Annotated in this window: 56 protein-coding genes (1 of these 56 cut by a window edge); 29 read left to right on the top strand and 27 right to left on the bottom strand. The window is 69.0% G+C overall.

All coding sequences use genetic code 11. The features are described from left to right. A protein-coding gene (locus tag VI08_RS14245; protein WP_045830267.1) for a kinase crosses the window boundary here: on the top strand, positions 1-325 show its 3' end. The gene continues 491 nt to the left of window position 1, outside the view; only the last 325 of its 816 coding nucleotides appear in the window; its start codon lies beyond the left edge, outside the window; the stop codon is at positions 323-325. 88 nt (positions 326-413) lie between these two features. Here the strand turns inward: VI08_RS14245 and VI08_RS14240 are convergent, their stop codons facing one another. Next, complete coding sequence (locus VI08_RS14240) at positions 414-1,259, bottom strand: NAD-dependent epimerase/dehydratase family protein (RefSeq protein WP_045830266.1); 846 nt, start codon at positions 1,257-1,259, stop codon at positions 414-416. 7 nt (positions 1,260-1,266) lie between these two features. On the opposite strand from VI08_RS14240, the gene VI08_RS14235 reads away from it, so the two are divergent. From VI08_RS14235 to hemE, 4 genes are all read left to right on the top strand, one after another. Continuing rightward, entirely contained in the window at positions 1,267-1,797 is a 531-nt protein-coding gene (locus tag VI08_RS14235) for a shikimate kinase (protein WP_045830265.1), read from the top strand. After that, positions 1,797-2,867 carry a 3-dehydroquinate synthase gene (gene aroB / locus VI08_RS14230; RefSeq protein ID WP_045830264.1) on the top strand — a complete coding sequence of 357 codons (1,071 nt, stop codon included), beginning with the start codon at positions 1,797-1,799 and terminating at the stop codon, positions 2,865-2,867. The genes VI08_RS14235 and aroB overlap by 1 nt, the downstream gene beginning before the upstream one ends. Positions 2,868-2,952: 85 nt before the next feature. Next, on the top strand, positions 2,953-3,216 hold the full coding sequence (locus tag VI08_RS14225) for a WGR domain-containing protein (protein ID WP_045830263.1): 264 nt from the start codon (positions 2,953-2,955) through the stop codon (positions 3,214-3,216). Beyond that, positions 3,206-4,279, top strand: a complete 1,074-nt coding sequence (gene hemE, locus VI08_RS14220; protein WP_045830262.1) for a uroporphyrinogen decarboxylase — start codon at positions 3,206-3,208, stop codon at positions 4,277-4,279. The genes VI08_RS14225 and hemE overlap by 11 nt, the downstream gene beginning before the upstream one ends. Positions 4,280-4,407: 128 nt before the next feature. Here the strand turns inward: hemE and VI08_RS14215 are convergent, their stop codons facing one another. From VI08_RS14215 to purT, 5 genes are all read right to left on the bottom strand, one after another. Next, positions 4,408-4,920, bottom strand: a complete 513-nt coding sequence (locus VI08_RS14215; protein WP_045830261.1) for a tetratricopeptide repeat protein — start codon at positions 4,918-4,920, stop codon at positions 4,408-4,410. A 2-nt stretch (positions 4,921-4,922) separates the two neighbouring features. Next, positions 4,923-7,262, bottom strand: a complete 2,340-nt coding sequence (gene mrcB, locus VI08_RS14210) for a penicillin-binding protein 1B (protein WP_045830260.1) — start codon at positions 7,260-7,262, stop codon at positions 4,923-4,925. An 88-nt stretch (positions 7,263-7,350) separates the two neighbouring features. Continuing rightward, positions 7,351-8,184, bottom strand: a complete 834-nt coding sequence (locus VI08_RS14205) for an NAD-dependent epimerase/dehydratase family protein (protein WP_045830259.1) — start codon at positions 8,182-8,184, stop codon at positions 7,351-7,353. A 6-nt stretch (positions 8,185-8,190) separates the two neighbouring features. Continuing rightward, a complete protein-coding gene (locus VI08_RS14200) occupies positions 8,191-9,906 on the bottom strand; it encodes a hypothetical protein (protein ID WP_045830344.1) in 1,716 nt (571 codons plus the stop codon). A gap of 64 nt (positions 9,907-9,970) precedes the next feature. Beyond that, on the bottom strand, positions 9,971-11,152 hold the full coding sequence (gene purT / locus VI08_RS14195; protein ID WP_045830258.1) for a formate-dependent phosphoribosylglycinamide formyltransferase: 1,182 nt from the start codon (positions 11,150-11,152) through the stop codon (positions 9,971-9,973). Between the two features lie 125 nt (positions 11,153-11,277). Here purT and VI08_RS14190 point away from each other — a divergent pair, with 125 nt between their 5' ends. Continuing rightward, complete coding sequence (locus VI08_RS14190) at positions 11,278-12,783, top strand: transglutaminase-like domain-containing protein (protein ID WP_198148957.1); 1,506 nt, start codon at positions 11,278-11,280, stop codon at positions 12,781-12,783. Positions 12,784-12,789: 6 nt separating this feature from the next. Here the strand turns inward: VI08_RS14190 and VI08_RS14185 are convergent, their stop codons facing one another. Beyond that, positions 12,790-13,179, bottom strand: a complete 390-nt coding sequence (locus VI08_RS14185; protein ID WP_045830343.1) for a DUF423 domain-containing protein — start codon at positions 13,177-13,179, stop codon at positions 12,790-12,792. A gap of 80 nt (positions 13,180-13,259) precedes the next feature. On the opposite strand from VI08_RS14185, the gene VI08_RS14180 reads away from it, so the two are divergent. Together VI08_RS14180 and VI08_RS14175 are read left to right on the top strand one after the other, a co-directional pair. Further along, the gene (locus tag VI08_RS14180) at positions 13,260-13,871 is read left to right on the top strand and encodes an SCO family protein (protein WP_045830256.1); all 612 of its coding nucleotides are present in this window, start codon (positions 13,260-13,262) and stop codon (positions 13,869-13,871) included. After that, positions 13,871-14,308, top strand: a complete 438-nt coding sequence (locus VI08_RS14175; RefSeq protein ID WP_045830255.1) for a copper chaperone PCu(A)C — start codon at positions 13,871-13,873, stop codon at positions 14,306-14,308. Before VI08_RS14180 ends, VI08_RS14175 begins: the two co-directional genes overlap by 1 nt. Before the next feature lie 105 nt (positions 14,309-14,413). On the opposite strand, the gene VI08_RS14170 is transcribed toward VI08_RS14175, so the two are convergent. Genes VI08_RS14170 through VI08_RS14160 form a run of 3 tightly spaced genes read right to left on the bottom strand, consistent with a single transcriptional unit; the run spans position 14,414 to position 16,411 of the window. Beyond that, positions 14,414-14,683: an acylphosphatase gene (locus VI08_RS14170; RefSeq protein WP_045830254.1), complete on the bottom strand. Its 270-nt coding sequence runs from the start codon at positions 14,681-14,683 to the stop codon at positions 14,414-14,416. Between the two features lies 1 nt (position 14,684). Further along, entirely contained in the window at positions 14,685-15,149 is a 465-nt protein-coding gene (locus tag VI08_RS14165) for a TlpA family protein disulfide reductase (RefSeq protein ID WP_052697966.1), read from the bottom strand. Then, positions 15,146-16,411 carry a YihY family inner membrane protein gene (locus VI08_RS14160; protein ID WP_045830253.1) on the bottom strand — a complete coding sequence of 422 codons (1,266 nt, stop codon included), beginning with the start codon at positions 16,409-16,411 and terminating at the stop codon, positions 15,146-15,148. The genes VI08_RS14165 and VI08_RS14160 overlap by 4 nt, the downstream gene beginning before the upstream one ends. An 81-nt stretch (positions 16,412-16,492) precedes the next feature. On the opposite strand from VI08_RS14160, the gene wrbA reads away from it, so the two are divergent. The 4 genes from wrbA to VI08_RS14140 are packed head-to-tail and all read left to right on the top strand — an operon-like array spanning position 16,493 to position 19,628. Then, positions 16,493-17,095, top strand: coding sequence for an NAD(P)H:quinone oxidoreductase (wrbA, locus tag VI08_RS14155; protein ID WP_045830252.1), 603 nt, complete (start codon positions 16,493-16,495; stop codon positions 17,093-17,095). Then, positions 17,092-17,427 carry a DUF2069 domain-containing protein gene (locus tag VI08_RS14150; protein ID WP_052697964.1) on the top strand — a complete coding sequence of 112 codons (336 nt, stop codon included), beginning with the start codon at positions 17,092-17,094 and terminating at the stop codon, positions 17,425-17,427. Before wrbA ends, VI08_RS14150 begins: the two co-directional genes overlap by 4 nt. Positions 17,428-17,438: 11 nt before the next feature. After that, a complete protein-coding gene (locus VI08_RS14145; protein WP_045830251.1) occupies positions 17,439-19,088 on the top strand; it encodes an acyl-CoA dehydrogenase family protein in 1,650 nt (549 codons plus the stop codon). 54 nt (positions 19,089-19,142) lie between these two features. Continuing rightward, positions 19,143-19,628 carry an asparaginase domain-containing protein gene (locus VI08_RS14140; protein WP_045830250.1) on the top strand — a complete coding sequence of 162 codons (486 nt, stop codon included), beginning with the start codon at positions 19,143-19,145 and terminating at the stop codon, positions 19,626-19,628. Here VI08_RS14140 and VI08_RS14135 read toward each other — a convergent pair. Both VI08_RS14135 and VI08_RS14130 read right to left on the bottom strand, forming a co-directional pair. After that, positions 19,625-20,953: a S8 family peptidase gene (locus VI08_RS14135; protein WP_045830249.1), complete on the bottom strand. Its 1,329-nt coding sequence runs from the start codon at positions 20,951-20,953 to the stop codon at positions 19,625-19,627. The two genes, VI08_RS14140 and VI08_RS14135, sit on opposite strands and share 4 nt — an antisense overlap. A gap of 244 nt (positions 20,954-21,197) precedes the next feature. Beyond that, positions 21,198-23,045, bottom strand: coding sequence for a M4 family metallopeptidase (locus VI08_RS14130; protein WP_045830248.1), 1,848 nt, complete (start codon positions 23,043-23,045; stop codon positions 21,198-21,200). 230 nt (positions 23,046-23,275) lie between these two features. Between VI08_RS14130 and VI08_RS14125 the strand changes: the two genes are divergently transcribed. Beyond that, the gene (locus tag VI08_RS14125) at positions 23,276-23,716 is read left to right on the top strand and encodes a DUF4279 domain-containing protein (protein ID WP_045830247.1); all 441 of its coding nucleotides are present in this window, start codon (positions 23,276-23,278) and stop codon (positions 23,714-23,716) included. Between the two features lie 7 nt (positions 23,717-23,723). Here VI08_RS14125 and sufT read toward each other — a convergent pair whose 3' ends face one another. Beyond that, positions 23,724-24,281 carry a putative Fe-S cluster assembly protein SufT gene (gene sufT, locus VI08_RS14120; protein ID WP_045830246.1) on the bottom strand — a complete coding sequence of 186 codons (558 nt, stop codon included), beginning with the start codon at positions 24,279-24,281 and terminating at the stop codon, positions 23,724-23,726. Between the two features lie 138 nt (positions 24,282-24,419). On the opposite strand from sufT, the gene VI08_RS14115 reads away from it, so the two are divergent. The 8 genes from VI08_RS14115 (at position 24,420) to dnaE (ending at position 32,469) form a co-directional block, all read left to right on the top strand. Then, on the top strand, positions 24,420-24,857 hold the full coding sequence (locus VI08_RS14115) for a hypothetical protein (RefSeq protein ID WP_045830245.1): 438 nt from the start codon (positions 24,420-24,422) through the stop codon (positions 24,855-24,857). Positions 24,858-25,060: 203 nt separating this feature from the next. Continuing rightward, positions 25,061-25,579, top strand: coding sequence for an RNA polymerase sigma factor (locus tag VI08_RS14110; RefSeq protein ID WP_428992154.1), 519 nt, complete (start codon positions 25,061-25,063; stop codon positions 25,577-25,579). Then, positions 25,576-25,959, top strand: a complete 384-nt coding sequence (locus VI08_RS14105; protein WP_045830244.1) for a hypothetical protein — start codon at positions 25,576-25,578, stop codon at positions 25,957-25,959. The genes VI08_RS14110 and VI08_RS14105 overlap by 4 nt, the downstream gene beginning before the upstream one ends. Beyond that, positions 25,956-26,510, top strand: coding sequence for a DUF3106 domain-containing protein (locus VI08_RS14100; protein ID WP_045830243.1), 555 nt, complete (start codon positions 25,956-25,958; stop codon positions 26,508-26,510). Before VI08_RS14105 ends, VI08_RS14100 begins: the two co-directional genes overlap by 4 nt. A gap of 101 nt (positions 26,511-26,611) precedes the next feature. Further along, positions 26,612-27,184: a nitroreductase family protein gene (locus VI08_RS14095; RefSeq protein WP_045830242.1), complete on the top strand. Its 573-nt coding sequence runs from the start codon at positions 26,612-26,614 to the stop codon at positions 27,182-27,184. Beyond that, positions 27,172-28,071, top strand: a complete 900-nt coding sequence (locus VI08_RS14090) for a 5'-3' exonuclease (protein WP_045830241.1) — start codon at positions 27,172-27,174, stop codon at positions 28,069-28,071. Before VI08_RS14095 ends, VI08_RS14090 begins: the two co-directional genes overlap by 13 nt. 102 nt (positions 28,072-28,173) lie before the next feature. Further along, positions 28,174-28,758: an NUDIX hydrolase gene (locus VI08_RS14085; protein WP_045830240.1), complete on the top strand. Its 585-nt coding sequence runs from the start codon at positions 28,174-28,176 to the stop codon at positions 28,756-28,758. Between the two features lie 168 nt (positions 28,759-28,926). Next, positions 28,927-32,469 (top strand): DNA polymerase III subunit alpha, encoded by a 3,543-nt coding sequence (gene dnaE, locus VI08_RS14080; protein ID WP_045830239.1) that lies wholly within the window; start codon positions 28,927-28,929, stop codon positions 32,467-32,469. Between the two features lie 15 nt (positions 32,470-32,484). Here the strand turns inward: dnaE and VI08_RS14075 are convergent, their stop codons facing one another. Beyond that, positions 32,485-33,066, bottom strand: coding sequence for a hypothetical protein (locus VI08_RS14075; RefSeq protein WP_157006794.1), 582 nt, complete (start codon positions 33,064-33,066; stop codon positions 32,485-32,487). A gap of 304 nt (positions 33,067-33,370) precedes the next feature. Here VI08_RS14075 and VI08_RS14070 point away from each other — a divergent pair, with 304 nt between their 5' ends. Genes VI08_RS14070 through ispA form a run of 5 tightly spaced genes read left to right on the top strand, consistent with a single transcriptional unit; the run spans position 33,371 to position 37,561 of the window. Next, positions 33,371-34,327 (top strand): acetyl-CoA carboxylase carboxyltransferase subunit alpha, encoded by a 957-nt coding sequence (locus VI08_RS14070; protein ID WP_045830237.1) that lies wholly within the window; start codon positions 33,371-33,373, stop codon positions 34,325-34,327. 37 nt (positions 34,328-34,364) lie between these two features. Then, complete coding sequence (locus VI08_RS14065; RefSeq protein ID WP_045830236.1) at positions 34,365-35,099, top strand: NYN domain-containing protein; 735 nt, start codon at positions 34,365-34,367, stop codon at positions 35,097-35,099. Then, the gene (gene tilS, locus VI08_RS14060) at positions 35,099-36,385 is read left to right on the top strand and encodes a tRNA lysidine(34) synthetase TilS (protein WP_045830235.1); all 1,287 of its coding nucleotides are present in this window, start codon (positions 35,099-35,101) and stop codon (positions 36,383-36,385) included. The genes VI08_RS14065 and tilS overlap by 1 nt, the downstream gene beginning before the upstream one ends. 32 nt (positions 36,386-36,417) lie before the next feature. Then, entirely contained in the window at positions 36,418-36,678 is a 261-nt protein-coding gene (locus VI08_RS14055) for an exodeoxyribonuclease VII small subunit (RefSeq protein WP_045830234.1), read from the top strand. Further along, positions 36,659-37,561: a (2E,6E)-farnesyl diphosphate synthase gene (gene ispA / locus VI08_RS14050; protein ID WP_045830233.1), complete on the top strand. Its 903-nt coding sequence runs from the start codon at positions 36,659-36,661 to the stop codon at positions 37,559-37,561. Before VI08_RS14055 ends, ispA begins: the two co-directional genes overlap by 20 nt. A gap of 76 nt (positions 37,562-37,637) precedes the next feature. On the opposite strand, the gene VI08_RS14045 is transcribed toward ispA, so the two are convergent. Next, positions 37,638-38,051 carry a DUF4870 domain-containing protein gene (locus tag VI08_RS14045; RefSeq protein ID WP_084621521.1) on the bottom strand — a complete coding sequence of 138 codons (414 nt, stop codon included), beginning with the start codon at positions 38,049-38,051 and terminating at the stop codon, positions 37,638-37,640. 77 nt (positions 38,052-38,128) lie between these two features. Beyond that, on the bottom strand, positions 38,129-39,478 hold the full coding sequence (pmbA, locus tag VI08_RS14040; RefSeq protein ID WP_045830232.1) for a metalloprotease PmbA: 1,350 nt from the start codon (positions 39,476-39,478) through the stop codon (positions 38,129-38,131). A gap of 118 nt (positions 39,479-39,596) precedes the next feature. Here pmbA and VI08_RS14035 point away from each other — a divergent pair, with 118 nt between their 5' ends. Together VI08_RS14035 and yjgA are read left to right on the top strand one after the other, a co-directional pair. After that, on the top strand, positions 39,597-39,821 hold the full coding sequence (locus VI08_RS14035; RefSeq protein WP_045830231.1) for a DUF1653 domain-containing protein: 225 nt from the start codon (positions 39,597-39,599) through the stop codon (positions 39,819-39,821). Then, entirely contained in the window at positions 39,818-40,354 is a 537-nt protein-coding gene (gene yjgA, locus VI08_RS14030) for a ribosome biogenesis factor YjgA (RefSeq protein WP_045830230.1), read from the top strand. The genes VI08_RS14035 and yjgA overlap by 4 nt, the downstream gene beginning before the upstream one ends. A 117-nt stretch (positions 40,355-40,471) precedes the next feature. On the opposite strand, the gene tldD is transcribed toward yjgA, so the two are convergent. Beyond that, positions 40,472-41,911 (bottom strand): metalloprotease TldD, encoded by a 1,440-nt coding sequence (gene tldD, locus VI08_RS14025; RefSeq protein ID WP_045830229.1) that lies wholly within the window; start codon positions 41,909-41,911, stop codon positions 40,472-40,474. A 123-nt stretch (positions 41,912-42,034) separates the two neighbouring features. On the opposite strand from tldD, the gene VI08_RS14020 reads away from it, so the two are divergent. Next, positions 42,035-43,231 carry a sterol desaturase family protein gene (locus VI08_RS14020; protein ID WP_045830228.1) on the top strand — a complete coding sequence of 399 codons (1,197 nt, stop codon included), beginning with the start codon at positions 42,035-42,037 and terminating at the stop codon, positions 43,229-43,231. A 7-nt stretch (positions 43,232-43,238) separates the two neighbouring features. On the opposite strand, the gene VI08_RS14015 is transcribed toward VI08_RS14020, so the two are convergent. From VI08_RS14015 to leuS, 10 genes are all read right to left on the bottom strand, one after another. Next, a complete protein-coding gene (locus tag VI08_RS14015; protein ID WP_084621520.1) occupies positions 43,239-43,514 on the bottom strand; it encodes a HigA family addiction module antitoxin in 276 nt (91 codons plus the stop codon). 39 nt (positions 43,515-43,553) lie between these two features. Continuing rightward, positions 43,554-47,471 carry a YhdP family protein gene (locus tag VI08_RS14010; RefSeq protein ID WP_157006791.1) on the bottom strand — a complete coding sequence of 1,306 codons (3,918 nt, stop codon included), beginning with the start codon at positions 47,469-47,471 and terminating at the stop codon, positions 43,554-43,556. A gap of 30 nt (positions 47,472-47,501) precedes the next feature. Continuing rightward, complete coding sequence (gene rng, locus VI08_RS14005; RefSeq protein ID WP_045830227.1) at positions 47,502-48,989, bottom strand: ribonuclease G; 1,488 nt, start codon at positions 48,987-48,989, stop codon at positions 47,502-47,504. A 54-nt stretch (positions 48,990-49,043) separates the two neighbouring features. Continuing rightward, positions 49,044-49,601, bottom strand: coding sequence for a Maf family protein (locus tag VI08_RS14000; protein ID WP_045830226.1), 558 nt, complete (start codon positions 49,599-49,601; stop codon positions 49,044-49,046). Positions 49,602-49,613: 12 nt separating this feature from the next. Beyond that, a complete protein-coding gene (gene rlmH / locus VI08_RS13995) occupies positions 49,614-50,084 on the bottom strand; it encodes a 23S rRNA (pseudouridine(1915)-N(3))-methyltransferase RlmH (protein ID WP_045830225.1) in 471 nt (156 codons plus the stop codon). A gap of 7 nt (positions 50,085-50,091) precedes the next feature. After that, on the bottom strand, positions 50,092-50,481 hold the full coding sequence (rsfS, locus tag VI08_RS13990) for a ribosome silencing factor (RefSeq protein WP_045830224.1): 390 nt from the start codon (positions 50,479-50,481) through the stop codon (positions 50,092-50,094). Between the two features lie 119 nt (positions 50,482-50,600). Beyond that, positions 50,601-51,242, bottom strand: a complete 642-nt coding sequence (nadD, locus tag VI08_RS13985) for a nicotinate-nucleotide adenylyltransferase (RefSeq protein WP_045830223.1) — start codon at positions 51,240-51,242, stop codon at positions 50,601-50,603. A 4-nt stretch (positions 51,243-51,246) separates the two neighbouring features. Continuing rightward, complete coding sequence (gene holA, locus VI08_RS13980) at positions 51,247-52,257, bottom strand: DNA polymerase III subunit delta (RefSeq protein WP_045830222.1); 1,011 nt, start codon at positions 52,255-52,257, stop codon at positions 51,247-51,249. Positions 52,258-52,269: 12 nt separating this feature from the next. After that, positions 52,270-52,815: an LPS assembly lipoprotein LptE gene (gene lptE / locus VI08_RS13975; RefSeq protein ID WP_045830221.1), complete on the bottom strand. Its 546-nt coding sequence runs from the start codon at positions 52,813-52,815 to the stop codon at positions 52,270-52,272. 2 nt (positions 52,816-52,817) lie between these two features. Next, a complete protein-coding gene (gene leuS, locus VI08_RS13970; RefSeq protein WP_045830220.1) occupies positions 52,818-55,565 on the bottom strand; it encodes a leucine--tRNA ligase in 2,748 nt (915 codons plus the stop codon). Positions 55,566-55,729: the final 164 nt, after the last annotated feature.

The following is a 55,729-nucleotide window of genomic DNA, read 5'->3' as shown; positions in this document are numbered from 1 at the left end:
CACGCTCGAACGCGAGGAGGACGCCGACGGCACGTGGCGCCGCTATGTCAACGAACAGCTCGCGGGCTACCAGCCGCTGTGGCGCCAGCTTGATGCGCTGGTGGTGCTTGAAGCCCCTTCGTGGGAGGTGGTGGCGCGCTGGCGCGACCAGGCCGAACAACCCCTACGCGCTCGCGGCGAACCCCGGGCCATGGACGCCCCCGCGCTCGCGCGCTTCCTGCAGCACTACGAGCGGCTGAGCCGCCACGCGCTGGCCACGCTGCCGGCCAGGGCCGACCTGCTCATCCCCCTCGACGAACACCGAACCCCCCAGTTGCCGGTGTAGGAGCCCACGGCGTGGGCGACAGCTGTTCGCGACCCGCAGCAAGGCCTGTTGCCTTGCCGCGAAAAGCTGTCGCCCACGGCGTGGGCTCCTACGCGAGCAGCGCGGCGTAGCCTTTGCGCGCATCGGGCCACTCGCACGTGAACCCGCTGGCACGCAAGCGCGCGTTGCTCAGGCGCTTGTTGCCCACGCCCGCGGGGGCAGGCCCCTCGGGTGGCACGGGGCCGCCCACCCGCCGTGCCAGCTCGCCATACAGCGCGTCGATCGGCAGCGGCGTGTCATCCACGCCGAGGTACAACGGGGCTGGCCTTTCGAGCAGGGCCGCGTGCGTGAGTGCCGCGGCGGCATCGTCGACATGGATGCGGTTGGCGTAAACGCCCTGCCCGTGTGGCACCGCTGCCTTGCCCTCGCGGAGGCGATCGAGCAACTGCGTGCGGCCTGGCCCGTAGAGGCCGGCGAGGCGCACGGTCACGCCACCCGCGAGGCCGGCGACGATGGCTTCCGCCTCGAGCAGCACGCGGCCGTTGAAGCCGGGCGGATCGGTGGGCGTGGCCTCGTCGACCCATGCGCCCGCGTGCTCACCGTATACCGCGGACGACGAGGCGAAGACGAGCCGTGCCGGCACCGCGGGTAACGCCGCGAGCAAGTGGCGCAGGCCATCCACGAACACGCCGCGGTAGGCCGCCGCCTCGCGCGCCCCGGGCGTGGGGGCGAACACCACGATGCCCGCGGCGGGCAGCCCCGCAAGGGTGGCTGGCTCGGTCAGGTCGCCCCGCACCCACGCCACGCCAGGCGGCGGCGCGCCCGGTGGGTGCCGGCGCAGCGCGAACACCGGGTGGCCGCGCGCGACAAAACGTTGCGCGGCGCGCAGGCCGACATCGCCCGCGCCCGCGATGAGCACGGCGGCATGCACGGGCGATGGGCTTGTTGCTAGCATGGCAGCGATGAATCCTTCGCCCAACCTGTTCCTGGTCGGCCCCACGGGCGCCGGCAAGACCACGATCGGCCAGCGCCTCGCGGCGCATTACGGCCTGCCCTTCATCGACCTGGACGTGGAGATCGAAAAGCGCTACGGCTGCACGATCACCCACATGTTCCAGACGCAGGGCGAAGCCACGTTCCGCGCGCGCGAGAGCGCGCACCTCGACGAGTTTAGCCTGCACCAGGGCATCGTGCTCGCCACGGGCGCCGGGGCCGTCATGGCCGCCGCCAACCGCGAAACGCTGATGACGCGCGGCACGGTGCTCATGCTGTCGGTGGGCGTGGACGAACAACTCGACCGCCTGGCGCACGATACGGCGCGCCCGATGATCGCGGGCGACGACCGCCGCAGCCGCCTCGAGGCCCTCGCCGGCGCACGCAACCACGTGTACGAAGAAGTGGCCGACCTCATCTTCCGCGGCCGCCACGAAGACGTGGCGCACGCCGCGCCGCGTGCCATCGAACTCCTCGACCGCCACTGGAGGCGCGCCTGATGCAGACCGTCGACGTCGAACTCGCTGGCCGCGAGTACCCCGTATGGATCGGCCCCGGCCTCATCGGCGACAGCGCTCGCTGGCGTGCGCGCATCCGCGGGCGCCACGTGCTGGTGGTGAGCAACACCACGGTGGCACCGCTTTACCTCGGTGCGCTGGAGCAAGGCCTCGAAGGGCTCGCGTGGTCCACGCACCTCATCGACGACGGCGAAACGCACAAGACCTTCGCCAACGTGGGCAAGGTGCTCGAGGCACTCGCCGCCATGGGCGCCACCCGCGATGCCTGCGTCATCGCGCTCGGCGGTGGCGTCGTCGGCGACCTTGCCGGGTTCTCCGCCGCGTGCTGGATGCGCGGCATCGATTTCATCCAGGTGCCGACCACGTTGCTGTCCATGGTCGATTCCTCGGTGGGCGGCAAGACCGGTGTGAACCTGCCCGCGGGCAAGAACCTCGTCGGCGCGTTCCACCAGCCCCGCGCGGTGGTGGCCGACATCGACGTCCTGCGCACCCTGCCACAGCGCGAGTTCCTCGCCGGCGTGGCCGAGATCGTCAAGGGCGCGGCCATCGGCGACGAACCCTTTTTCGCGTGGCTGGAGGCGAACGCCGACGCCCTTGCCGCGCGCGAGCCCGGCGTGCTCGTCGAGGCCATCGCGCGCAAGTGCGCGTACAAGGCCGGCGTGGTGGCCCGCGACGAAACCGAACAGGGCGAGCGCGCTCTGCTCAACCTCGGCCACACGTTCGGCCACGCGCTGGAAACCGCGGGCGGGTACAGCGAACTGCTGCACGGCGAAGGCGTCGCCATCGGCATGGTGCTGGCCGCCCGCCTCTCCGCGCAGCTGGGCATGGCGCCCGCCGCCGATACCGAACGCCTGCTCGCGCTGCTGCGGCGCCTGGGCCTGCCGACGCAACCGTCGCGCGCCCACCCCGCCAGCCGCATCCTTGAGCTGATGCGCCTGGACAAGAAGAACACGGCCGGCACCATGCGCCTCATCCTGTGGCGTGGCGTGGGGCGCGCGGAGATCGTGCCGGGCGTGGCTGACGACGCCATCCTGGGTGTGTTGGGGGGCTGACCTGCTGGAAGCATCGCGCGCAAGCGCGCTCCCACGGGGTGGTTGGCTTACAATCGGCGGTTCCTGCGTCATCCAGGTCGATGCAATGCGGATTTACATGCAAACCATGCCGGCGGCGGGCGGTGAAGCCCCCCGCTATGTCCAGATCACGCTCGAGCAGGATCTGCTCGGCGGCTGGACCCTCTACCGCGAGAGCGGCACGCAGGGCGGCAAGGCCACGCTGAAGCGCGACATCTACCTGGAGCGCGATGCCGCGCTGGCCGCGTTCGAAAAGGCCCGCGACGCCCAGATCAAGAAAGGTTTCAAAGTCATGTTCAGCCAGGGACAGGAGTCGGCGCATGGCCGCTGACGTACCGCGCAACGACCGTTTCCTCCGCGCCCTCCGCCGCGAGCCGACCGACACCACGCCCCTGTGGGTGATGCGCCAGGCAGGCCGCTACCTGCCGGAGTACCGCGCCACGCGCGGAAAGGCCGGCAGCTTCATGGGCCTGGCCACGAACCCCGAGTTCGCATGCGAAGTCACCCTGCAGCCGCTGGCGCGTTTCGACCTCGATGCGGCCATCCTGTTCTCCGACATCCTCACCATCCCCGACGCGATGGGCCTGGGCCTGTCGTTCGAGGCCGGCGAGGGCCCGCGCTTCGCCCGGCCCGTGCGCGATGCCGCCGCCATCCACGCGCTGGCCGTGCCCGACATGGACGGCGAGCTGCGCTATGTCATGGACGCGGTGCGCCTCATCCGCAAGGAGCTGGGCGGCCGCGTGCCGCTCATCGGTTTCTCCGGCAGCCCGTGGACGCTCGCCTGCTACATGGTCGAGGGCCAGGGCTCGCGTGATTTCGCGCGGGTGAAGGCCATGGCGTGGAGCGAGCCCGCGCTTGCGCACGCGCTGCTCGATACGCTGGCGCGCGCGGTGGCCGCCTACCTCGTCGCGCAGGCGCACGCAGGCGCGCAGGCGCTGATGGTGTTCGATACCTGGGGCGGCCTGCTGGGCCCTGCCCCGTTCCGCGAGTTCTCGCTGCGCTACATGGCGCAGGTGGTCGCCACGGTGAAGGCCGACCCGGCCTGCCGAGGCATCCCGGTCATCCTGTTCTCCAAGGGCGCCAACGGTCAGCTCGAAGCGTTGGCCGACACGGGCTGCGATGGCCTGGGCGTGGACTGGACCATCGGCATCGGCGAGGCACGCCAGCGCGTGGGCCACCAGGTGGCGCTACAAGGCAACCTCGACCCGGCGGTGCTGCGCGCCACGCCTGCCATCGTCGAACGCGAGGCGCGCGCGGTGCTCGATGCGTTCGGCAACCACCCCGGCCACGTGTTCAACCTCGGCCACGGCATCACGCCGGAAGTGGACCCGGATAACGTCAAGGTGCTGGTCGATACCGTGCACGCGCACGGCCGCAAGATCCGCGCAGCCTGATACCAACGCCATGTAGGAGCGCACTTCGTGCGCGACATCTTTCGCCCAAACGCCACAGGCCCTGGGGCCTTGTCGCGAAAGCTGTCGCCCGCGAGCGGGCTCCTACAAAAGCTGTTGCAAGTCCTGGCTCAGAACCGGTTCGGGCCTGCGATGTGGCACTTGCCCAGTTCGGTGCGCGCGGCCATGGCACCGGCCTGGTCGCCGGCCTGCATGCGCATCTCGTAGATCGTCTGCTGGTTGCGGGCGCACAGGCTGCCCGACTTGGGGCCCATCTCGAACGATTGCTTCGCCAGCTTCTCGGCCGAGGCGAAATCCTGCTTGCGCACCGCGATCTCGGCGCGGTCCTGGATGAGCTCGGGCGCCTCGGGCGCGAGCTTCAGGGCCTGCTGGAGCTTGGCGTCGGCGTCGTCGTACTTGCCGGCGCGCTCGTCGTCCATGGCGGCCTTCTCGAGGCCTTGCACGCCCGGATCGCGCAGCGGGGCCACTTCGATGGCCGATTTCTCGCGCTCACCCGCGGCGCGGATCTGCGCCACGATGTCGTAGGCGGGCGGGCTGGGGCGGGTGGCCTGCGGCGGAGCGGGCTGGCTGCAGGCGGCGACGAGGGCGGCGGCGGTGATGGCGCAATAGCGAAGACGAAGCATGGTTAATCCGTGGGATTACTAGGGACGGGCGGCTGGGCCGGCTGTTGCTGACCGTTGTCGCCGCCGCCGAACATACCCTTGAATTGCTGCCAGAAACAGCCCTGCTCTTGTTCAGGCACGTAGCCGGAGATGAACGGGAACTGCCGCGCGCCCTCGCACGAGGGGTCGGTGCGCTTGCCGGTTCGGGTGTTCATCCACGCCATCTCCAGGCCATCGCCCGGCTGCGCCGACAGCGGCGTGGTGGGCAGTTTGCGGAACAGTTCCTGCCACACGCGCATGCTGCCCGTGGCGCCGTAGAGGCCCGAGGGCTTGTTGTCGTCGCGGCCCATCCACACCACCGCGAGGTGTTCGCCCGTGAAGCCGGCGAACCAGCTATCGCGGTTGCTGTCGCTGGTGCCGGTCTTGCCGGCCGCGTGCAGCGCACCGAGGCTGGAATTGCCGATGGCGGCGGCGGTGCCGCTCGTGACCACCTGCTGCATGGCCCACTTGGTGAGCCGGGCGGCTTCCTGGTATTCGCCCTCGCCCACCTTCACGTCGTAGCGCTTGATGGCCTGGCCCTTGTTATCCATGACCCCACGCACGGCCACCAGCGGCAGCGCGTGGCCATCGGCGGCGATGTACTCGTAGAGTTGCGCCACCTGCAGCGGCGACAGATCGATGGCGCCCAGCAACAGCGACGGGCTGGGGTTCACGTTCTCGAGCCCGAACGACTCAAGGAACCCCTTGATGCGCGGGATGCCCACCTGCATGCCCAGGTTCACCGTGGCCAGGTTCCACGAGTGCACCAGCGCATCGAGCATGGGCACCTGGCCGTGGATTTCGCGGTCGTCGTTCTGCGGGGTCCACGGCTTGCCATCGGGCTGGCGCATGTTGATCGGCGAATCGTCGACGATGGACGCGAGCGACCATTTCGACGGCTGCGCCAGCGCCACGAGGTATACCAGCGGCTTCACCAGCGAGCCAATGGAGCGCCGCGCATCTAGCGCGCGGTTGAACCCCTGCTCGCCCGGGTCGCGCGAGCCGACCACGGCCAGCACGCTGCCGTCGGCGACGTCGGTGACCACCGCCGCGGCCTGCGCCGCCGCACCGCGCTTGCCCAGGGCCTTCGTGGTGGTGAGGATCGCCTGCTCGGTGTAGAGCTGCGCGGCGGGGTCGAGCGTGGTGAAGATGCTGAGGCTGCCGTCGCGCAGCGCCTGCTCGTCGAAGTCGGCCAGGATCTGCGAGCGCACCAGCTGCATGAACGCCGGGAAGCGGTTGTGCGGCAGCTGCGCGTTGCCCGCGATGCCCAGCGGCGTGGCCTGCGCGGCCTTGACCTCGGCCGCGGTGAGCAGGCCCGTATCGCTGAACTGCTGCAGCACCAGGTTGCGTCGCTGCAGCGCGCGCTCGGGGTAGCGCCGCGGATCGTAGTAGCTCGGGCCCTTTACCAGGCCGATGAGGAGGGCGATCTCCTGCGGGCGCAGGTCTTCCATGCGGCGCCCGAAGAAGAACTCGGCGCCGGCCGCGAAGCCATGTACCGCCTGGTTGCCCTGCTGGCCGAGGAACACCTCGTTGACATAAGCCTCGAGGATGCGGTGCTTGGAGTAATGCGCCTCCATGAGCAACGACAGGATGGCCTCGTTCACCTTGCGCAGGTAGTTCTGGCTGCGGTCGAGGAAGAGGTTGCGCACCAGCTGCTGCGTGAGCGTGGAGCCGCCCTGCACGGTGTGGCCCGCGCGCAGGTTGGCGAACATGGCGCGTGCGATGGCCGAGAAATCAAGGCCGATATGGTGGTTGAAGTCGCGGTCCTCGACGGCCTGCAGGCCCTGCACCAGCAACGGCGGCACGTTCTCGAGGCGCACGATGCGGCGCTCCTCCTGCTCGGCGCCGTAGAACGTGGCGATGCGGGCGGGGTCGAGGTGGATGGCCTTGATCGGCTTGCCGTTCACGTCGTCGACCACGGACGCCACTTCGCCACCGGCCAGCGTGACACGCAGGCGGTGCGAGAGTTCGCCACCGTCGGGGCCCGAATACCCCCGCGAGTTGATGATGAACCGCGAGCCGTTCTTCGAGTAGCTACCCTGCACCTTGCCACCGGCATCGACGGTGTAGCCCGCGAACGTGAGCTCGAGCTCCAGCGTGGCCGGCGTCATGGCGCGGCCGGGCTCCAGCAGCAGGGGGCGCGCGTAGACGCGCGTCGGCACCGCGAACACGAGGTCGGTGAAGCGATCCTGCAGCCGCGAGTTGAGGATGAGCGTGTACGGCAGCAGGAACCCGAACAGCAGGCCCATCACTAGCCAGAAGGGAATGCGCAGCCAGGGCCAGCTGGCGCGCAGGAGGGAGCCTAGACGGTGGAGGAAAGCCAACGCGGGGAGGTCCTGGGGAGAATGACGTGGTGGGATGATAGGGGCATGCGCCCGGCGGGCATCTGAACGAACGCTGGCAAAGCCATGGCTAGGCGGGCGTGCGCCACGTGGCGGGCTCCGGGCGGAACGGGCGCGGATGCACGCCAAGCACCGCCTCGAGCTCGGCGTTATCGGCGACCAGGTCGCTATCCAGCCGCTGCAGGGCGCCGCGCAGCTCGGGCCGCAGCGCGGCCGCCAGGGCCAGCGCCACCCGTGGCACGGGGGCCGGCAGCGTGGCGACACCCATGCTGCGGCGGGCGCGGCGGAACATCTCGCCGGCGCTGAGACGGTCACCGCCGCCGATCGGGAAGGTCTTGCCCCGGGCACGCGCGTTGCCCAGCGCGGCGACGAAGGCGGCGGCGATGTCATCGGCATGCACCGGTTGCCGCTGGCCGCGGGCCGCGGGCAAAGGGAACACCCGGCGGCGGATGGCGGCCTGCACGATCGGCGTGATGCTGCGATCCATCCCCGCCCCGTACACCAGGGTTGGGCGAAAGATCGTCCACGGCATGCCCCACGAGGCGCAGGTGGTGGCGAGGCGGGTCTCGGCGTCACGCAGGCGCCGGCTGAGTTCCCGCTCGTGCGGCACGTCGGAGTCGCGCTTGCTTTCCGCGCTCATCGACGAGGTGGCGATGATATGTGGCCGCCCATCAAGCCGGGTCGTGGCCAGCCAGGTGGCCAGGTGGTCGAGCGGCCCCGCCGAGAGGATGGCGGTGACCGGCGGTAGCGCAGGCATGGCGTCGGGCACGTGCCCGCGCAACCAGCGCGCGTCGTCCGCGGGCGCGGCGCGGCTAAGCCCCACCCATTCGCACCCGATGGCATCCAGGCGCGGGAGCAGGAAACGCCCGATCTGGCTCGACGCACCGATGACCAACACCGTCATGGGGCGTCAGCGACCCGTCGCGATGCGTTCATACGTGGCCTGCAGGCGCGGGTCGTCCGGCGCGTAGCGGCGGGCACGTTCGAGCGCCTGGAACGCCCCCTGGCGATCGCCCTGCGATGCCCGCTGCAAGGCGTTGTCGATGTACGCGCTGCCGAGCTTGTGGCGCAGGTCGCCCTGCGACGCGTCGCCCGGCGCGAGATCGGAAAGCGTGGCGTAGAGGTTCTCGGCGCGGCTGACGTTGCCGTTGGCCACCGCCTGCTGCATCAGTTTCTCGACCTGCGTGGGCAGGGCTTGCAGGCCGGCGCGCGCCGTCGGGTCGTTGCCGTCGATGGCGAGGGCGTTGCGGTAAAGGTCGTACGCGCTGTCGCCCGGGGGATCCATGATGTCGCCACGGGACGCGGCCTGCTGCGCGCGGCGCACCAGCTGCTGCACGCGGGCCTTCTGCTCGGGGCTCACCTCCATGGAGGCCTGCGCCGCGCCGTCGTCACCCGCCACGGGCAACGTGCCGCCGCCCGCGGTGGCCGGCGCACCGCCGGGCTTGCCACCACCCGCGATGCGGGCGCGGGCCGCCGCCAGCTCGGCGGATTTCGGCGCCAGCTTCGCCGCCTGGTCGAGCAGGCGGTTGGCCTGGTCGTCGTCCTCGCTGTCGATGGCGGCGTTGGCTTGCACGATGAGGGCCTGCGCCACCTGGCCCAGGCCCGCTTTCGCGTCCGCGTTATCGGGGTCGGCGGCCAGCGCCGCGCGGAATCGTGCCAGGGCGTTGTCGTCGCCCTCCCCCGTGAAGCGGCCGGCGCGCATGGCTTCGTTGCCCTGCTGCACCAGCGTGGCCACGGCCTGGTCATCCTGCTTGCGGTTCTCGGCCAGCGCCGCGCGCAGCGACGGCAGGTCGCCGTAGCCGGGCACCAGGATGGCGATGCGGTCGACGATGGCATTGGCCTTGGCGCGATCGTTCGCGGCGATGGCCTGGCGGGCCTGGGCGGCCAGCGCGTCGCCCACCTTGTCGAGGCCGCGGGCGGCGACGGCGTTGGTCTTGTCGGCGTCGAGCACGCGACGGTACAGCGGGCCGGCGCCATCGTCGCCATCGAACTTGCCCGCGGCGAACGCCTGCTGGGCCTGGTCGACGAGGGACTCCGTCTGCTTTTGCGGGTTGCGCGCCTGCGACAGGCGCTGGGCGAGTTGCTCGATGTCGTTGCCACCGCCGAGGAGTTCGCGCGCCACGTTGAGGGCCGCCTCGGCCTCGTCGAGGTTGCCGGCATTGAGCGCGGCATCGGCGCGGCTGACCTCGGCCTGGCCAACCCGGCGCAGGCCATCACGGGCCTGGTCGCTATCGGGCTGCTGGTCGCGCGCCTTCTCGAACAGCTCGCGGGCGCTGTCGCCGTTGGTGCCGTCGAGCTTGCCGGCATCGAGCGCCGCGTTGGCCTGGGCCAGCGTGTCGTTGAGTTCGGTGCTGGGCACCATGTTGCGCAGGCGATCCTGCTGCAGGTACAGCGCGGTGGCCACGCCAATGAGCAAAAGTACCAGCAGCGGGATGAGCCAGCCCCGCTTGCGCGGCGGCTGCGGCCGGCGGGCCCGCGGCGGCGGCGTGGCGCCCCCGCGACGTGGCTCGTCGACGACGATGCGCGGCAGCCCGTCGTCCACCGGCGGGGCCGCCGGCTTGTCGAGGTCATCCAGGCGACCGAGCGTGGGCTCGGTGCGTTCGTGGGGGTCGCGGCGTCCGCTCATGGCCATGCGTCGTCCATAGGAGCGGGCCAGCTTAACATTCAGGCGTGAACGGACGTTGAGGCCGTCAGAGCACGACCCGGATGCGGCCGGCCGCCCGCTTGGCCTTGTCCAGGGCTTCGTCCACCGTGGCGGCCCGGGCGAGGGTCACCGCCATGCGCCGGCGCCCGCGCACCTCGGGCTTGCCAAAGATACGGAGCATGGTGCCCGTTTCCGCCAGCGCCTCCGCCACGCCATGGTAGGTGGGCGCGTGGCCCTCGCCCTCCACCAGCACGGCGCACGAGGCGGCCGGCGCGAACAGGTGTATCTCGGGCACGGGCAGGCCGAGGATGGCCCGGGCGTGCAGCGCGAATTCGGAAAGATCCTGCGAGATAAGCGTGACCAGGCCGGTATCGTGGGGGCGTGGGCTCACCTCCGAGAAGATGACCTCGTCGCCGCGGACGAAGAACTCCACGCCGAACACGCCCCAGCCGCCGAGCGCGCTCGTGATGGCATCGGCCTGGCGTTCGGCGGACGCACGCGCGGCATCGCTCATCGGCTGCGGCTGCCACGATTCGCGGTAATCGCCGTCTTCCTGGCGGTGGCCGATGGGCGCGCAGAACGACACGCCATCGCGGTGGCGCACGGTCAGCAAGGTGATCTCATAGTCGAAATCGATGAAGCCCTCGACGATGACGCGCCCCTTGCCGGCACGGCCACCGGATTGCGCGTAGTCCCACGCCTTGCCCGCATCGGCCGGCGTGCGGACCACGCTCTGGCCCTTGCCCGATGAACTCATCACCGGCTTCACCACGCATGGCGTGCCCAGGGCGGCGATCGCCTCGTCAAAGGCCTCGCGTGTGTCGCAGAAGCGGTAGGGCGACGTGGGCAGCCCGAGCTCCTCGGCGGCCAGCCGGCGGATGCCTTCGCGGTCCATCGTGAGCCACGCGGCCTTCGCCGTCGGAATCACCTTCAGGCCCTCCTGTTCCATCGCCACGAGGGTCGGCGTGTGGATCGCCTCGATTTCGGGCACGACGAGGTTGGGCTTTTCTTCCTCGATAAGCGCGCGCAGCGCGGCGCCGTCGAGCATGTCGATGACGTGGCTGCGGTGGGCGACCTGCATGGCCGGGGCGTTCGCGTAACGGTCCACCGCCACCACCTCCACGGCGAACCGCTGCAGTTCGATCGCCACCTCCTTGCCGAGCTCGCCGGAGCCAAGCAGGAGCACCTTCAGGGCGGTGGGGGTGCGGGGCGTGCCGAAGGTATGCATGGGAGGCGGGTCCAGGGTGGGAAAGCGCCCATTCTAGCGGGCCGGGCACCCAACGAATGGGGGGCTTGACTCGGGCCGCGAACGTGGTGTTATGCAGCTGTCCCCGACAATCCGGAAGTACGCCCATGAGACGCTCACGCGCTGTTCTCGCCGTACTGCTGTGCCTGGCCCCGGCGTGCGCGCTGGCCACGGAAACCTGGATGACCGTCATGCTCGACGGCCGCAAGGTGGGCAAGCTGAAAATCGACCGCGAGGTGGCCCAGGACAAGGTCACCACCTCGCAGGTGCTCGATTTCCGGCTCACCCGGATCAAGACCCCGCTGGCCATGCGCACCGAGATCCAGTCGGTCGAGTCCGCCGCGGGCGTGCCGCTGGGCTTTTTCGCGAAGTCGTCGATGTCGTCGCAGGAAAACCTGGTGGAAGGCGAGCGGCGCGACGACGGCGCGTTCCAGGTCGCCAACACGGTAGGCGGCCAGTCGCGGGTGAACCTGCTGATCTGGCCTACCGGCGCCGCCATGGTCGAAGGCCAGCGGCTCAACATGGTACGGCGGGGATTCAAGCCCGGCACCACGTACCAGACACGGAATTTCGATCCGCAGAAGCAGCAGGTGGCCACCGTCGACGTGGTCGTCATCGGCGACGAGACAGTGGACCTGCCGCAGGGCCGCGAAACCCTGCACCACCTGCGGCAGAGCCTTGCCGGCGCCAACGGCAGCCAGTACGTCGATACCTGGGTGGACGACAACGGCAATGTGCGCCGTGGCATCGCGCCCTTGCTTGGCTTCCACATGGAAATGGCCGCCTGCGACCAGGCGTGTGCCAACGCACCGGACCAAGATGTCGACCTTCTCCGCGCGGCGATGGTGGAATCGCCCCGCCCCATGGTGTCCAGCATGCGCGTGGCGCCCGTGCGCTACCTCATCACCGTGCGTGGCGACCGGCCTAACCCGTTCATCGAAACCGACGAGCAGCATGTGCACCCGCTGGGCGATGGGCTTTACCAGATCGATGTCGGCTTCGCGGTACCCGACAGCACCGAGGCCGGCCCGGGTGTCGACGACACCGCGGCCAATCCATGGGTGCAATCCGAATCACCCGAGGTCATCGCGATGGCGCGACGCATCGTCGGCGATGCCGCGAGCGACCTGCAACGCATGCGCCGGCTGCGCTCCTATCTTTCCGATTACATCTCGGAAAAGGGACTGGACGTGGGCTACGCCTCCGCGCTGGAAACCATGCACACGCGCCGCGGCGATTGCACCGAGCATGCCGTGTTGCTCACGGCGCTGGCACGTGCGCTGGGCATCCCGGCACGGGTCGTCACGGGCATCGTTTACGTGGACCGGTACGGTGGCGCGGCTCGCGTCTTCGTGCCCCATGCATGGACCCAGGCCTGGATCCAGAATCGTTGGGTGAGTTTTGATTCCGCCCAGCGCCGCTTCGATTCCACGCACATCGCGCTTGGCGTGGGCAGTGGCGACCCGTGGCGGTTCTTCCACTCCATGAGCGTGCTGGGCAGCCTGCGGATCGAAAGGGCCACGGCGGCGTCCTCGCTCATGGACATGCCTGCACCGAGTTCAGAGATGAGCCCCTTCGCCGGCCAGGCTGGCGGCAAGGGTGGCGGCGGTTGAGCGCTGCTACTCGCGCTGGGCTGAGATGTTTCGCAGTGACATCGCGGCAGCCACCCAGCCGGCCATGAACGCTACGCCGCCCAGCGGCGTGATCGCGCCCGTCCAGCGCGGCGCACCCAGGGCTAGCGCGTAAAGGCTGCCCGAGAACAGCACGATGCCGACGCCGAACAGCGTGAGCGCCACGCGGCGTGCGCGGCCAGCGGGCAACCCCATGATGCCTGCGAACAACGCCAGCGCGTGCCAGAAGTGGTACTCGACAGCGGTGTGCCACACGGCGAGCGCGGTATCGTCGACCTTGCCACGCAGCGCGTGCGCGCCGAAGGCGCCGAACGCGACGGCGGTGGCGCCGGCAAAGCCGGCGAGGAACGCGGTGGGGCGGCTGACAGGTTGTCGCATGAAGGGGTTTCCGGTGGTGGCCATGCCGTGCGCCCGGCATGGGTGGCGTATGCTTCGGCGGTTCGCCTCCGGAGTGTCGCATGAAGCTGTTTCGTAGCCGCCGGGTGTTCCTGGCCCTGCTCGCCCTCGCCGCCCTGCTGCCCCTGGCCGCCTGCCAGCGCGAGGCGCAGCCGGCGTGGCGGCTCAACGACGTGGCCGGCCACCTGCCCGACCTCGACTTTCGCCTCACCGACGATAACGGCAAGCCCGTCACCGGCGCCGATTACCGCGGCAAGGTGGCCATCATGTATTTCGGCTACACGCACTGCCCCGATGTGTGCCCGCTCACGCTCACCCAGCTGCACGTGGTGCTCGACCGCCTTGGCGCGCCGGCCGACAAGGTCCGCATCCTCTTCGTCAGCGTCGACCCGGCGCGCGATACGCCGGCCATCATGCACACCTATGTCAATGCGTTCGACAAGCGCGCCGTTGGCCTCGTCGGCTCCCAGGCCGACGTGGAGGCGCTGGCCAAGCGTTACCGCTCGGCGTTCACGCGCGAGCCCGATCGCGGCGACGGCAACTACGAGGTGAGCCACAGCTCGGCCATCTACATCTTCGACGGCAAGGGGAAGGCCCGCCTGCTCGCCACGCCATCCGCCTCGCAGGACGACATCGTCCACGACCTGCACCTGCTGACGTCCCTGGAGCCCTGATGACGCGCACCCTCTTCCTCGCCGCCCTGCTCGCCACGGGCGCCGCGCACGCCGCCGAGCCCACCGCCATCAAGGCCAGAGGCGCATGGATCCGCGTGCTACCCGGCGGCCTGCCAGCCGGTGGTTATGTCACGCTGCAGAACACCTCGGCCGAGGGCCTCGCCATCACGGGTGCCGAAAGCGCCGACTACGGCGACGCCATGATCCACAAGAGCAGCACCGAGACCGGCATGGGCCGCATGGAGATGGTCGACAAGGTCGCCGTGCCGGCCAACGGCACGGTCGCGTTCTCGCCCGGCGGCTTCCACGTCATGCTCATGCAGCCGAAGCACCCGGTGAACCCGGGCGACAAGGTGGTGGTGACGTTCGAGCTTTCCGACGGCAGCAAGCTGCCGGTCACCTTTGTCGCGAAGCCGGCGAACGCCACCGGGCCCTAGTGCTCCATTTGTAGGAGCCCACTGCGTGGGCGATGCCTTTCGCGACAAAGCAACAGGCCCTGCAACGCCACGCGAAAAGATGTCGCCCACAGGGTGGGCTCCTACCTACTTCGTCAGGAAATCGCCCGGCACGTCGTGCACCGTGATCTCCTCCCGGTACAGCTCCTCCACCTGCGCCGTCGGCGGCCCGTCATGCAGCCAGGCCTCGAGCTGGTCGAGCGCCGTGGCATCGCCGTAGGCGACTACCTCGACGCTGCCGTCGATCATGTTGCGCGCATGGCCGGTGAGCTTAAGCCCCACGGCCTGCTCGCGGGTGCTGGCCCGGAAGAACACGCCCTGCACCCGGCCCCTCACGACGAATCGCGCGGCGTTCATGTCATTTCCCCTGGCCGATGGCCTGGCCGAGCTTGGCGGCATCCACGGGGCCGACGAAGCGCTTGGCGACGTGGCCATCCGGTGCGATGAGGTAGGTGGTGGGCAGGCCCTTCGGGCTGTCGAAATCCTTGGGCGGCGCCATGACGTCGACCTGCGCGATGGGGTACACCACCGGGTGCTTGGCGACGAACGCCTGGATGTCCTTCGCCTCGCTGTCCTCGAAGGCAAGGCCGATGGCCGTGACGTCCTTGCGCGACTTCACGAAGTTCGAGATATCCGGCATTTCCTTGATGCAGGGCACGCACCACGTGGCCCAGTAGTTGACGATGACCCACTTGCCGCGCTGCGCGGCCAGGTCGAACGGCTTGCCGTCGAGGGTTTTCACTTTCAGTTCGGGCGTGGTGGTGGACGCCATGGCGGGCACGGCGACGGCGAGCGCCAGGGCGGTGATGAGACGCGACATCATGGGGAAGCATCCTCGATGGGGGCGATGGGGGGAGGGAACAGCGTATCGAGCCGCGCGCCCAGGGTGGCGTCGAGCGCCGCGGCCAGCTGGTCGAGCAGCACGAGCAGGCTGGCCGGCAGGCGGATGCCCAGCCGTTCCACCTGCTGGCGTGGGTGCAGCGGAAGCCGGTAATGGGTGCAACGGTACACACGCAGCAGCTCGGTGGCATCGAGGCTGCGGCTCAGCAGCCAGCCGCCGGCCTCGCCGCGCTGGATCATGTCGGCCTTTTGCAGGTCCTCGAAATAGCCCGCGATGGCGTTGGACGGCAGGTAGGGCTCGCCCACGCGGACGCTGGCCGGGTCGACGCTATCGCCCGTGCGCTGCGCCTCGACGAAATACTGCAACACCACCAGCAGGCCGATGAACTCAGCGCCCTCGGGCAGGGCATCGTGCGGGCGCGTGTACTCGAAGGCCGAAATGGACGCGGCGATGGACGCGCCGAGGATCACGATGATCCACGACAGGTAGATCCACAGCAGGAAGATGGGGATGGCCGCGAGCGCCCCGTAGATCTCCTCGTAGGTAGGCGCATGGCGGATGAACTCGGTGAAGCCCCAGCGCGCGATCTCGAAGAGGATGGCGCTGAGCAACGCGCCGATGGCCGCGTGCCGCCACGACACGCGGCGGTTCGGCACCATGGTGTACATGAGCACCAGGGTAACGAACGTGATGACGAACGGCAGCAGGTTCAGCAGGCCGCCCTGCGTGGCGAGCTGGTCGGCGGCCTCGTGCAGCATGGGCAACGCGGTGAGGTACGACGAGGCGACGAGGCCGCCCACCACCAGGATGGGGCCGAGCGTGAGCGCCGCCCAGTACAACAGCAGCCGCGATGTCCAGCCGCGCGGCTTGCGCACGCGCCAGATGCGGTTGAGGCGATCCTCGATGCTCACCATCATCGACACGGCGCTGAACAGCATCACCAGGATGGAAATGCCGGTGAGCTGGCTGGCCTTGTCGGCGAACGCGAGCATGTATTCCTGGATCTTGATGCCCGTGGCGGGGACGAAGTTCTGGAACGCGTAGTTGGCCAGGCTGCCGCGCCACTCGGCGAACACCGGGAACGCCGACAGGATGGCGAACACCGCCACGGTGAGCGGCACCAGCGACACCAGGGTGGTGTACGACAGGGCACCGGCCGTTTCGAAGCACTTGTCGTCGACGAAGCGCAGCCAGGTGAAGCGGGTGAAGCTCAGGGCGCGGTCGCGATCGAAGCGCAGCGGCATGGGCATCCTTCGTTGGTGCCAGGCAATTGGGCACGTGCTCGTGGTTCTGCGAGACTAGGGCCTTCCACAAGGCGCCCGTCCATGTCTCACGACATCCTCGTACTCTACTACAGCCGCCATGGCCACACGGCCCAGCTTGCCCGCCTCGTCGCCCGCGGCATCGAGGAAGTGCCCGGCATGCGTGCCCGCCTGCGCCAGGTGCCACCCGTGGCGCCAGCCACCGAAACCGCCATGCCGCCCGAGCCGGAAGAAGGCGCGCCCTATGTCACGCGCGCCGACCTTACCGAATGCGTGGGCCTGGCGATGGGCAGCCCCACCCGCTTCGGCAACATGGCCGCGCCGCTCAAGCATTTCCTCGACACCACCGGCGCGGAATGGGCCTCCGGCGCGCTCGCCGGCAAGCCCGCCGCCCTGTTCACCTCCACCAGCACCATGCACGGCGGGCAGGAATCCACCCTGCTCACCATGGCCCTGCCCCTGCTCCACCACGGCATGTTGATCGTGGGCATCCCTTACACCGAGCCGCTGCTTTCGACGACCACCTCGGGCGGCACGCCTTACGGCGCCAGCCATGTGGCCGGGCCCAAGGGCGAGAACGCCATCACGGCCGACGAACGCGAGCTGGCCCGCGCACTGGGCAAGCGCCTCGCGGACATCGCGCGCCGCCTGGGTACCCCCGCATGACGGCACGGCCCACGGGCCTGCAGAAAGCCGGGCTATACGCATGGGCGGCGCTGCTCGGCGTGCAGCTGCTGTGGTACACGATGTACCCGCCGGTTTCGATCCCGGCATGGGTGGCGCTGCTGATCACCGTGCCGCCCCTGCTCCTGCCGTTGCTGGCATTGCGCAACATCACCCGCGCGCTGCTGTGGGTGGGCATCCTGGCGCTGTTCTATTTCTGCCACGGGGTGGCCGAGGCCTGGAGTTCCACCGGCGACCGCTGGCTCGCGTTCGTGGAACTCGCGTTGTGCCTGCTGCTTATTGGTACGCTTGGCGCCGGGGTGCGCAAACGATAGAGGGTTCCACGATGGGCTTCCTGCAGGACGCGCCGCGCCTGGCGCATCCGTTCCGCGACGACCGCGTGCTCGATGCATGGCTTGGCCATGCGTTGCCGGTGGACCGGCTGGCCGACAGCGCGGCCGACCTCGATGCGCTGGGCGACTATGCGCTCGATGCGTACGACCGCCGCATGCGCACGCCGCGCACGGAACCCGTGCTCACGCAGTGGGATGCCTGGGGTGCCCGTGTCGATCGCATCGCCCTGACGTCTGCATGGGAAGAAGGTGCCGACATCACGACCCGCCACGCGGTGCTCGCCGCGGGCCATGGCGAGTCGCCCTGGTCGCGCGTGGAAACCTTTGCCCGGGTGTACCTCTACCACCCGGCCAGCGAGTTCTACTGCTGCCCCCTGGCGATGACCGATGGCGCCGCGACGGCCTTGAAAGCCTCCGGCAACCGGGAACTGATCGACCGCGCCCTGCCCCACTTCCTCAGCCGCGACGCCGCCACGTTCTGGCTTTCGGGCCAGTGGATGACGGAAACGCCGGGCGGCTCGGACGTGGGGCGCACCGAAACCGTGGCCCGCCGCGACGCGCGCGGGCAGTGGCGCCTGTATGGCCGCAAGTGGTTCAGCTCGGCCGTGGTGGGCGAAGCCGCGCTGGCGCTGGCCCGCCCCGAGGGCGCGGGCCCCGGCACGTCGGCGCTCGCGCTGTTCTACGTCGAAACGAAAGACGAGGAAGGCCGCTGGCAGGGCCTCACCATCGACCGCCTGAAGAAGAAGCTGGGCACGCATGAGCTGCCGACCGCCGAGGTCACGCTCGACGGCGTGCCGGCCACGCCGGTGGGCCCACTGGAGCATGGCGTGCGCCAGGTGGCGCCCATGCTCAATGTCACCCGCACGTGGAACGCCGTGTGCGCCGTGGCAACGATGGCGCGCGCCATCGCACTGGCACGCGATTACGCCACGCGGCGCACGGCGTTCGGCGCGCGGCTCATCGACCAGCCGTTGCACGCACGCACCCTGGCGAACATGCAGGCCGAGTACGAAGGTGCGTTCTCGCTGGCCTTCCATGTCGCGGAACTGCTGGGTCACGTGGAACGCGGCGCGGCGGATGCGCACGGCGCCGCGCTGCTGCGCCTGCTGACGCCGCTGGCCAAGCTATGGACGGCGAAGGCATCGATCCGCATCGCCTCCGAAGCCCTGGAATGTTTCGGCGGTGCCGGCTACATCGAAGACACGGGGTTGCCACAACTGCTGCGCGATGCGCAGGTGTACGCGATATGGGAGGGCACCACCAACGTGCTTTCGCTCGACATGCTGCGCGCGCTGGGGGCCAGTGGCCTTGCACCGCTGCGTGCCGCGGTGGCAAACCTCGTGCCGGCTGGCGCGCCCGAGCTCGCCACGATCAACGCCACCCTGGACACCACCGAATCCCTGCTCGGCGACGTGGTTGGCGACCGTGCCGCGCTGGAAGCCAGTGCGCGCGCCATCGCCTTCACCCTCGCCCGGTGCATGGCCGGTGCCCTGCTGGTGCGCTCGGCCTCGTGGGGCGAGGCCGCCGGCGACGGGCGCCCCGCCGCGGCATGCCGCCGCTTCTTCGCGCGCGGCCTTGACCGCCTGGCGCTGCCGGCCAACGACGAGGACACCCTGCTGGCCACGGGGCAGCCCGCGACCTGAGGGGCCGGGGGCGCTAGACTAGGCGCCCCCCGATCCATGCCATCAGGTCAGCCCATGCAGCATCTCACCATCGTCACCACCGGCGGCACCATCGACAAGATCTACTTCGACGACAAGTCGGATTACCAGATCGGTGCGCCGCAGATCGGTGAGATCCTGGCCCAGCTGGGCGTCGCGTTCCGCTTCGACGTGATCCCCATCCTGCGCAAGGACAGCCTGCACGTGACCGACGAGGACCGCGCCCTGGTCCGCAGCACCATCGAGGCGCAGCCGCACCGCCACGTGCTGGTCACCCACGGCACCGACACCATGGTGGAGACCGCCGCCATCCTCGACGGCATCCCCGGCAAGGTCATCGTGCTGACCGGCGCGCTGAACCCGGCGCGCTTCCAGGGTTCCGACGCGGTGTTCAACGTGGGCTGTGCGGTGGGCGCGGTGCAGACGCTGGCCGATGGCGTGTACATCGCCATGAACGGCCGCGTGTGGGACCCGAAGAAAGTGCGCAAGAACCGCGACGCCAACCGCTTCGAAGCCGTCTAGGGCCTGCCCTGCGCCACCGCGTCGAGCGTGGCGCCCGCATCGAGCAAGCCGGCGCCGCAGCCCTTCGGGCAACGTGCCGGCCGCGCATTGTCGACGAGGTGGCGCGCCACCTCGTCCACGCCAAGGTCGGGGTCGAGCGAGCGCATGAGCGCCACCGTGCCGCTGACCAGCGGCGCCGCCATGGACGTGCCCGCCATGTAGCGGAAGACGCTGCGCCAGGGCGTGCGGCTGCCCTGGTCCACCGCCGAGATGAGGTCGTCGATGCGCTGGCGCGCGAGCGCACCGCCCGGGGCCGCGAGCGTCACCCCTGCCCCGTGGTTCGAATACCACGCCTGCCCAGCGCGGCGATCGAGCGCACCGACCGCGACCACGCCCGGGCAGTTGCCCGGCGCGAACGTGGTGGCGGCGACCGATTCGTTACCCGCCGCGGCGACGACCACCGAACCGCGTGCCCTGGCCTGCGCGATGGCATCACCCAGCGCGGCACCACACGCACCCTCCAGGCCCAGGCTGAGGTTGATGGCGTCGGCGCGGCGCGACGCCGCCGGCACGCCCGGCACGTGGCCACCGGACGCCCAGGCGATGGCGTCGATGATGTCGGACAGGCGGCCACCGCACGCGGCGAGCACGCGCACGGGCATGAGCTTCGCCTCCGGCGCCACGCCCACGATGCCCAACTGGTTGCCACGCCGTGCGACGGCAAGGCCCGCCACGTGCGTGCCATGCCACGTCGACGGCGCGGCCGCGCGGCGCCGCCCACATTCGCCCGGATCCTCCCAGTCGCCCTCGTCGCGCGGATCGGCGTCGCGGCCATCGCCGTCACGCGCGCGGTCGGCGTCGCTGACGAAGTCGTAACCCGGCACCTGCTGGCCGTCGAGCTCGGGATGCGCCGTGATGCCGGAATCGAGCACGGCGACGAGGGCACCCGCGCCCCGCGTGCGTGCCCACGCCACGTTCGCGTCAATGCCCGCGCGGGCATCGTGCAACGACCACTGACGCGGGTAGAGCGGATCGGGCAGCGCGAAGGGCCGCGCCATGCGATCCTCCTCGACGCTGACGACGCCGGGCAGGCGCACGAAATGCGCGGGGTTGCCATCGTCGACGTCGAACAGCTGCGCGCCGGTCGCCAGCGTGGCGACGTGGCGCGGCTGGCCGGGATCGACGAGGCGAGCCGCGCGGCGTGCGCGCGCGGATGGCGCCGGCGGCGTGGAGGCGACACGCGCGGCCTCCGCCGAGGCCTGGTCGGCGAAGCGCACGATGAAGCGCGTGGCCGCGGGTGCGGGCATGGCGGCGAGAAGAAGAAAACAGGGAACGAGGTAACGCATGGCGAGGTGCCCTCCGTGGTGGGTGGACCACCCACGTTAGGCACATCGCAAGCATGGGCCTATGGCCGGCGGCTGAAAAACCTGTAGGCCTAAGCCGCGCCCTACGACATCGGTTCATTCGCGTTAGCGAATGAACCGGTCAAAGAGCATCGCTTGCAAGCAAGCTCCTACCACGGCGTGGAAAAAGGAAAGGGCCAGGACAAGCCTGGCCCCCTCCCCGGGAGTACTGCATTGGCGCGTTCGCTTACGGCGTCCAGGTCGCCTTGAGCGAGACACCCGAGAACGACGAGTAACCACGCATCTTCACGTAGTAGGTACCGGCCTGGGTCGTGGCGAAACTGCACGACTCGGCGTTGCCGGTCTTGTACGGGCGGCAGTTGTAGCTCGAGGTGGTCGGGGCCGAACCGAACTTCACGTAGAGGTCGGCATCACCGGAACCACCGCTCGTGGCGATGACCAGGTTCTTGGCGCCAGCCGCCACCGTGACGGTGTAGCTCAGCTCCTGATTCGCCGAGCCGGTGAGGCCCGTCTTCGCGGTTCCGTTCTTCAGCGCACTGGCGCTGCCGCCATCACCGCCACCGCCGGTGGAGCAGGTGACACCCACCTTGGTGAACGCCGCGGCGACATCCGTGGCCGAATAGCCGAGGTCGGTGGCCGCGCTGGCGACGCCGCACGAACCGGAGTTGAAGTCCGACGTGGCCGTCCAGTACACGCCGTTGGCGCGGGCGAAGGCCTTGAACGCCTTCACGGTATCCCAGCCACTGGTCTTGGCCAGCAGGCAGAACGCCTTGTTGTAGACGCCCGACGAGTAATGCACGTCGAGGCCACTGGTGTAGTCCGAGGCATTGCCGATCGAACCGCCATCCTTCGGCGGATCGCACATGTAACGCAGCGCGTCGCCGATGCCAGCGCTGCTCTTGACGATGTCGGCGCCGACGAGGAAGTCGTTCGAGCCACGGTCGAAGTACTCGGCCGCTTCACCGGCGATATCGGAATAGGCTTCGTTCATGCCGCCCGACTGGCCGTCGTATTCCAGGCCCGAATGCTGCTCGGTGTAGCCGTGGCTGATTTCATGCGACGTCACGTCCAGCGCCACCAGCGGGTAGAACGTGCTGGCGCCATCGCCGAAGGTCATCGAGCTGCCGTCCCAGAACGCGTTCTCGTAGCTGGAGCCGTAGTGCACCTTCATGATCAGCACCTGGTTCAGCGGCGGCGCGCCCGTGTACGAGTTGTACATGTCATGCACCACGCCACCGAAGTGGTGGGCGTCGTTGATGGGGCCGTAAGCGCCGTTCACCGCGTCGCCACTGGAGGTGGGACAGGTGAAGCTCCACAGCGTGCCGCTGCCGGAGGTCGCCTTCTTCATGTTGTACGTTTTCACGTTGCTGTTCTGCATCGTGCAGGTGGTGCCCGACTGCGTGACGCTCAGCGCCGGCTTGCCGCCCGCGCCCCACGTGTACTGGCCGGTCTTGCCGTTGCCGCCCGGGCCGGTGGCGTCGGCGTAGGTCAGGCCTTCCCACTGCTTGATCACTTCGCCGGTGTTGGCGTCGACGATGGCGGTGGGGCGCGTCGGGTGGTCACCGCCGCTGAAGAACGAGGTGAGGTAAACAAGGCGGGCGGGCGCGCCGTCCACCGGGTAGACGTAGAGATCGGCCTTCGGGTTCTCCGGCTTCACGGTGGCGACGCCACGCAGGGTCTTGCCCTGCTTCGTGAGCACGGCCACCGCGGCGGCCTGGTCGAGCTTCGGCGACACCGAGGCGATATCCACCTGCAGGTCGGAGGCGACGACGCCGTTGGCGACCAGCGCGTTGCCCTGCGCATCCTGCTCCACGGCGATGCTGCGGCCATAGACCGGCACGCCCTTGAAGGTCTGTTGCATGCGTACGGTCTGCGTGCCCTTCACCGTGGGCAGCGCGTTCTTCGCCACGAAGGCGTTATCGGCCGTGAGGCCCAGCTTGGTGGCCAGCTGGTTGGCCGGCGCGGCGCCGAGGTTCTGCGCGCGCAGCGCCTGCTCGGTGGCCGCCGAGGCAGCCGACGTGGCGACGATGCCGACGGCGGCCGCCAGCAGTTTCAAACGAACATGATGTGCCATTTACGTTCCTCCTCCGGGAATGGGCAACACGAGGCCGTTGCGGCCGTGAAGGACCACATTCCGAACGATGATGATTTCGCGCCGCAGCGCGAATGCCCGTGTGACTTCCGAATCCCCCCAGACCGAAAGTCCTTGCCAACCTATCGCAAGAACTGGCGAGCGCCTACCTAGGGGTTTCCCTAGGTCGCGAAAAAACGCGATGCTACGCACGAAACCGAAGGGGAACCCGCATGGCCACCGGCACGCTCGATATCGACACCGACCTTGCGCAACGCACGCCCGTGGTCACGGCGTCGTTCCGGCTCACGTCCGAGCACCACGTGCTCGACCACCTTGTAAGCGGTTTCGGCATCGAGGGGGGCGCCAGCTGGCAGAAGGGCGACGTGGACGACGAGGCGGCGCAAGCCCGGCGCACGCACGGCTGGGCGGTGACGCTGCCACCGCAGCGCACGTATTCGGTGGATACCGCGATCAGCGCGCTGCTGCATGCGCTGGCACCGCAACGCGATGCCATCCTGCAGGTGGTGGGGCTCATGGAAGTGGACGTGCACGTATGCATCGACGTGCAGGTGGCGCCTGGCCACCTGCCGGTGCTGCATGCATCGCCGGCGACGATCGCGGCGATGGCGGCCTACCACGCCGCATGCAGCGTAGCGCTGCGCGAGCTTTAGCCCGCGCTCAGAGCATGCCGGTTTCGAGCTTCGCCGCGTCCGACATCATGGAGTGGTTCCAGGGCGGATCGAACACGAGATCGACATCGGCCTCGATGATGGTGGGGATCAATTCCAGCTTCGTCCGCACGTCGTCGACGAGGATATCGCCCATGCCACAACCGGGTGCGGTCAGCGTCATCTTGACGTACGCCTTGCGCGCGCCTTCGTCGCTTTTCTCAAGGCTGACATCGTAGACGAGGCCCAGCTCCACCACGTTGATGGGGATCTCGGGGTCGAAGCACGTGCGCAGCTGCTGCCAGACCAGCTTCTCCACGTCGTCGTCGGAGGCATCGGCCGGCAGCTCGATGGGCCGCGGCGGTTCCTTGCCCAGCGCGTCGGCATCGTTGCCCGCGATGCGGAACAGGTTGCCCTCCACGTATACGGTGAAGCTGCCGCCCAGGGCCTGGGTGATGTAGCCGATCTGGCCGGCCGGGAGCGTCACCGTCTCGCCCTGCGGCACCATGACCGCCGGGCAGTCACGTTCGAGGGTGAAAGGCTCGCTGCTGAGGCTGAAACCGCTCATGGGTGTCCTGTGGAGGCGGCCCGCAGGCCGCAAAGTAGTCAATTATGGCATCCACCCCGCAAGGTTTGGGCGCCCGGCCCCGCCCTCAAGAGCGCGCGGCCCGGTATCATGCGGCCATGCGCCCTCCCATTCCGTGCCATGGCGGCTAACCCCCTCCGCCGTCTCGCCAACCTGTTGCCAGGCCTCCTCGGTGCCGTGCTGTTCGGCTTCGCCGCCGGGGCCGTGTGGATGGTGCCCTCCATGATGTTCGGCCGCGCCCTGCCCGCCCTGGCCCTGCCCGTCGGCTGGGGCATCGGCTTCGTGGTGCGCCGCTGGCTACGCTTCGACGGCGCCACGGGGGCCCTGCTGGCCGTCGCGGCCACCCTGCTGGCCTCGGTATACGTCTGCTGCCTCGTGGCGGCCGCCACCATCGCCGGGATGATGGGCGTTGGGTTCGCCCAGGCCATCGCCGACGCGGGTGCGGCCATGCTCCTTTCCCTGGCCCGCCTGGCCCAGGGCCCGGGCGATATCGCGCTCTACGTGGCCGGCGCCCTCCTGGCCGCGCTGGTCGCCTGGCCCCTTGGCCGGCGCCGCTGAGCGACTTCACACCCGGTAAAGCACGGGGCCGGAAGATACCCGTCCATGGCAAGTCAACCAGCGGTGGCCGACCGCGTTTACCGGGGTGAACCAGGCTGATGGAGCACGAGGATGGCAAGCACGACGACGCGGAGAAAGCCGTGAACGGCTCGCTCGCGCTCGACAGCGCCGCGCTTGACGACCTCCGCGATGTCCCCGCCAGCATGGACGCTTTCCTCGCGGCGATCGAACGCCGCGCGTGGCGCATGGCCGAGATCCACCTTGGCAACCGAGACGACGCGCTCGACGCGGTCCAGGACGCCATGATGCGGCTGGTACGGCATTACGGAGACAAGCCCGCCCAGGAGTGGACCCCGCTTTTCTGGGGCATCCTGCGCCGGCGCATCGTCGACCTGCAGCGCCGCCGCAAGGTGCGCTCGATCGTGGTGGGCTGGATCGGCGGCGGCCACGACGACGACGGCGCCGAGCTCCCAGCGTGGGAGCCCGCCGACGACGCGCCCGACCCGTCGGGCCGGCTGCAGGATTCGCAGGCCTACGGCGATATCGTCACGGCGGTGCGCAACCTGCCCCGCCGCCAGCGCGAGGCGTTTACCTTCCGGGTCATGGAGGGCCTCGACGTGGCGGAGACGGCGGCGGCCATGGGCTGCTCCGACGGCAGCGTCAAGACACATCTTTCGCGCGCGATGCATGCGCTGCGCGAGCAACTGGAGGCATGGCGATGAGCCAGCACGATCATGAACTCGAACGCCGGGCGCGCGATCTGTACCTGCGCGCCAGCCGCGACGTGGACCCGGCCACGGCCGGGCGCCTGCGCGCCGCGCGCCGCACGGCCCTGGCCCGCCCCACCGGGCACCATGCCGTGCGCCGCGTGCTGATCCCGGCCAGCGCCTTCGCCATGGTGGCGCTCGCCTCGCTCATCGCGTGGCAGCCGGGCCGCGGCCCGGCATCGGCGCCGCCCGCCGCCGTGCCGACTGCCGAGGTGGCCGCCGACCCGAGCGACCTGCCGCCGGATGCCGACAGCACCGACCCGACGCTCTACCAGGACCTCCAGTTCTACAGCTGGCTCGCCTACAACGACACACAGGGCCGGGACCGCAAGTGAGCACCGTGCGCCGCCTTACCCTCTGCCTCGCCGCCATCCTGTCGCTCGCCGCGCCGCTCGCCGTCGGGGCGCAGGCCGCGCCGCCCCCGCCGCCGGGCGGCCGCGTGCCGGACGATCACCCCCTGCCGGCGCCGCGCCCCTGGGCACAGCTCTCGGCCGACGAGAAGGACATCCTGGCGCCGCTGGCGCACGACTGGGACACGTTCCCCGCCCAGCGCCAGTCGCGCATGCTCGACAAGGCCCAGCGCTGGCGTGGCCTGCCGGCCGGCCGCCGTGCGGAAATCCGCGACCGCATCGCGCACTGGCAGCAGATGACGCCGGAGGAACGCGCCCAGGCGCGTGCCAACCGGCAGAAATTCAACGACCTGACCCCCGAGCAACGGCAGAAGCTGCACGATGCCTTCGAGCGCTTCCGCTCGCTGCCCCCCGACCAGCGCCGCGCGCTGATGGAGCAATGGCGTAGCCAGAGCCCCGACCAGCATCGCCAGGCGCTCGATCACCTGGGGCCCAACGACGCGCTGCCGCCGCCACCACCACCGCGCGAGCATTAGCTCCCCCCTCTCGCCTGTGGGAGCGCGCTTGCGCGCGATGTCCTTGCCACCCCACCCCATCGCGCGCAAGCGCGCTCCCACAAGGGTGGTAAAATGGCGGGATGAACCAGCCCACCCTGGATGTCCTCAACGCCCGCCGCTCCGTGCCCTCGCGCCAGCTCGGCGAACCCGCCCCCGACGATGCCACGCTACGCCGCCTCATCGAGGCCGCCATCCGCGTGCCCGACCACGGCAAGCTCGAACCCTTCCGCATCCGCATCCTGCGCGGCGATGCCAAGCACGCGTTCGGCAAGGCGCTGGCCAGCATGGCCCTTGAGGCCAACCCCGACCTCTCCGACGCCAAGCGTGACAAGGAGCAGCGTCGCTATGAGTACGCGCCGCTGGTGCTCGTCGTGTCGGCCAAGGTCGACCCCGATAGCAAGGTGCCCGAGCTCGAGCAGAACCTCACCGCCGGCTGCGTGGCCTACAACCTGCTGCTGGGCGCGCAGGCGCTTGGCTATGGCGCGCAGTGGCTTACCGGCTGGGCGGCCTACGATCGCGACGTGGCCAGGCTGCTGGGCATGAAGAAACACGAGCATGTCGTCGGCTTCATCCACGTCGGCACGCCGGCCATGGAGGCGCCCGAGCGCGAGCGCCCGTCGTACGACGACATCGTGGCGCCGTGGCAGCCGTGAGCGGCGGCGATACCGTCCACCTCGTGGACGGCAGCCTCTACGTGTTCCGCGCCTGGCACTCCATGCCGGACGAGTTCCACGACCACGACGGCGAGCCGGTCAACGCCGTGCATGGCTTCACCCGCTTCCTGTGTGAACTGCTCGAACGCAGCAAGGCCGAGCATATCGCGGTGGCGTTCGATGCCTCGCTCACCACGTCGTTCCGCAACACCATCTACCCCGCGTACAAGGCCAACCGCGAGCTGCCGCCGCCGCAACTGGTGCGCCAGTTCGCGCTGTGCCGCGAGATCGCCGCCGCGCTGGGCCTCACGGTGCTCAACGACCACCAGTACGAGGCCGACGACCTGATCGGTAGCGCGTTGTGGGGCTTGCGCGTGCACGGGTTCCGCGGCGTCATCGTCTCCGCCGACAAGGATTTCGGCCAGTTGCTCGGCGAACACGACCAGCAGTGGGATTTCGCGAAGGACCTGCGCTGGGGCCCCACGGGCGTGTTCGACAAGCTTGGCGTGCACCCGCACCAGGTGGCGGATTACCTCGCGCTATGCGGCGATGCCGTCGACAACATCCCGGGCGTACCGGGCGTGGGTGCGAAAACCGCCGCCGCGCTGCTCGCCCATTTCGGCAGCCTGGACAACCTGCTCGACCGCCTCGACGAGGTGCCGTACCTGCGCATCCGTGGCGCCGCGGCATGCGCGGCGCGCCTGCGCGAGCACGCGGAGCTGGCCCTGCTCTACCGCCGCCTCACGCGCATCGCGCTCGACGTGGCGGTGGCGGAAACGGCGGATGCACTGAGCCGGCGGCAGGGGGATGCGGGGGCGGTGGATGCGCTTTGCGAGCGGATACGGTTCGGGCCCATGACGCGGTCGCGGCTGCGGGCCTTGCTGTAGCGGCCATCGCGCGCAAGCACGCTCCCACAGGAGGGGGCGGGTAGTCACACGGCAGATATCGTTTCTCCGCCATACTGCGCGGATCGCCTTAAGGAGCCCGCCATGCAGACCAGCCCGCTGCCGCACGCCTCGCCGATCCCCGACGACGCCAGCCTGCCCGAGGAAACCCTGTTCGCGGGCAAGTGGCTCACGCTGAAGAAACGCGGGCGGTGGGAATACGCGGCGCGCAACAACCCCGGCGGCGCGGTCATCATCCTGGCGGTGACCCCCGACGACAAAGTGGTGTTCGTCGAGCAATACCGCGTATCCATCCTCGCCAACACCATCGAGATGCCGGCAGGCCTCGTCGGCGACCTCGCGGGGGCCGAGGATGAAGACGTGCTGATCGCCGCGGCGCGGGAGCTGGAAGAAGAAACCGGCTATGCGTGCGGCCGCATCGAGTTCGTGCACGAGGGCCCGTCGTCATCGGGCATGAGCACCGAGATGATCGCCTTCGCCCGCGCCTGGGACCTGACGAAGGTGGGCAAGGGCGGCGGCGACGAGACCGAGAACATCATCGTCCATGAAGTGCCCCGCGCCGAGGCGGGCAAGTGGCTGTTCGACAGGGCCGCCGAGGGGTTCTCGATCGATGCCAAGCTTTTTGCCGGGTTGTGGTTCATCGAGCACCCGGAGGCGCACGCGCGCTAGGCCACGCGCCGCCCTTGTGGGAGCGCGCTTGCGCGCGATGTGCTCGCGGCAAGCCCCATCGCGCGCAAGCGCGCTCCCACAGGGGGCAGGCGGATTTTTCGCGCTGTCAATCTTGCCCCGCCCCCTCCCCCCGGTTAGCCTTTCCCATGGCCTGAACCGGCACCCCGCATGACCGTCCGCTTTGCCCACCTCCACCTCCACAGCGAGTATTCGCTGGTCGACTCGACGATCCGCATCAAGCAGCTGATCGCCGCGTGCGTCCGTGCGGGCATGCCGGCGGTCGCACTCACCGACGAGAACAACATGTTCGGGTTGGTGAAGTTCTACAAGCAGTGCGTGGCGGCGGGCATCAAGCCCATCGGTGGCAGCGATATCTGGGTGAGCAGCCCGGACGACCCGCGCCCGTGGCGGCTCACCCTCATCTGCCAGGATCGCGACGGTTACCTCAACCTTTCGCGGCTGGTCTCGCGCGCCTGGCGCGAGGGCCAGGGCACGGGCCGCGCGCTGGTCGACGCCAGCTGGCTCACCGCCGGCGCCGTGGCCGGCCTCATCGCCATCGTGGGCCGCGAGAGCGAAACCGCGCGCGTGGCGCTGGGCGCGGGCCTGCCGGCCGCGTCGGCCCGCCTCGGCTTCCTCACCCGCCTGTTTCCCCAGCGCCTGTACCTCGAGCTGACCCGCACGGGCCGGCCCAACGAAGAGACCTGGGTGCGGGCCGCGCTGGCGCTGGCGGGCGAACACGGCCTGCCGGTCATCGCCAGCAACGACGTGCGTTTCATCGAGCGCGCGGGGTTCGAATCGCACGAGGCGCGCACCTGCATCCACCAGGGCCGCGTCCTGGCCGACCCGAAGCGCCCGCGCGATTACAGCGAGGAGCAATACTTCAAGTCGGCCGAGGAGATGGCCGAGCTCTTCGCCGATATCCCCGAAGCGCTTGAGAACACGGTCGAGCTGGCGCGGCGCTGCAACCTCGAACTCTCGTTCGGCACGTACTACCTGCCCGATTTCCCGGTGCCCGAGGGCCACAACCTCGATACGTACATCCGCGAGCAGGCGCAGAAAGGCCTGGAGGAACGCCTGGCCGCCAACCCGCTCGCCCCGGGCAAGACGCTTGAGGATTACCAGGCGCGCCTCGACCGCGAAGTGGACGTCATCATCCGCATGGGGTTCCCCGGCTACTTCCTCATCGTGGCCGACTTCATCGGCTGGGGTAAGGACAACGGCATCCCCGTGGGCCCGGGCCGCGGCTCGGGCGCGGGCTCGCTCGTGGCGTGGGTGCTGAAGATCACCGACCTGGATCCGCTCCAGTTCGAGCTGCTGTTCGAGCGATTCCTCAACCCCGAGCGCGTGTCGATGCCCGACTTCGACATCGACTTCTGCATGGACCGCCGCGACGAGGTCATCGACTACGTCTCGCGCAAGTACGGCCGCGACCACGTCAGCCAGATCATCACCTACGGCTCCATGGCCGCGAAGGCGGTGCTGCGCGATTCCGGCCGCGTACTCGGCATGGGCTACGGCCAGGTCGACCGCCACGCCAAGCTGATCCCCGCGCGCCCGCTCGACCTCACGCTCGGCGACGCCCTGGGCCGCACCGAGAAGTCGAAGAAAGAACCCGAGCGCGTGGTCAAGGAGTTCTGCGACATCTATGAAACGGAAGAAGAGTCGCGCACGCTGATCGACCTGGCGCTGAGCCTCGAAGGCCTCACGCGCAACGCCGGCAAGCATGCCGGTGGCGTGGTCATCGCGCCCACGCCGCTCACCGATTTCGCGCCGTTGTACTGCGAACCCAGCGGCGAAGGCGTCGTCACGCAATACGACAAGGATGATGTCGAAGCGGTGGGCCTGGTGAAGTTCGACTTCCTCGGCCTGCGCACGCTCACCATCATCGACTGGGCCGTCAAGGCCATCAACAGGCGCCGTGCCAGCGAAGGCACCGAGCCGCTGAACATCGACACCCTGCCGCTCGACGACCCCAAGGTCTACGAGCTGCTGAAGAAGGCGCAGACCGTCGCCGTCTTCCAGCTCGAATCGCGCGGCATGCAGGGCATGCTGAAAGAGGCCCAGGCCGACCGCTTCGAGGACATCATCGCGCTGGTGGCGCTGTACCGCCCCGGCCCCATGGATCTCATCCCCAGCTTCTGCGCGCGCAAGCACGGCAAGGAAGCGGTGGAATACCCCGACCCGCGCGTCGAGCCCATCCTGAAGGAGACCTACGGCATCATGGTCTACCAGGAGCAGGTGATGCAGATGGCGCAGATCGTGGGGGGTTACACCCTCGGCGGCGCCGACTTGCTCCGCCGCGCCATGGGCAAGAAAAAAGCCGAGGAGATGGTGAAGCACCGCGCCACCTTCCGCGAGGGCGCGGCCAAGGACGGCATCGAGGGCGACAAGGCCGATTCCATCTTCGACCTGATGGAAAAATTCGCGGGCTACGGCTTCAACAAATCGCATGCCGCCGCGTACGCGCTGGTCTCGTACCAAACGGCATGGCTGAAGGCGCACTACCCCGCCGAGTTCATGGCCGCCACCATCTCGTCGGACATGGACAACACCGAGAAGGCGGTGACCTTCCTCGACGAGACGCGCGCCATCGGCATCAAGGTGCTGCCGCCGGACGTGAACGCCTCGGCGTGGATGTTCGAGGCGGTGGAGCCACGCGTGGTGCGTTATGGCCTGGGCGCCATCAAGGGCGTGGGCCAGGGCATCTGCGAAGAGATCGCCGCCGAGCGCAAGGCGCGCGGCCCGTTCAAGGGCCTGGTGGATTTCTGCCAGCGCATCGGCTCCAACAAGCTCAACAAGCGGGTGATGGAAGCGCTGGTGCAGTCCGGCGCGCTCGATGCGCTCGGCGAGAACCGCGCCACCCTGGTGATGCACATCCCCGAGGCCATGCGCGCTGCCGACCAGGAGGCGAAGAACCGCGCCTCGGGCCAGGTGGATATCTTCGGCAACGCCTTCGGCGATGCCGAGGCGCCCAGCATCATCGAGCTCTCGGGCTCGGTCCCCGAGTGGCCGCTGGAACAGCTGCTGCAGGGCGAACACGACACGCTTGGCCATTACCTCTCGGGCCACCCGACCGACCCATGGACCACCGAGCTGGCCCAGTTGGGCAGCTGCCCCATCGGCGAGATCCCGCAGCGCTACCAGCCACCCAAGCCGCGGCGCAGCGACGACGACGATGGCGGCCGCTTCCGCCGCGGCCCGGAAACACCGTGGACGGTGGCGGGCATGGTCGTGGGCATGCGCAAGCGCGGCGACAGCGACGCGTTCGTGCAGATCGAGGACGCCACGGGCCTGCTTGAAACCAGCTTCTTCCGCGAGGTGTTCACCGACGCGGCGCCGTTGCTCACGCGCGGCAACATCATCGTCGTGGAAGGTGGCCTGCGCATCGACGACTTCGCCGGCGGCTACCAGCTGCGCGCGCGCAAGGCCTATTCGCTCTCCGACGCCATGGAGCATTTCGGCCGCCTGCTCACGCTGAAGCTCAACGGCGTGGACGAGGATTTCCCGAAGCACCTGAAGCACGCCCTGATGGGGTTCCGCGGCGGCCGCACGCCGCTGATGCTGTCGGGTTACCGCAACCGGGTGGGCCAGGCCAGCTTCGAGCTCGGCGACGAGTGGCGCGTCCGCGCCCTGCCCGACCTGGTGCGCACGCTGCGCACGCTGCCGGGCGTCCTTGGCACCGAACTGCGCCTCGTACGCCCGGCAGACTGACTCACACCACCACGATCAGAACGCGTCGACCGACTCGACGACGTGGACGTCATCGAGTTGCACGCGGGTGGATGGCCCCAGGTTGGCCACGGATACCAGGACGTGGGCCGGTGCCGCGAAGGGCACGCCGGCACCGCTCAGGTCCACCGTGGTCCACGCGTGCCTGCGAACGGTGGCGCGGGTCGAGGCCAGCGGCACGGCGTGGCCGCCCTGGTCGTCACTGAGCGCGAGGCGCAGCTCGACCTCGCCGTCGTCGCTTTCACCCAGGACGCGCAACTGCACGGCGTAGCCGGCCTCGGCGGGGTCGCCCAGCGTGTTGATGGCCACCGCCTGGCGGATCGAACTGCCGGGCGTGAGCATCGCGGCACCGTCGGCATGGCTGACGGTGCCGTCGCGTTCCCAGCCGGTGTAGGGGTCGGCGGTGAAATCGCCGTTGACGATGGGCAGGCGGCAAGCGCCGGGGTTGCCCTGGCTGCTACAGGCCGGCAGGCCAGCCAGGTTGCCGCCCTCGCCGGCCGCCACCGGGGCGGATAGCGCGAAGGCCGCGAGGGCCAGGCCAAGCGGGATGGCGCGGGGGATCAAGCCAGAATGATTCACGGTGGACTCCTTGTCGTGTGAAGGCACGCAGTTCGCGTGCAGCCCCACTCACGGCCGATGCCGTGCAGGGCGTGGTCGTTATAGCCCGCCGATGAACGCCGCGGCGCTGGGACTACACGCAGCGGGGCGCAGGCCTACATGGGCTGAAGGGTTTTTCCTACACGGCGTTGCCAAGCCCGGCGCCCTTGCCACGATGTCTTGTCTATCATGCAGTTAGCGCGAGCCACCCCACCGTACTGCCGCGCACACCACCCATGCACGGGCCCGGCTATAATGTTCAGTCTTGCCCCGACGCTCCGTATTCATGAATCCCAACTTCCTCGAATTCGAACAACCCATCGCCGAGCTCGAAGCGAAGATCGAAGAGCTTCGCCACGCCAGCAGCGGCCAGGCGTTCAACATCGATGAAGAAGTCGCGCGGCTGCGGGAAAAACTCAAGCTGAAAACGGCCGAGATCTTCCGCAACCTGTCGCCGTGGCAGATCAGCCAGTTGTCGCGCCACCCGGCGCGCCCGTACACCCTCGATTACATCCAGGGCATGTGCGAGGAGTTCCACGAGCTCAAGGGCGACCGCATGTTCGCCGACGACCAGGCCATCGTGGGTGGCCTGGCCCGCATCAACGGCCGCTCCATCATGGTCGTGGGCCACCAGAAGGGCCGCGACACCAAGACCAAGGTAAAGCGCAACTTCGGCATGCCGCGCCCCGAGGGCTACCGCAAGGCGCTGCGCCTGTTCAAGCTCGCCGAGCGTTTCGGCATCCCGGTGTTCACCTTCATCGACACCGCCGGCGCGTGGCCGGGCATCAACGCCGAGGAACGCGGCCAGTCCGAGGCCATCGCGCGCAACCTGCTCGAGATGGCCGAGCTGCGCGTGCCGATCATCTGCACGGTCACGGGTGAAGGCGGTTCCGGCGGCGCGCTGGCCATCGGCGTGGGCGATGTCACCAACATGCTGCAGTACTCCACCTACTCGGTCATCACGCCCGAGGGCTGCGCCTCCATCCTGTGGAAGAGCGCCGACAAGGCCAAGGATGCCGCCGAGGTCATGGGCCTCACCGCCCCGCGCATCCTTGAGAACGGCCTCATCGACAAGATCGTCCGCGAGCCGCTGGGCGGCGCCCACCGCAACCCGCAGAGCATGGCCACGCGCCTCAAGGCCGTGCTGCTCAACCAGCTCGATGCCCTCGAGCAGCTGCCCGTCGAGGCCCTCCTCGAAAAGCGCTACCAGCGCCTTCGCGGCTACGGCGCCTACACCGAGTAAGGCGCTACCATGGCGGCTCGCCCCCAGGGGAGCCGCCATGGCCAACGACAACACCGACAAGCTCGCCGTGCTGGTCGACGCCGATAACGCGCGGCCAGCGATCGTCGACGGCCTGCTCGCCGAAGTGGCGAAGTACGGCACCGCGCACGTCAAGCGCATCTACGGCGACTGGACCAGCCCCCACCTCAACGGCTGGAAAACGGCCCTCCTCGAGCACTCCATCCAGCCGATCCAGCAGTTCGCCTACACCTCGGGCAAGAACGCCACCGATTCGGCCATGATCATCGACGCGATGGACCTGCTCTACTCCGAACGTTTCGATGGGTTCTGCATTGTCTCCAGCGACAGCGACTTCACGCGGCTGGCCTCGCGCATCCGCGAAGCCGGCCTCGTGGTGTACGGCTTTGGCGAGCTGAAAACACCCAAGCCGTTCGTCTCCGCGTGCGACAAGTTCATCTACACCGAGGTGCTGGCCAGCACCGAGGACGAAGACGACGCGCCCACCACGCCGAAAACAGCGAAGGAACTGCGCAGCGACACCAAGCTGCTCAACAACCTGCGCAGCGCCATCAAGGATGCCTCCGACGAAAGCGGCTGGGCCGCGCTTGGCGGCGTGGGCAGCATCCTCAACAAGCGCAATTCCGACTTCGATTCGCGCAACTACGGCTACTCGAAGCTCAGCGGCCTCATCCACGGCATCGGCCTGTTCGACGTGGAAGAGCGCCAGCACGGCAACGCGAAGCACGTGTACGTCCGCGCCAGGGCCAAGTGATGCCCTCGCTCCGCGACCACCTCGCCGCCGCGCTGGCCGAGCTCGACGACACGCCGCTGGTCGTCGCCTACAGCGGCGGCCCCGATTCCACGGCGCTGCTGCACGCACTGGCGACGCAACCCGCGCGCCCTGCGCTGCGCGCGCTGCACATCGACCATGGCCTGCACGCGGAAAGCGGCCTGTGGGCGGTGCACTGCCGGCGCTTCTGCGAGTCGCTCGACGTGCCGTTCGAATCCGTCCGCGTCAGCGTCGACCTCAGCCGCGGCGAAGGCGTCGAGGGCGCGGCGCGGCGGGCGCGGCGGGCGGCCTTCGCCGCGGCGTTGCGCCGTGGCGAGCGGCTCGTGGTGGCGCACCACCGCGACGACCAGGTGGAAACGGTGTTGCTGAAGCTCATGCGCGGCGCCGGGCCCGAGGGCCTGGCCGGCATGCGCCCGCTGCGGCCGCTGGGTGCGGGCGACCTCTGGCGCCCCCTGCTCGACCTGCCGCGCGCGGCCCTGCTCGACCACGTGGCCATCCACGCGCTCGATACCGTGCACGACCCCTCCAACGACGACCCGCGCGTGGCGCGCGCTTGGCTGCGCGGCACGGTGCTGCCGGCCCTGCGCGAGCACTGGCCGCACGCGGGCCAGAGCATCGTCCACAGCGCCCGCCTGTGTGGCGAAGCCGCCACCTGCCTCCGTGACGGCTGGCTGGACGCCTACACGCGCCTGCGCGGCGCCGACGGCAGCCTGGACGCGCCCGCGTGGCTGGCGCTGCCGGATGCCTGGCGCGGCCCCCTGCTTGATCACTGGCTGCACGCGGCCGGCCTCTCGGCGCCGACCACGGCGCAGCGCGTGACGCTCGAGCGCCAGGCGCGCGAGGCCTCGGCCGAGCGCCTGCCGCTGGTGGGCTGGCTTGATACCGAGGTACGCGCGTGGCGTGGCCGCCTGTGGGCGATGCCGCGCCAGCGCGCCTTTGACAGCGAGTGGTCGGCCGCGTGGCACGGCGAACCGCTGGCGCTGCCCGGCGGCGGCTCGCTCACCCTCGGCACGCACCGCCTCGCGGCGCCGGTCACTGTCCGCTACCGCCGCGGCGGCGAGACGCTCAAGCCGGTCGGCGACCGCCACACCCGCGACCTTCGCCTGTTGTTCCAGCAGGCGGCCGTGCCGCCGTGGGAGCGCCGACGCATGCCCCTGGTGGTGGATGGCGACACCGTGCTCGCCGTCGCCGACCGCTGGGTCAGCGAGGCCGGCAAACCCTTGTTCGACGCAGCTGGTACCACGCCCCTGTGGCATCGCGCCGATTGATCCACGCGCCCATGTGAGCTAGTTTTGCCGCCATGCCGAAAGCCCCCGCCACCCCCGCCAAAGCGTCGTCGATCGCCGAATTCGAGCATTCGCTCGATGAACTCGAGCAACTGGTCACGCGCATGGAAGGCGGCGAGCTCAGCCTGGACGAATCGCTGAAATCCTTCGAGCGCGGCATCGGCCTCTACCGGCACTGCCAGGCGGCGCTGGAGCAGGCCGAACTGCGCGTGCGCCTGCTGCTCGACCCCGAAGCCCCCGATACCGCCGAACCCTTTGACTCCCGCATCGACTGACCTGCCGGCGCCGCTGAAGGCGCTGGCCGGCCGGGCCGACGACGCGCTCGCGCGCGCCCTGCCCGGCGACGACCTGCCCCCCGCCGAACTGCACCGTGCCATGCGCTACGCCGTGCTGGGCGGTGGCAAGCGGCTGCGCCCGCTCCTCGTGTACGCCGCGGGCCACGCTTTGGGCAGCGATGGCCCGGTGCTCGACGCCCCGGCCTGTGCCGTCGAAATCATCCACGCCTATTCGCTGGTGCACGACGACCTGCCGGCCATGGACGACGACGCCCTGCGCCGTGGCCGGCCCACCTGCCACATCGTGTTCGGCGAGGCCATGGCGATCCTTGCGGGCGATGCCCTGCAGGCGCTGGCCTTCGAGATCCTGGCCCAGTCGCCCGCGGGCGACGACCCGACCCAGCGCATAACCATGCTGCGCACACTGGGCGCTGCCTGCGGTGCCGAAGGCATGGCCGGCGGCCAGGCGTTCGACCTCTCGGCGGTGGGCCGCAAGCTCACGCTCGAGGAACTCGAGCGCATGCACGCCTACAAGACCGGCGCCCTCATCCGCGCATCGGTACGCCTCGGCGCCCTCGCGGCAGGCTGCCGCGACGAAGCCCTCCTGGCCCGCCTCGACCGCTACGGCCACGCCGTGGGCCTGGCCTTCCAGGTGCGCGACGACATCCTCGACATCGAAGGCGAATCGGCCGTCATCGGCAAAACCGCCGGCAAGGACGCCGCCGCCGACAAGCCGACGTTCCCGTCCATCATCGGGCTGGACGCGTCGCGTGCGCGGCTGGTTGCGTTGGTGGACGAAGCGCTCGATGCCATCGCGCCGCTGGGCGAGCGTGGCGAGTGGCTGGCGGAGCTGGCGCGGTATTCGGCGGCGCGCGGGCATTAGTCGGCTTCGGTAGGCATTCGCCAAAGAAAAAGGCCCGCGATGCGGGCCCTTTCCTACGCGACGTTAGCGCAACGGATCAGCTGATCAGCCGCAGCGCAAACGGATACCGGTACGTGCCATCGGAGCTGACCTTCACTGCCGCGATGATGCAGAAGATGAGGTTCGCCAGCCACAGCAGCGGCGTGAGGATCATGCCGATGAGCAGGAATGTCAGGATCCAGCAGATGACGTAGCCGATGAGCACCGTGATCTGGAAGTTCAGGGCCTCCTTCGCCTCCGTGACCAGGTAGGCCTTGTCGGCGCGATCCTTGTGCATCAGCCAGACGATGAGCGGCATGATGATGCTGAACAGGATGCCCGACAGGTGCGTGAGCATGGCGATGTTCTTGTCATCGGTGTTGGTCGCGGGCGGCACCGGATCGTACGGCGGCGGGGCACCGTAGGGCGGCGGGGCGGGCGGCGGCGGGACCTGATCGGACGGGGTACTCATGGCGCAACTCCCTGGGCGATGTGGGCCCCACTCTCCCTTCGCAAGCCCTTGCTGTCAACCGCGACTTGCGGCACCCCTCACTCGCCGGCGATGGTCATGTTCTCGATGAGCCACGAGCCCGTGAGGATGTGCGAGCGGTGGTCGACATCGGCGCCCACGGCGACCAGGTTGCGGTACATGTCGCGCAGGTTGGCGGCGATGGTGATTTCCTCCACCGGGTAGGCGATTTCGCCGTTTTCGACCCAGAAACCCGAGGCGCCGCGGGAGTAATCACCCGTGACGATGGACACGCCCTGCCCCATAACCTCGGTGACGAACAGGCCCGTGCCAAGCTTTTTGAGCATGGCCTTGAAGTCGTCCCCACCGTGGCTGACCACCAGGTTGTGCACCCCGCCGGCGTTGCCCGTGGATTGCAGGCCCAGCTTGCGGGCGGAATAGCTGCCCAGGATATAGCGGGCGAGCACGCCATCGACGATGAGCGAGGAATCGGCGGTGGCCACGCCCTCGGCGTCGAACACCGACGAGCCCAGGCCGCGCGGCACCAGCGGCCGCTCGTCGATCTGCAGCCATGCCGGCAGCACCGGCTTGCCCACGTGGTCGAGCAGGAAGCTGGAACGGCGATACAGCGAGCCGCCGCTGACGGCGCCCAGCAGGTGGCCGATGAGCGAGCGGGAAATCTCGGGCGCGAACAGCACCGGCGCCTGGCGGGTGCCCAGGCGGCGCGCGCCCAGGCGGGAAAGCGTGCGCTCGGCCGCCTTGCGGCCCAGCGCGGCGGCATCCATGAACTGGCCGGCATCGCGGACACTGTCGTACCAGTAATCGCGCTGCATGCCGTCGTCGTCGCCGGCGATGAGCGCCACCGACAGCGAATGGCGGGTGCCGCGCTCACGGCCCAGGAAACCATGGGAGTTGGCGTAGACCGACAGGCTTTGCCCGGCGTTGACGCTGGCGCCATCGGAATTGGTGATGCCTTCGAGGTCGCGACCGGCGTTTTCGATATCGCAGCCCAGCGCGATGGCCGAGTCCACGTCGATATCCCACGGATGCCACAGGTCGAGGTCGGGGAACGACGTGGCCATGCGGTCGGGGTCGGCCAGGCCGGCGGCGGGGTCTTCCTCGGTGAACCGGGCGATGGCGCAGGCCTGGTCGATGGTGGCCTGGATGGACTCCGGGTTGAGGTCCGCCGTGCTGGCCGAGCCCTTGCGCTTGCCGAAGAACACCGTGAGGGCAAAGCCGCGGTCGCGGGTGTGCTCCACCGTCTCGACCTCGCCCAGGCGCACGTTCACGTTCAGCCCCACGTCGACACTGGCGGAAACCTCGGCCTGGGTGGCGCCCGCGGCGCGCGCCCGGCGGATCGTATCCTCGGCCAGGCTGGCGAGGCGGTCGAGGTCCTGGTGGCTGGTGTCGAGGGTGGCAACTTGGCTCACGTGGGCTTCCCGGGGGCTGGCGGTTAGAATGGCAGGCCGCTGGCGGCCGATATCCCTACTTGGGGGCGCGCCGCCCGATTCCAAAGCAACGCACCGCCCATGGTGCCATGGAAACCTTATGAGCATCCGTGTCGGCTACTACCGCCACTTCAAGGGCATGCCCTACCGCGTGCTGGGCACCGCCCGGCACAGTGAAACCATGGAGGAACTGGTGGTGTACCAGGCCCTCTACGGCGAGCACGGCCTGTGGGTGCGCCCCGCCGCCATGTTCGCGGAAACCGTTGACCACGAGGGCCGCGTGCAGCCGCGCTTCGCCTTCGAAAGCGAGGAGGCACAGCCATGAGGCCCTGGGACGAACGCCCGCGCGATGAGGAAGAAGAAGATTTCGGCCCCAGCCGCAGCGAACAGCGCCGCAACGCGCTCGATATCCTGAAGCTGGCCGGCCAGCTGGTGGAACTGCCGCCCTCGCGCATTCCCAAGCTCAACCTGCCCGAAGACATCATCGACGAGATCGCGCGCACGCGTAAGGTCACGGCGCACATCGCCCGCAAGCGCCAGCTCGCCTACCTTGCCAAGATGATGCGCCGGCACGGCGACGAGGCCTTCGCCGACGCGCGTGCCGCGCTTGGCGAGGATCGCGATCGCCAGCGCCAGGAGGCCGCCCACATGCACCGCCTGGAAGCGAAGCGCGAAAAACTGCTCGAAGGCGGCGACGCCGCGTTGGGTGAGCTGTTCGACCAGCATCCGGAGCTCGACCGCCAGCACCTGCGCTCGCTGGTGCGCCAGGCCCGCGCCGAACGCGAGGCCAACAAGCCGCTGCATGCGTTCCGCGAGATCTACAAGATCCTCAAGGAGCTCGAGGCGTCGGAAGACTGATAGAACGTTGCTTAATCATGTGGGAGCGCGCTTGCGCGCGATGGGGTTTACGGCACACCCATCGCGCGCAAGCGCGCTCCCACAGGTTTCGCGACTACCAGCGCAGCACCCGGCTGATCAGGCCGCCGTGCCGCCCACGGTCATGCCATCGACGCGCAGCGTGGGCTGGCCCACGCCCACGGGCACGCTCTGGCCATCCTTGCCGCACACGCCCACGCCCTCGTCCAGGGCCAGGTCGTTGCCGATCATGGAGACGCGGGTGAGCACCTCGGGGCCCGAGCCGACCAGGGTGGCGCCCTTGACGGGCCGCGTGACCTTGCCATCCTCGATGAGGTAAGCCTCGCTGGCGGAGAACACGAACTTGCCGTTGGTGATATCGACCTGCCCACCACCGAAGTTGACGGCGTAGAGGCCCTTCTTCACCGAGCGAATGATTTCCTCCGGCTCGCGGTTGCCGGCCAGCATGTAGGTGTTGGTCATGCGCGGCATGGGCAGCTGTGCGAACGACTCGCGGCGGCCATTGCCCGTGGGCTTCACGCCCATGAGGCGGGCATTGAGCTTGTCCTGCATGTAGCCCTTGAGGATGCCGTTCTCGATCAGCGTGGTGCACTCGGTGGGCGTGCCCTCGTCGTCGATGCTGAGCGAGCCGCGGCGGCCCGGCAGCGTGCCGTCATCGACCACGGTGACGCCCTCGGCGGCCACGCGCTGGCCGATGCGGCCGGCGAACGCGGAGCTGCCCTTGCGGTTGAAGTCGCCCTCAAGGCCATGGCCGATGGCTTCGTGCAGCAGCACGCCCGGCCAGCCCGGCCCAAGCACGACGGTCATGGTGCCGGCCGGCGCATCCACGGCGTCGAGGTTCACCAGCGCCTGGCGCACGGCTTCCTCGGCGAACGCATGCGCACGGCCGTTCTCGAGCAGCTCGCGGTAGCCGTAACGGCCACCACCGCCGGAATGGCCCTGCTCGCGGCGGCCGCCCTGCTCGGCGATGACCTGGACGTTCAGGCGCACCAGCGGGCGCACGTCGGCGGCGAGCGTACCGTCCGAACCGGCGACAAGGATGGTATCCATCGTGGCGGCAAGGCTGACCACCACCTGCTTGACGCGCGGATCGCGCGAGCGGGCGTAGGCATCCACCTCGCGCAGCAACGCGATCTTCTCTTCGTTCGGCAGGCTTTCGACCGGGTCGATGGCTGGATAAAGGCCGCGGCCCGTGGCGATGGCCAGCGGCTTGCCCGCGCCGGCGCCACCCTGCGCGATGGCGCGCGCGGCGCGCGACGCCTCTAGCAGCTGGGGCAGCACGATTTCATCGGAGTAGGAGAAGCCGGTTTTCTCGCCCGAGATGGCGCGGACACCCACGCCCTGTTCGATCGAGTGGCTGCCGTCCTTCACGATGCCCTCTTCCAGCACCCAGGATTCGCTGCGCGAATGCTGGAAGTACAGGTCGGCCGCATCGATGGAGGGGCCCATCAGCTGCGAGAACACGCGATCGAGGTCGGTGGAGGCGAGGCCGCCCGGGGTAAGCAGGCGCCGTTCGGCGAGGGTGATCAGGGAATCCATCAAGGCTGCCGGTGGGTAACGTCAAAGCCCCGATATGGGGCTGGAAGGGCCCAGCTTAAACCCCGGCGGCGCCGCTGGCGAATTGCTAGGATGGCGCCCGAATCCACCAAGGAAAGGAACCCGATGAGCCTGGGAAAGAAGCGGGCCGCCGCCCGCCGCGCCGCCACCGCCCCCGCCCGCCGCGCGGAAGCCGTGGTCGGTGAAACCGTCGACCTGCTCCACCGCAGCGGCTCGCTCGACCCCCGCAAGGCCATGGTGAGCACCGCCATCGCGCTATCGCTGGCCGTGTTGTCGCTGCTGGCGGTCACCGCGTTCCACTTCCCTGAATACCTGACCACCCCCGACCTGCGCCACAAATATTCCGTGGACGTGCTGCGCCAGGTGCTGCTGGGCGGCCTGCTGGTGGCCGGCGGCCTCTCGCTCGCCAACGTGATCCTGGGCCGCCAGCGCAACGTCAATATCGGCGCGTTCGTGTTGGTGCTGGCCGCCGTGGCGCTGGGCGGCTCGCGCGTGCCCGTGGGCACGTTCCCCGACCACACGCCGTATATCGGCCTGGACTGGTTCATCCTCGACCTGCTCGGCTCCACGCTGGTGTTCGTGGTGCTGGAAAAACTGTTCCCGCTTTACAAGGGCCAGTCGCTGTTCCGCTTCGAGTGGCAGACCGACATGAAGCACTTCGCCGTGAACCACTTCATCGTGGGCCTGGCGCTGCTCATCGTGAACTTCCTCATCCACCATGCGTTCGGGTGGCTGGTGAACAGTGGTTTCCAGCGCATGGTGGCGTCCATCTGGTTCGTACCGCAGCTGCTGCTGTGCATCCTGGTGGCCGACATGGCGCAATACTGGACACACCGCGCGTACCACGAGGTACCGTTCCTGTGGCGCTTCCACGCCGTGCACCACAGCGTGAAAACGATGGACTGGCTGGCGGGCTCGCGCCAGCACATGCTGGAACTGATCTTCACCCGCGTGTGCGTGCTGGCGCCGCTGTACGTGCTTGGCTTCAGCGAAGCCGTGATGAACGCCTACATCATCGTCGTGGGCTTCCAGGCCGTGTTCAACCACGCCAACGTGCACCTGCCGTGGGGCCCGCTGAAATACGTGCTGGTGACGCCGGATTTCCACCACTGGCACCACGCCTCGGATGACGAAGCCATCGACAGGAACTACGCCGCGCACTACGCGTTCCTCGACTACCTGTTCGGCACCGCCGTGAAGTCAAAAAAGGCATTCCCCGAGCAATACGGCGTGGTGGGCGACTACATGCCCGACGGTTTCGTGAAGCAGCAGATGTTTCCGTTTACGAAGGACGGCAAGTAGCGGTGGCTCAACGGCGCACCGGGCGCGCGCGACCTTTGCTCGTGGCTTTCACCGGTGCGTTCGTCTCGGCCCAGGGCACGATGGCCGCGACCGCTTCAGCCAGCTGCGGGCGCATCATGGCGCGGTCGTAGTCGTCCTGCAGGCCCATCCAGAAATCCTCGGACTGGCCAAAGAAACGCGCAAGGCGAAGACCGGTATCCGCGGTGATGGCACGACGGCCGGCGATGATCTCCCCGATGCGGGGGGCCGGCACGCTGATGGCCTTGGCGAGGCGGTATTTGATGTCAGGCGCGAGAGTCGTGTGCTGTAGGCGGGCGCCGCGTCAGCGCTTTGCGGGCGGTGCTGCCGTCGTTGCAGGCGCCGGTGCCGCCGCTGGCGAGCCTGTGGAAGGCAGCCCCTTGTCGATCGGCGTGAACACCGGCTTATCCCAACTACCGGTGACGTGGTATCGCTTCCGCGCGGCCTGGTTGAGGCCATGGCCCAGGATGCCCTGCACGGCCAGGCCGGCGGCGGCACCGACAGGGCCACCCGCGAGCGCGCCCACGATGGGCAGGCTGTTGCCGACGTGCGGCACCACCAGCACTTCCTGGTCGTAATCACGCGCCTTGAGGCCGGCGCGGCCGGTGATGGAAATCTCGGCCGCGGGGGCGCGGATCTTCAGGTTCTGGGTGCTGGCATTGCCATCGGCGAAATGGAAATCGCCCGTGATCGAGTCGAAGCCGAAGCCCTTGCCGAGCACGTCGCCGAAATCGAGCGCCATGCGCCGCGGCAACTCGGTGATGGAGACGAGGCCGAACAGCCGACCCACGCCGGGCTGCACTTCGAGGATGCGGCCATTGGCGACATTGATCTTGAGGTTGCCATCCATGTTCGCCAGCGCGAGCGCCGACGGCCCACCCGGCCATGTCGCGTCCAGGCGCGCCTCGGTACGGCCACCCGACATGATGCCGGCGAAGCCCAGCGCATCGAGCATGCGGGCCACGTCCTCGGAGGCGAAATCCATGGCGAGGTGCGTATGGCTGGTTTTCTCGTCGCCGTTCCAGTCGCCCGTGGCCGTGATCTGCACATTCTTCGACTGCGCACGCAGCTGGTCGACGTGCAGGCCTTCGTCCGTCGGCCAGGTTTCGAGGCGCGCGTCGCCCAGGCGTGCCTTGCCCAGGCGCATGTCGCTCACGTGCAGGTGCAGCGGCGGGAGGCTGGAAGGCGCAACGCCTGCTTCGTTCGCGTCGGCGGGCTTCTTGCCGCCGTTATCCCTGGCGTCTTCCGCATGCGCGACGGTGACGGCGGCCGTGGCCGCCTGGCCGGCGATGGCCCTGCCCTTCTTCGCCGCGTCGGCGGCGTCGTCGGCCGAGGGCCACCACAATTTATCCATGCGCGCGGTGATGCCGCGGCGGCGCAGGTCGTCGTTCGGGACCGTCATGGCACCCGCCATGCCGTCGCTATCCACGCGCAGGTTGAGCTCGGCCGGGCCCGGGCGCGCCACGATATGCATGTTGCTGAAATGTTGGCCGAAGACCTCGGCATCGTCGGTGGCGAGGTCGAGGCCGGTGAGGCCCGGCCCCGTGGACCCGGTGGACAGGCCCACGACGTATTGCACCCAGCCGGAGACATCGAGCTTCGCCGCGTGGCCACCGAACAGGTAGCCCTGGGCCGGCATCACCTCCGGCACGGTGTTGCCGAGGTTGAACGCGGCGGCGATGGGCGTGTTGTTCGTGCTGTTCGCCAGGCGCAGGCGCCCGCGCACGATATCGCCAAGGGCGACATCGAGGCGCGCACCGTCGACAGGCAAGTTGAGCCTGACCGACAGCGGCTGTGCCTGCGCCGCCGGCTTCTTCACCGGCGTGGGCATCAGCAGCTCCACGCCGCGGAGGTCGGAATCCACCGCCAGCACCTGGCTGCGCTCGCCGCCAGCACCCGCCGTGCCGAGATCGAACCCGACACGGAACCCGCCGCGACCCTTGGCGATATTGCCCAGCCATTTCAGGTCGGGGTAATCGGACACGAGCTCGTCGACCGTGAAGGCGCCGGAGGCGCTTGCGGTGAAGACTTTCGCCGGGTCGCCCGTACCGCCCGCGATGCCGATGTCGAGGTCGGTGGGCTGGCCATGGAACAAGGCCTTCAGGCCCTTCGCGGTGAAGCCCCTGGTATCGAAGGCCATGGGACCGGTGATCTTGTCGATGCGCAGCTTCCACGCGTCGGCGACGAAGTCGGCATCCTTCAGCGTGGCACGGCCATCGAGCGTGGCGTCTTTCGCATCCTTCAGCGGCAGGAGCAGGTTGAAGCCGAACTCACCCGTGCCGCCCAGCTGTAGCTTGTCGAGTTCGGCCTTGCTGCTGTTCGCCACGGGGCTGTTTTTCACGAAGTCGAGGAAGCTGCCGCCCGTGCCCGCGCCACTGACGCGCAGGTCGAGCATGCCGTCGCCGAAATCGGGGATGGCGGCCGTGGCCGAGCTGACCGCGTTGCCGAGCGAATGCCCTTCGCTGGCCTCGACGAGCATGCCGTTGTCGACGAAGTTGGCGACGGCCGAGATGCCTTCCGCCCGCGGCCAGCCGGTGCCGTAATCGAGCACCGTATCGTCGATGATGGCGCGCGCTTCGAAGCGGCCTTCCTGGTTCTTGAACGGGAACTCGCGCAGGTTGCCGCGGATGAGCGCGGAGCCGCCGACGATGTGCCCCGAGACGAGGCCACGGTTCAGCCAGTTCTGCGAGCCCTCGGACATGGCATGGATGGGCCAGAACAGCTTTGCCGCAGGGACTTCGCCCTCGCCCAGCGCCACGTACATGTCCATGAAGGGGCCGGTATCGGCGGCCGGTACCACGAACTCGCCGCGGGCCTGGCCACCGTAGCCTTCGCCCCTGAAATCGAGCGGATCCACGCCGATGTGCCAGCCGCCGTCGTCGCCCTTGTACACGGCCACGTTGCCGCCCAGCGCCGACATGGCGAAGGGCTTGCGGAACACGCCGGTGGCGTCGATGGTGGTGGCCTGCGTGGGCAACGCCAGCGCGATGGCCTCGCTGTCGCCGAACAGTTCGCCCGTGAGCGTGGAAAGGCCCGGCAGCTTGCCGCTGGCATCGATGCCCAGGCCGGAGAACGTGGCATGCGCGAACCGCAGGCCATCGACCGAATCCCAGTCCGCACGCAGCTGGTCGAAGCGGCCACGCGGCTTGCCCTCGGCCAGCCAGCGCGCCAGCGCGGGCGAGACGGGCGGCGCGAGGCCGGCCCACGGCAGCAGCGGCGCCAGGTCGAGCTTGCGGGCCACCGCCGTGCCTTCGCTGCGTTCGCCGCTGGCCCGCAGCACGATGGCCGCGTCGCCGCCATCACGGCCCATCCAGTCAATGCGCTGGCCGCCGGCGAAGCGGTGCAGGTCGATGATGCCGTGCAGCCCGCTGGTGCTGACCGTGCGCGCTGGGCCGCGCACGGCGAGGTTTTCCATGTCGATGCGCGACGTGGCGCGCACCACGTGCGCGTCGCGCCAGTCGAGCCACATCTCGAAGCCGCCCTTGCCCCCGGCCAGCGCATAGCCACCGAGTTCGAAATCGCCCGTCAGCGCGGCGAAATCGATGTTCGCGCCCTTGAGGTAGGCCTTGCCGCTGGAGCCATCGGCCGCGAAGCGGCCCGCGGCGGACAACAGCGCACTGGTGTTCTCGCGGCGCAACGTGCCGCCCACGCGCACCACGTTGCCCTGCAGGCTGAGGCGCAGGCGATCGGCCACGAGCCCGTAGTGGCGCCGCGTGGTGTCGTCGGCGATATCGAGGCGGGTGTTGGCAAGCCACAGGTCGACCGACATGTTGCCGAACGAGGTCCTCTGCGTGGTGCCACCGGATTCGAAACCGTCGATGCTCCAGCGGCCATCGGGCGCGCGGCGCAAGCCGAGGCGAAGATCCTGCAGGCGCAGGTTGATGAGGTGGCGCGAGGGGAGCACCAGCGCGCCGAAATCGAGCTTCACCGCGGCGCGCGGCAGGCGCAGCGCCGGCTGGCCGGCCTCGCCGCCGATGGTGACGTCGTGCATGACGAACAACGGCCCGGACGCCTGCCAGAAACCCTCCATGGCGGCGAAATGGATGGGCCGCTTCACCTTCTCGCTGAGCAGTGCGGCGACGCGCCCCGGGTAATGCGCCGCCAGGGGCAGCAACAGCTGGCCGAGCGCCATCACGATCGCGAGCGCGACCAGGACGCTCGCGACCAGACCCAACAGGAAGAACCGCAGGCGTCTCGCGCGATGGCGCCAGGCCGGGATCACCGGCCCATGGCCCGGCGCTGCCGGCCGGCGTTAGAGGAGAACGACATCGAACTGTTCCTGCGAATAATGCTCTTCAGCCTGGAAGCGTATGCTCTTGGCGATGAACTCTTCCAGTTCGGCCACGGCCGCGGATTCCTCCTCGAGGATGCGGCCCACGACCTTGGGGCTGGCCATCACCAGCAGCTTCTGCGCGTTGAACTGGCGCACGGCACGAGTGATCTCGCGAAAAATCTCATAAATAACCGTTTCGGCCGTCTTCAGCGTGCCGCGGCCGCTGCACGATGGGCACGGCTCGCACAGTTGGCGTTCCAGGCTCTCGGTGGTGCGCTTGCGGGTCATCTCCACGAGGCCCAGCGCCGACATGGGGTACACGGTGGTCTTGGCGTGGTCGCGCGCCAGGCCCTTCTCGAGCATGCGGATGACCTGGCGCTTGTGCTCGTCATCCACCATGTCGATGAAATCGATGATGACGATGCCGCCCAGGTTGCGCAGGCGCAGCTGGCGCGCGGCCGCCTGCGCCGCCTCCAGGTTGGTGCGGTACACGGTTTCCTCGAGGTTGCGGCTACCGAGGTAACCGCCCGTGTTCACATCGACAGTGGTCATGGCTTCGGTCTGGTCCACGATCAGGTAGCCGCCCGATTTCAGCGGCACCTCCTTGCGCAGGGCGCGCTGGATCTCGTCCTCTACGCCGTAGAGATCGAAGATGGGGCGCTCGCCCGAGTAGTGCTCCACGCGGTCGGATAGCACCGGCATGAACTTCTGCACGAATTTGACGGTTTTCTCGTAGGTCTCGCGTGAATCAACGCGGACCTTCTCGATGCCGTCGTTCAGCGAATCGCGCAGCGACCGCAATGGCAGCGACAATTCCTCGTAGACGCGCTCGCCCACCTTCGCCTTGGCAATGTTTTCCTGCACCACGCGCCACACCTTGCCGAGGTAGGTGACGTCGAACGCGAGCGATTCCTCGGACTGGCCCTCGGCGTTGGTACGCACGATGTAGCCGAGGTGGTTATCGCCGATGAGGGGCGTGATGACATCCTTCAGGCGCTGGCGCTCGGCCTCCTCCTCGATGCGTACCGAGACGCCCAGCGTGCGCGAGTGCGGCAGCAGGACGAGGTAGCGCGAGGGAATCGACAGGTGCGTGGAAAGCCGCGCGCCCTTGCTGCCGATGGGGTCCTTCACCACCTGCACCACGATTTCCTGGCCTTCGTGCACCAGTTCGCTGATGGGTGGCACGGGGCCGTGGCCGTTCTGCTTGCCGCCCTCGGGCGCGTCGGTGGGCGGCAGCGACGGCCGGACGATGTCGGAGGCGTGCAGGAACGCGGCGCGCTCGAGGCCGATCTCCACGAAGACCGCCTGCATGCCGGGCATGACGCGCTGCACGCGCCCTTTGTAGACATTGCCCACGTAGCCGCGCTTGGTGGCGCGTTCCACGTGCACTTCCTGGAGCATGCCGTTTTCGACGATCGCCACGCGCGTCTCACGCGGCGTGACATTGATCAGGATTTCCTCGCTCACCGGCGCCCCTTTTCCATAAGCCATCGCGCTTTATAGCTGCGCTGCGACCACATGTCACTGACCCCGCAGCAGAAGTGACGTTTCGTAGAGAGGCAGCCCCATGACACCGGAATAACTGCCCGCGAGATGTTCGATGAATGCCGCCGCGCGGCCTTGTATGGCATACGCGCCGGCCTTGCCCATGCTTTCGCCCGTGGCCACGTAGGCCGCGATCGCATCATGGCCCAGCGCGGCGAAACGTACCGTGGAGACCGACGTGGCGCTGCGCTCGCCCGCCGCGTCGACCAGCCAGGCGACGGACACCACGCGGTGCTCGCGCCCCGCGAGGCGGCCCAGCATGGCGGCGGCATCGGCCGCGTCATGCGGCTTGCCGAAGACCTCGTCGCCCAGGATCACTTCGGTATCGGCGCCCAGCACGCGCGCGCCGGGCTCATGGGCCACGAGCGCGTAGCCCGCGCGCGCCTTGTCGCGCGCCACGCGGCTTACGTAGGCCTCGGGTGCTTCGCCCGGCTGGCGGATTTCCTCGACATCGACATCCAGCGTGCGGTGGCTCTCGTCGAGCTGGCCGAGGAGTTCGCGACGGCGCGGGGATTGCGAAGCCAGGTACAGCACGTGGGCGTTCCTTCAGGCGCGGTGGTAGGGATGCCCGGCCACCAGGGTGGTGGCGCGGTACAGCTGCTCGGCCAGCACCAGGCGCACCAGCATGTGCGGCAGCGTAAGCGGCCCGAGTGACCAGCGTTGGTCAGCCCGCGCCAGCACATCGGCCGCGTGCCCATCGGGCCCACCGATGAGGAAGGCGATATCGCGGCCACCCATGCGCCATTGCTCAAGCTGTACGGCGAGGTCCTCGCTGGACCACGACTTGCCGCGGCCATCGAGCGCCACGACGTGGATATCACGCGGCAGCGCGGCCAGGATGGCCGCGCCTTCGTCCACGGTGGCGCGAGCGTCGTCGCGGCCCTTGCCGCGGGTACCAGGCTTGATCTCGGTCAGCTCCAGCGGCAGCTCGTGCGAGAGCCGCTTGCGGTATTCCGCGAAGCCCTCGGCCACCCAGGCGGGCATGCGTTCGCCGACCGCGATGAGGCGCGCCTTCACGGCGCGCTCAGTCGTTGGCGGCGGCGTCGGGGGCGTCGTCGCCCACGGTCCACAGCCGTTCCAGGCCGTAGAACTCGCGGATGCGCGGGAGCATGACGTGGACGATGATGTCGCCGAGGTCGACGAGGACCCATTCGGCTTCGGTCTGGCCTTCGACGCCCAGCGGCATGGTGCCCGCTTCCTTCGCGAACTTCACCACCTCGTCGGCGATGGACTTCACGTGGCGGGCCGACGTGCCCGAGGCGATGAACAGGGTATCGGCGATGGAGGTCTTGCCGCGGACGTCGATTTCGCGAACGTCCTTGGCCTTGAGGTCTTCGAGGGCGGCGACCACGCGCTGGCGGAGGTGCTCGTTGCTGGCGGCGGACTTGGCCTTGCGGGATGCGGTCGAACTCAAGATGCAGGCACCTCATGCGGCGGAATGCCGGGGTGGCGCCAGTATAGCGCCCGCCCACCCCCGGAGCGTCAACCCATGCAAAGGCCATGTGGGAGCGCGCTTGCGCGAGATGGAGCCGCCTAACGCCCCAAGGCCCTATAAGGCGCCAACAGCGCCGGATCGCCAAAACACGCCTCCGGCATGAGGAACCTCGGCTCCCCACCCGCCGCGAACGCCTCGCGGATGGCCGTGGCGGCGATATCCAGCGGGGTGATCTCGATACGCACCACCTGCCCCGCCGGCCCTTGCAGCCGCGTCGTGCGGCGGCCCGCCACGAAGGCCTCCAGCTCTGGCGGAAGGGCGTGGCTGGCGCCCGGGCGGGCCAGGACGCCAACATGGGCCAGTTCGAACAGGTCGCGCCACAGGTGCCACGACGCAAGGCCGGCGAAGGCATCGTCGCCCACGAGCAGCACCAGCGGGCGCTCCGGGCCCACGTCGGCACGCAGGGACGCCAGCGTATCGACGGTATAGGACGGGCCGTCGCGGTCGAGCTCGCGCGAATCGACCACGAGGCGGTCCTGCCCCGACAGCGCGGCGCGCAGCAGCGCCGTGCGGCCGGCGGCATCGGCCACGGGTGGCGGCCGGTGCGGTGGCGTGCGGGCCGGTACCAGGCGCACCTCGGCATCGAGCGCCTCGGCCGCCTCCCACGCCGCGCGCAGGTGACCGTTGTGGATGGGGTCGAAGGTGCCGCCCAGGATGGCGAGGGGCCGGAGGTGGGTCATGGGCTCAGGCCAAGGCGGCCGCGGCGCGCGGTTCGGCGATGGCGGCCACGAGGCGCTCGGCCTCCAGCCAGGGATCGCCCTGCTCGCGGCCCTTGGCCATGCGATCGATGCGTGCCGCCCGCGCCAGGCAGGCCATCCAGTGCTCGCGCGGCGCGCGGCGCAAGGCCTTGCGGAACAGCTGCTCGCGGGCCGGCCATAGGCGTTCGGCCTTGGCCTGCGCGCCGAAATCGCGGGCATTGGCCAGGCGCATGGCCAACTGCAACTGGTTCACCAGCCAGCCCATGAGGGCGATGAGCTCGTCACCCTCGGCGCGCAGGCCGGCCAGGATGCGCAGCGCGCGGCCCCCGTCGCCGGCGAACGCGGCGTCGGTGAGCTTGAACGCGTCGAAGCGCGCGCTGTCGGCCACCAGGCCCTCGAGCGTGGCGGCATCGAGGCGGCGATCGCCCGCGAGCACCACCAGCTTGTCGATCTCCTGGGCGGCGGCGAGCAGGTTGCCCTCCACCCGCTCGGCCAGCATGGCAACCGCATCGGGCGTGGCCTGGAGGCCGCGCGACGCCAGCCGCTGGCCGATCCACTGGCCCCATTCGTTGGGGCGCGGGGCGTTGAAGACCACCTGGATGCCGGCCTGGTCCACCGCCTTGGTCCAGGCACCTTCGTGCTTGCTGCTCCACTCGGTGGCCGAGATGAGCAGGGTGGTGTCGGGCGCGGGGTTCCTCACGTAGTCCGTGATGGCCGCGCCACCCTCCTTGCCCGCGCGCCCCCCCGCAAGGCGCAGGTCGATCAGGCGCAGCGTGGCGAACAGCGAAAGGCCGGCCGACGAACGGGCCAGGTCGTCCCAATCGAAGCGGCTATCGGCCTCGAGCACCTCGCGCTCGGCGTAGCCGAGCCGGCGGGCCATGGCGCGCAAGGCATCGGCGGCCTCGAGCACCAGCAGTTCCTCGCCCACCAGCAGGTACACCGGCGCCATGCGGTCGCCGGCGAGGTGCTTGTGCCACTGGGCGGGCTGCATGGGCACCGCGCTGCGGCCTTACTGCGCGGACGGGGCCGGCGCGGGCGCCGGTTCGGCTGCCGGCGGGTGGTTACGCGCGGCCTGCAGGCGGAACAGGATGGACTGCACCATGTCGTTGATGAGGCTGCGCTGGATCTCGTCGGTCTGCGCGGACGTACCGATGGTGTTGGTGGCGTCGTAGCTGAATTCGCGCGACATATCGACCTGCTGCGGGGCGACGAGCAGGTTGCCGTCCGGGCCCTTGGCGTTGAACTCGACGTGGTAGCGAACCGCGTATTCCGTGACGCGCGCGGTGCCGCTGACCGTCAGCGAATCGGTGCGGAAGGTGTTCGAGGTGACGGCCAGTTCGGCGATGCCCGCGCCGGGCTTGTCCACCACGGTGGCGTTGGAGTTCTCGATGGCACGGGTGAGCTCGCGCTCGAGGCGCCCGCCGCCCACGACGGTGAGATGCACCTTGTCCATGCCCTGCGGCAGGGCCGCCGACTGGCGCAGGTGGAACCCGCAGGCACCCAGCAGGGCGGTGGCGGCGACGACCAGGGCGACACGGAGGGCGTTGGGGCTCATGGTTATCCTGCGACGATGTTGACGATCTTGCCGGGCACGACGATCACCTTGCGCACGGTAAGGCCTTCCAGCTGGGCGGCCACCACGGGCAACGCCCGGGCCTGGGCCTCGGCATCATCCTTCGATGCGTTGGCCGGCAGCTCGATGGTAGCGCGAAGCTTGCCGTTTACCTGCACCGCGTAGGTCAGCGAATCGCGGACCAGGGCCGCCGGGTCGACCACGGGCCAGCCCGCGTCCTCCACCAGCGCCTCGCCATGGCCCAGCGCCTGCCACAGCGCATGGCTCACGTGCGGGGTGAACGGGTTGATGAGCTGCACCACGGCCGTGAAGGCCTCCTGGCGCAGGGCCACGCCTTCTTCGCTGGCGTCGTCGAACCTGTTCAGCGCGTTCAGCAGTTCCATCAGCGCGGCGATGGCCGTGTTGAACGACTGGCGGCGGCCGATATCGTCGGTGACCTTCTGGATCGTCTCGTGCAGCTGGCGGCGCAGCGTCTTGCGCGCGCCCTCGCCCGCCGGGTTGGCGCCCTGCCCCTTGCCGCCTTCGGCGTGCGTGGTGACATCGCGCCACAGGCGGCGCAGGAAGCGGGCCATGCCTTCGACACCGGCTTCGTTCCACTCCAGCGACTGGTCGGGCGGCGCGGCGAACATCGAGAACAGGCGGACGGTATCCGCGCCGTACTTCTGGATCATCGACTGTGGGTCGACGCCGTTGTTCTTCGACTTCGCCATCTTCTCGACGCCGCCGATTTCCACCGGCTGGCCATCGGCGCGCAACGTGGCGCCAGTGATGCGCGCGCGTTCATCGCGCTGCACGTCCACGTCGGCCGGGTTGAACCAGGTGAACTGGCCGTCGGCCTCCTTGCGGTAGTACGTCTCGGCGATGACCATGCCCTGGCAAAGCAGGTTGGTGGCCGGCTCGTCGCTGTTGACGAGGCCTTCGTCGCGCATCAGCTTGTGGTAGAAGCGGAAATACAGCAGGTGCAGGATCGCGTGCTCGATGCCGCCGATGTACTGGTCCACCGGCATCCAGTAGTTCACGCGCTCGTCCACCATCGCGTTCGCGCCCGGGCTGGTGTAGCGCGCCGGGTACCAGCTCGATTCCATGAACGTATCGAACGTATCCGTCTCGCGCTCGGCCGGGGCGCCGCAGTTCGGGCAGGTGGTCTTGCGCCATGCCGGGTCGGCCTTGATGGGGCTCTGCACGCCCGAGAACTCGACGTCCTCCGGCAGCACCACCGGCAACTGGTCTTCCGGCACCGGCACGGCATCGCACGTCGGGCAGTAGATGACCGGGATGGGGCAACCCCAGTAGCGCTGGCGGCTGACGCCCCAGTCACGGATGCGCCAGTTCACGCGGCGCTCGCCACGGCCGGCGGCCTCGAGCTTCGATGCGATGGCGTCGAACGCCGCGTCGAAGTCCAGGCCATCGAACTCACCCGAGTTCACGAGGTAACCGTGCTCGGTGTAGGCCCCCGATTCCTGCACGCCCGTCTCGAACGACTTCACCGTTTCCACGGCCGCCGAGGTGGCATACGCATCGGCATGGCCGCCATCGAGCGCGTTCTGGGTGGCGTCGGCGCCTTCGCCCTTCGCCAGGTCGCGGCTGATCTCGGCCAGCGCATCGACCACGGCGCGATCGACGACGACCATCTTGATGGGCAGCGAATACTTCTGGGCGAACTCCCAGTCACGCTCGTCGTGGCCCGGCACGGCCATGACGGCACCGGTGCCGTAGCCCATCAGCACGAAGTTGGCGACCCACACCGGCACCTTCTCGCCAGTGATGGGGTGCACGGCATCCACGCCGGTGTAGTAGCCGCGCTTTTCCTGCGTCTCGAGCTCGGCCTCGGAGACGCCGCCGGCCTTGCACGACTCGATGAATTCGGCGAGGCCCGGGTTGTCCACCGCGGCCCGCGTGGCGATGGGGTGTTCCGCGGCGACAGCCACGTACGACACGCCCAGCAACGTATCGGGGCGCGTGGTGAACACCTTCACCGGCTCGGCCTGGCCGTCGACGTCGAAGGTGATCTCCAGGCCCTGCGAGCGGCCCAGCCAGTTGCGCTGCATGGTCTTCACCGCATCGGGCCAGCCCGGCAGCGTATCCAGGCCGTCGAGCAGCTCCTGCGCGTACGCGGTGATCTTGAGGAACCACTGCGGGATCTCGCGTTTCTCGACCACGGCACCCGAGCGCCAGCCCTTGCCATCGATGACCTGCTCGTTGGCGAGCACGGTCTGGTCGACCGGATCCCAGTTGACGACGCTGTTCTTGCGGTACACCAGGCCCTTCTTCATGAGCCGGGTGAACATCTGCTGCTCCCACCGGTAGTACTCGGGGCGGCAGGTGGTGACTTCGCGGGTCCAGTCGTACGCGAAACCCATGCGCTTGAGCTGCTCGCGCATGTGTTCGATGTTCTTGTAGGTCCACTTCGCCGGCGCGGTCTTGTTCTTGATCGCGGCGTTCTCGGCGGGCAGGCCGAAGGCGTCCCAACCCATGGGCTGGAGCACGTTCTTGCCTTGCTGGCGCTGGAAGCGGCTGATGACGTCGCCGATGGTGTAGTTGCGGACGTGCCCCATGTGGAGGGCACCGGAGGGGTACGGCAGCATCGAGAGGCAGTAATACTTGGGCTTGCCGGTGTCTTCGGTGACTTCGAAGGCACGGGTGTCGCTCCAGTAGCGCTGGGCGGCGGTTTCGACGGCGTCGGGGGCGTAACCGCCCTGTTCGCGCGTGGCCTGGTCGTTGCTGTCCTGCATGGGGTCGGGTACCGGATAAAAGGCTGCGGTCAATCGCGGGAGACTATCCCACGGGGTTGGGGTGGGCAACCGGGGTTGGGCCGGGCCTTTGATTTTGCTCTGTATTCGGCCTTGCGGGGTTGTGGCAGTTCATTCGCTGGCGCGAATGCATGCTTCTAGCGGCT

It is taken from the genome of Luteibacter yeojuensis (genome assembly GCF_000964085.1).
Lineage (GTDB): Bacteria > Pseudomonadota > Gammaproteobacteria > Xanthomonadales > Rhodanobacteraceae > Luteibacter > Luteibacter yeojuensis_A.
This window is presented reverse-complemented; position numbering and strand designations above follow the sequence as displayed.

Bases quoted from the DNA above. Each gene is read 5' to 3' on its own strand.
- VI08_RS14240 (WP_045830266.1), bottom strand. From the start codon at position 1,259: ATGCTAGCAACAAGCCCATCGCCCGTGCATGCCGCCGTGCTCATCGCG.
- VI08_RS14235 (WP_045830265.1), top strand. From the start codon at position 1,267: ATGAATCCTTCGCCCAACCTGTTCCTGGTCGGCCCCACGGGCGCCGGC.
- aroB (WP_045830264.1), top strand. From the start codon at position 1,797: ATGCAGACCGTCGACGTCGAACTCGCTGGCCGCGAGTACCCCGTATGG.
- VI08_RS14225 (WP_045830263.1), top strand. From the start codon at position 2,953: ATGCGGATTTACATGCAAACCATGCCGGCGGCGGGCGGTGAAGCCCCC.
- hemE (WP_045830262.1), top strand. From the start codon at position 3,206: ATGGCCGCTGACGTACCGCGCAACGACCGTTTCCTCCGCGCCCTCCGC.
- VI08_RS14215 (WP_045830261.1), bottom strand. From the start codon at position 4,920: ATGCTTCGTCTTCGCTATTGCGCCATCACCGCCGCCGCCCTCGTCGCC.
- VI08_RS14205 (WP_045830259.1), bottom strand. From the start codon at position 8,184: ATGACGGTGTTGGTCATCGGTGCGTCGAGCCAGATCGGGCGTTTCCTG.
- VI08_RS14200 (WP_045830344.1), bottom strand. From the start codon at position 9,906: ATGAGCGGACGCCGCGACCCCCACGAACGCACCGAGCCCACGCTCGGT.
- purT (WP_045830258.1), bottom strand. From the start codon at position 11,152: ATGCATACCTTCGGCACGCCCCGCACCCCCACCGCCCTGAAGGTGCTC.
- VI08_RS14190 (WP_198148957.1), top strand. From the start codon at position 11,278: ATGAGACGCTCACGCGCTGTTCTCGCCGTACTGCTGTGCCTGGCCCCG.
- VI08_RS14185 (WP_045830343.1), bottom strand. From the start codon at position 13,179: ATGCGACAACCTGTCAGCCGCCCCACCGCGTTCCTCGCCGGCTTTGCC.
- VI08_RS14180 (WP_045830256.1), top strand. From the start codon at position 13,260: ATGAAGCTGTTTCGTAGCCGCCGGGTGTTCCTGGCCCTGCTCGCCCTC.
- VI08_RS14175 (WP_045830255.1), top strand. From the start codon at position 13,871: ATGACGCGCACCCTCTTCCTCGCCGCCCTGCTCGCCACGGGCGCCGCG.
- VI08_RS14170 (WP_045830254.1), bottom strand. From the start codon at position 14,683: ATGAACGCCGCGCGATTCGTCGTGAGGGGCCGGGTGCAGGGCGTGTTC.
- VI08_RS14165 (WP_052697966.1), bottom strand. From the start codon at position 15,149: ATGATGTCGCGTCTCATCACCGCCCTGGCGCTCGCCGTCGCCGTGCCC.
- VI08_RS14160 (WP_045830253.1), bottom strand. From the start codon at position 16,411: ATGCCGCTGCGCTTCGATCGCGACCGCGCCCTGAGCTTCACCCGCTTC.
- wrbA (WP_045830252.1), top strand. From the start codon at position 16,493: ATGTCTCACGACATCCTCGTACTCTACTACAGCCGCCATGGCCACACG.
- VI08_RS14150 (WP_052697964.1), top strand. From the start codon at position 17,092: ATGACGGCACGGCCCACGGGCCTGCAGAAAGCCGGGCTATACGCATGG.
- VI08_RS14145 (WP_045830251.1), top strand. From the start codon at position 17,439: ATGGGCTTCCTGCAGGACGCGCCGCGCCTGGCGCATCCGTTCCGCGAC.
- VI08_RS14140 (WP_045830250.1), top strand. From the start codon at position 19,143: ATGCAGCATCTCACCATCGTCACCACCGGCGGCACCATCGACAAGATC.
- VI08_RS14135 (WP_045830249.1), bottom strand. From the start codon at position 20,953: ATGCGTTACCTCGTTCCCTGTTTTCTTCTTCTCGCCGCCATGCCCGCA.
- VI08_RS14130 (WP_045830248.1), bottom strand. From the start codon at position 23,045: ATGGCACATCATGTTCGTTTGAAACTGCTGGCGGCCGCCGTCGGCATC.
- VI08_RS14125 (WP_045830247.1), top strand. From the start codon at position 23,276: ATGGCCACCGGCACGCTCGATATCGACACCGACCTTGCGCAACGCACG.
- sufT (WP_045830246.1), bottom strand. From the start codon at position 24,281: ATGAGCGGTTTCAGCCTCAGCAGCGAGCCTTTCACCCTCGAACGTGAC.
- VI08_RS14115 (WP_045830245.1), top strand. From the start codon at position 24,420: ATGGCGGCTAACCCCCTCCGCCGTCTCGCCAACCTGTTGCCAGGCCTC.
- VI08_RS14110 (WP_428992154.1), top strand. From the start codon at position 25,061: ATGGACGCTTTCCTCGCGGCGATCGAACGCCGCGCGTGGCGCATGGCC.
- VI08_RS14105 (WP_045830244.1), top strand. From the start codon at position 25,576: ATGAGCCAGCACGATCATGAACTCGAACGCCGGGCGCGCGATCTGTAC.
- VI08_RS14095 (WP_045830242.1), top strand. From the start codon at position 26,612: ATGAACCAGCCCACCCTGGATGTCCTCAACGCCCGCCGCTCCGTGCCC.
- VI08_RS14085 (WP_045830240.1), top strand. From the start codon at position 28,174: ATGCAGACCAGCCCGCTGCCGCACGCCTCGCCGATCCCCGACGACGCC.
- dnaE (WP_045830239.1), top strand. From the start codon at position 28,927: ATGACCGTCCGCTTTGCCCACCTCCACCTCCACAGCGAGTATTCGCTG.
- VI08_RS14070 (WP_045830237.1), top strand. From the start codon at position 33,371: ATGAATCCCAACTTCCTCGAATTCGAACAACCCATCGCCGAGCTCGAA.
- VI08_RS14065 (WP_045830236.1), top strand. From the start codon at position 34,365: ATGGCCAACGACAACACCGACAAGCTCGCCGTGCTGGTCGACGCCGAT.
- tilS (WP_045830235.1), top strand. From the start codon at position 35,099: ATGCCCTCGCTCCGCGACCACCTCGCCGCCGCGCTGGCCGAGCTCGAC.
- VI08_RS14055 (WP_045830234.1), top strand. From the start codon at position 36,418: ATGCCGAAAGCCCCCGCCACCCCCGCCAAAGCGTCGTCGATCGCCGAA.
- VI08_RS14045 (WP_084621521.1), bottom strand. From the start codon at position 38,051: ATGAGTACCCCGTCCGATCAGGTCCCGCCGCCGCCCGCCCCGCCGCCC.
- VI08_RS14035 (WP_045830231.1), top strand. From the start codon at position 39,597: ATGAGCATCCGTGTCGGCTACTACCGCCACTTCAAGGGCATGCCCTAC.
- yjgA (WP_045830230.1), top strand. From the start codon at position 39,818: ATGAGGCCCTGGGACGAACGCCCGCGCGATGAGGAAGAAGAAGATTTC.
- tldD (WP_045830229.1), bottom strand. From the start codon at position 41,911: ATGGATTCCCTGATCACCCTCGCCGAACGGCGCCTGCTTACCCCGGGC.
- VI08_RS14020 (WP_045830228.1), top strand. From the start codon at position 42,035: ATGAGCCTGGGAAAGAAGCGGGCCGCCGCCCGCCGCGCCGCCACCGCC.
- nadD (WP_045830223.1), bottom strand. From the start codon at position 51,242: ATGACCCACCTCCGGCCCCTCGCCATCCTGGGCGGCACCTTCGACCCC.
- lptE (WP_045830221.1), bottom strand. From the start codon at position 52,815: ATGAGCCCCAACGCCCTCCGTGTCGCCCTGGTCGTCGCCGCCACCGCC.
- leuS (WP_045830220.1), bottom strand. From the start codon at position 55,565: ATGCAGGACAGCAACGACCAGGCCACGCGCGAACAGGGCGGTTACGCC.